Raw genomic sequence first — 53,910 nt, forward strand, 5'->3', positions numbered from 1 at the left:
ATCCACTCGTTCCCATCCCGAACACGACCGTTAAGCCCTCCAGCGCCGATGGTACTTGGACCGCAGGGTCCTGGAAGAGTAGGACGTCGCCAGGCTATATCTTTTAAATAATAGTATAAAATATTCTATATATGTATATTTTATATATTGTCAAACGCTAGGCTTAGTAATATTCCTCAATAGCTCAATGGTAGAGCGCCCGACTGTTAATCGGTAGGTTGCAGGTTCGAGTCCTGCTTGAGGAGCCATGCTTCCTTAGCTCAGTTAGGCAGAGCGCTTCCATGGTAAGGAAGAGGTCACCAGTTCGAGCCTGGTAGGAAGCTCCATCATGGCCCGTTGGTGAAGCGGTTCAACACACCAGCCTTTCACGCTGGCATGCAGGGGTTCGAATCCCCTACGGGTCACCAAGAATTTGATAAAGTATGGACGCTTAGCTCAGCTGGGAGAGCACCTGCCTTACAAGCAGGGGGTCGGCGGTTCGATCCCGTCAGCGTCCACCATAATATGGAGGGATACCAAAGTGGCCAAATGGGGCGGACTGTAAATCCGCTGGCTTCGCCTTCGTAGGTTCGAATCCTACTCCCTCCACCATTTTTTTATTTTGGGAAGTAGCCAAGCGGTAAGGCAACGGACTTTGACTCCGTCATGCGAAGGTTCGATCCCTTCCTTCCCAGCCATTTTTTATTTAGACATCTTAGTGAGAGCCATTAGCTCAGTTGGTAGAGCATCTGACTTTTAATCAGAGGGTCGAAGGTTCGAGCCCTTCATGGCTCATATTGATTTACTGATTTGCGGAAGTGGCTCAGTGGTAGAGCATCGCCTTGCCAAGGCGAGGGTCGCGGGTTCGAGTCCCGTCTTCCGCTCCAAACCTTCATTGAAACGAAATGGAGCTTTTTTTATGTCTAGGGATACTTTTTGAAAAAATGTTGACTTTCTGTAAGTACATAGTATAATAAATCTCGTTAGTTATGGCCCGTTGGTGAAGCGGTTCAACACACCAGCCTTTCACGCTGGCATGCAGGGGTTCGAATCCCCTACGGGTCACCAAAAATTTGATAAAGTATGGACGCTTAGCTCAGCTGGGAGAGCACCTGCCTTACAAGCAGGGGGTCGGCGGTTCGATCCCGTCAGCGTCCACCATAATATGGAGGGATACCAAAGTGGCCAAATGGGGCGGACTGTAAATCCGCTGGCTTCGCCTTCGTAGGTTCGAATCCTACTCCCTCCACCATTTTTTTTATTTTGGGAAGTAGCCAAGCGGTAAGGCAACGGACTTTGACTCCGTCATGCGAAGGTTCGATCCCTTCCTTCCCAGCCATTTTTTATTTAGACATCTTAGTGAGAGCCATTAGCTCAGTTGGTAGAGCATCTGACTTTTAATCAGAGGGTCGAAGGTTCGAGCCCTTCATGGCTCATATTGATTTACTGATTTGCGGAAGTGGCTCAGTGGTAGAGCATCGCCTTGCCAAGGCGAGGGTCGCGGGTTCGAGTCCCGTCTTCCGCTCCATAATGCGGGTGTAGTTCAGTGGTAGAACATCGGCCTTCCAAGCCGTTTGCGAGGGTTCGATTCCCTTCACCCGCTCCACTGTTCCTCAATAGCTCAATGGTAGAGCGCCCGACTGTTAATCGGTAGGTTGCAGGTTCGAGTCCTGCTTGAGGAGCCATGCTTCCTTAGCTCAGTTAGGTAGAGCGCTTCCATGGTAAGGAAGAGGTCACCAGTTCGAGCCTGGTAGGAAGCTCCACTAGGGCCCGTTGGTGAAGCGGTTCAACACACCAGCCTTTCACGCTGGCATGCAGGGGTTCGAATCCCCTACGGGTCACCATAGAGAATGACATTATCCCAGTAGCTCAACTATCTGGGATTTTTTTATTTTTTCAAGGAAAAATGCCTTCATTGTGGTGTTTGAGTAGATGTAATATTACGAATATAATAGTTGTCCTGTATAAATATAATTCGCTTCAGAAAGTCTATTAATGGGTGTTATTAAAAATATGGTGGATAAAATTATGATTTTTTAAACTTTCTTTTTTTTATTCTGTTAAATGCATAAATATGTCATAGAAGGTTGAGGGTGGTAAAATGTTTTACTAAGAAAAGTTTTTATATGGTAAACTTAAATTGTTCAATTCTTCTTTAGTAGCAAGGAGATGTAATAAATGATAAAACGACCTATCTCAATTATTGGAATGCCTATAGATCTTGGACAAGGTCGCCGTGGTGTAGATATGGGGCCTAGTGCGATAAGATATGCGTCACTTCAACAGACTATTTGTGATTTGGGTATTGAAGCTGAAGATTTAGGTGATATAGCGATTCCAAGCCCGGAGTCCTTAGAAATATCTGATCAAAACTTAAAATATTTGCATGAGATTACGAGTGTTTGTGAGGAGCTTGCTAAGTGTGTTTCGGGGGTCATAGAAAGAAAGCGCTTTCCACTGGTACTTGGTGGAGACCATAGCATGGCTATTGGTACCGTTGCAGGTGCGGCGAAGCATTATCAAAATATGGGCCTAATCTGGTACGATGCGCATGGAGATTTAAATACGGGTGAAACGTCCCCTTCTGGAAATATTCATGGGATGTCGATGGCGGCCAGCTTAGGGATTGGTCACCCATTGTTAACTCATCTAGGGGGCTTTGCTCCGAAAGTGCGCCCAGAAAACGTGGTGTTGGTTGGTGCTCGCGAGCTAGATCCGGGTGAGCAACAGTTAATACGGGATTTAGGAATCAAAGTGTTCACTATGCATGAAGTGGATCGTTTGGGCATGGCTCGTGTCATGGAGGAAACGATTGAGATTGTGGGTAACGGTACAGATGGTGTTCATCTGAGCTTAGATCTAGATGGCTTAGATCCTTCTGACTGTCCAGGAGTAGGGACGCCGGTGCCAGGTGGTATTACGTATCGAGAGAGTCATCTAGCTATGGAAATGTTAGCTGATTCAAATGTTCTTACATCGGCTGAGTTTGTAGAAGTAAATCCTATCTTAGATCAGTCTAATCTAACGGCGAAAGTGGCTGTTGCTCTTATTAGTTCGATGCTAGGAAAGAAAATCTTATAGTTCTTGATGAACGAGGTAGATAGCAAGTTTTGCTGTTTACCTCGTCCCGTTAAGACCCATTTTATTTTCTGTATTTGTTCTCAATCGGGCTTGCTTGTTGTAAAATACTATTAGTCATTTTACAGAATGTTTCATTTAAAATCAATTAGTCATTATTATATTTTTTAGTTTGAGTTTAATAGATGAGGATGTGACGATTATGGTAAAGAAGGAAGGATTAGAGCAAACAGAGCGTCCTGAGGGGATACAAACGAATTTCCGTAATAACATGACATATGGTGATTACTTACAGTTGGATCAAATCTTAGATGCACAAAACCCTCTTTCGAATCATCATGATGAGATGCTATTTGTTATCATTCATCAGACCAGTGAATTGTGGATGAAGCAAATGATCCATGAGCTTCAAGCAGCCATTCAACATATTGTCTCTAACCGTATAGCTTCTGCTTTAAAGATGTTATCACGAGTATCCAGAATTCAGTCGCAGGTGATTCAATCCTGGGATGTACTGTCCACGCTAACGCCGGCGGAATATATCGAATTCCGTAACTCCTTAGGAGAGTCTTCTGGTTTTCAATCCTATCAATATCGAATAATTGAATTTTACTTAGGTAAGAAAAGTACTCCTATTATGGAGATTTACAGTCATAAAGACGAAGTGAAGAAAATGCTTGAAGGTGCCTTACAACAACCTAGCCTATATGATGTTGCCATCCAAGCATTAGCGAATAGAGGATTTACGATCTCTCCTTCTATTCTGGATCGTGACTGGACCAAGCCTTATCAATCCGATGAGAGTGTGGAGAAGGCTTGGCTGGAGGTTTATCAAGATGTAAATCAGTATTGGATTTATTATCAATTAGCTGAAAAATTAGTTGATATAGAGGATTGGATGCAACAGTGGCGCTTTCGTCATATGAAGACTGTGGAGCGGATTATTGGTTTTAAACGTGGAACGGGCGGTTCACCGGGAGTACCATACCTTCGTAGTACAATGGAGCACCGTTTTTTCCCCGAACTCTGGGATCTGCGAACGAAACTCTAAATAGAAGGAGAACAACAGCGATGAAACCAACTCAAGAGGATGCCAAGCTTTTGGATCATCAAGATGTACTCTCTAAGTATCAAGATGAATTTTATCTGGTATCGGATCAAATTTATTTGGATGGTAACTCTTTGGGGTTATGTTCAAAACGAGCAGAGAAGACTTTTTTAGAGATGTTTGAATCTTGGAAGAGATATCAGATCGACGGTTGGTCGAACGGAAAGTATCCGTGGTTTTATTTAGCTGAAATGTTAGGAGCTAAGATGGCTCCCCTTGTTGGAGCAAAGAAGGAAGAGGTTGTTGCAACTGGGACGACTACTGTGAATTTGCATCAATTAATCGCGACTTTTTATCACCCAGAAGGGAAGCGCACTAAAATCGTAGCGAATGAGCTGGACTTTCCTACGGATATCTATGCGATTAAGAGTCAACTTCAGCTACATGGTCTTGATCCGGAAGAGCATTTTCTATCTGTAAAGAGTAGGCAGGGTCGGTACATCGATGAAGCAGATATCATTGCTTGCATGCAGGATGATGTCGCTTTGATCATATTACCCACGGTTTTATATCGAAGTGGTCAATTACTAGATATCGAACTCCTTACTCGAGAAGCACATAAACGTGGAATCTTAATCGGATTTGACGCCTGCCACTCTATCGGGGCTGTTCCCCATGAATTCCATCAGTGGGGAGTTGATTTTGCGGTCTGGTGTTCCTATAAATATCTAAATAGTGGCCCCGGTAGTGTTGCGGCGATTTATGTGCATGAAAAACATTTTGGCAGGGTTCCTGGACTAGCCGGGTGGTTTGGCTCTGATAAGGAGCGTCAATTTGATATGGGCCATGCATTTGAGCCTTCTACACAGGCAGGGGCATATCAATTGAGTGCACCGTCTATCTTAAATGCAGCTCCGTTGATCGGCTCTTTATCCATATTTGAAGAGGTAGGGATCGAGTCGATCCGTAAAAAGTCCTTATCGTTAACCCGATATATGATGGAGTTAATTGAAAGCGAGCTTCAAGAATGGGGATTTTTGATTGGAAATCCGATGGAAGATCATCGCAGGGGTGGCCATATTTCTCTGGAGCATGAAGAAGCGACTCGGATCTGCAAGGCACTGAAAGAAGCAAATGTGATTCCTGACTTCCGGGCTCCTAATGTGATCCGAGTAGCACCTATTGCTTTATATACATCGTATCAAGATGTTTGGGAAGCAGTACAACGATTAAAGTTGATCATGGTGGAGGAGAAATATAAAGCCTACTCCCATGAACGAGGAGTTATCGCATAGTTCTGGGGATTGAGTGAGGGGGCTCTCTTTTATAAGGGGAGTCTTTTTACTATGTTTCAATTAAAATGGTCTGCATGAACGATGTGTTTTCATTGTGTCCTTTTATTGGGTGAAATCTTTTTGTTTATTTGAAGCATAATATATCCATAAATGCGTTGGAGGAAACAATGTGCAATCATTGGTTGGAATAACAAAGTATATAAATGATTTTATTGACATATTGATAGTGAGTTTCCTTATATATCAACTATTGACGTTATTACGTGGGACGAGAGCCGTTCAGTTGCTAAAAGGGATTAGTGTGGTCGTGTTGTTATGGTTATTAAGTAATTTTCTCGAGCTACGGACATTACGTTGGCTCATTGAAAACTTATTATCAGTGGGTCTTATTACGGTGATTATCATTTTCCAACCTGAGTTACGAAGGGCCTTAGAGCAGATTGGTAGAAGAGGCTTTTTTACAAGAGGGCAAGTAGCTAAAGATGAAGTAGTGACACGGGTTTCTGGGGAAATAACGAAAGCGGTTACTTACTTTTCAAGCAAACGAATCGGTGCATTGATTGTAATTGAACGGGAGACAGGACTCTCCGATTACATAGAGTCAGGGATTGAATTACAAGCGAAAGTAAGTAATGAATTGCTACGAAACATTTTTTTACCGAATTCACCCTTACATGATGGAGCGGCTGTGATTCGAGTTGGTTCGATTATGGCGGCGGGATGCTTTTTACCACTGAGCGAAAATCCTTCTATTAGTAAAGAGCTAGGCACAAGACATCGTGCTGCTATAGGAATGAGTGAGGTTTCAGATGCTTGTGTGGTGATTGTGTCAGAAGAGACAGGACAGATCTCGATCGCGGTTGGTGGTAAATTAGAGCGAGGTATTTCAGAGGATTTGATATTTGAGCGGCTATATCAACAGATTCAACCAAATTCGCCAACGATCTCGATATTCCTGAGTTGGCGGGAGCGAAGAGGGAAGAAATGAACAAGTGGTTAGAAAATAATTGGGTCATTCGAGTAATTTCAGTGCTGTTAGCAGGGGTTTTATGGTTTATGGTTCATTATTTTAATAAGGATCAAGAAGGGGTTCAAAATGATACCGAAAGTAAGATAGTCCCTGTAACTGCAGAATATGATAAGGAGCACTATGAGCTCATACAAACCCAAAAAGAAGTGACGATCATGATGAGTGGAAACCCATTTTCACTTCAATATGCGTCTTCTCGGGTTCGCGCTAAAATTCGTGTAGATGAACCGATTGTAGAGGGAGAACAACGCAGTGTCCCTGTGATCGTAACGGGGATTCCTTCTGGAGTGAAAAACACAGTCACCCCAGAAAAGGTTACGATTACGTTATATAAAAAAAATCCCAGCTTAGCGTATCCTTTTATATCAAAAGAGATTCCGATTCAACTAACTTATGCGACTAAGGATTCTTCTGTTGAAGTAGTGGAGATAAAGGCTAATCCTTCTAAGATCACCTACTACGGAAATCGTCCTATGTTAGAGTTATTAAATAAAGTGGATCTTCCGGTTGAATTGCCAAAGGCAGAAGGTGTGTATCGATTTCGGGCAAAGGTTCCAAAGCCTGCAGGAGTCGAAAAAGTGGAACCCATGGATGTAGAAATTTATGTTAAAATGAAGCGGTCAAACTTGAAACAGATAAGTGATATTCCTCTCAAATCCATTCGTATAGAAGAAGGACTTGAAGCAAGGATTGTAACACCTAAGGCAGTGGATGCTTCCTTATCAGGAGTGCCTAATTTACCAGATGCATTACAAATGGATCAAATAGAGGCCGTATGTGATTTGGATAACCTTCCAGTAGGTGTTCACCAAGTCCCCATACAAATAAAACTGCCGAAGGGGATTGTGCTGGAAAGCCAAACTCCGGAAAAAGCAACGATCGAGATTCGGTCCAAATCGTGATTGGATGGAAACAGGAACAAGGAGGAGAAATGAAAGTGGGTAAATTTTTTGGAACGGATGGTGTTAGAGGGGTTGCCAATCAACAGCTTACACCAGAATTAGCCTTTCGTTTAGGAAGAGCGGGGGCATATGTGTTAACTCGTGGGAAAACGAGTCCGTTAATTGCAGTCGGCAGAGATACTCGCCTATCAGGAGAGCTACTGGAGTCAGCATTGGTGGCAGGAATGCTCTCCATTGGGGCAAATGTAGCCCGTTTAGGCATCGTGAGTACTCCAGGTGTAGCCTTTTTAACGCGCCATCTAAAAGCAGATGCAGGTGTCATGATTTCTGCTTCTCATAATCCTTTTCCGGATAATGGCATTAAATTTTTTGGAGCAGATGGCTATAAACTATTGGACGAGACAGAAGCGGAGATTGAAAGATTACTGGAGATTTTAGAAAAAGATCCAGCTAATGACCCAATTCCACGACCAACAGGAAATGACATCGGACGGATATCGGATGAGAGCGACAGGATTGATGCATATCTGGAGCATCTCAAGTCAACGATTGATACAGATCTATGCGGGATGCATATCGTGGTCGATGGAGCAAATGGAGCAGCTTATGAATTGGCTCCGCATTTGTTACGGGATCTAGGGGCAGATGTGACAACCATTGCTGTAAATCCAGATGGTGTAAATATTAATGTGGATTGTGGCTCCACTCACCCACAGCGGCTTCAGCAAGAGGTAGTCAGACAAGGGGCCCATTTGGGCTTAGCATTTGATGGAGATGCTGACCGTTTGATCGCCGTAGATGAAAAGGGTGATGTGGTTGATGGTGACCAGATCATGTTTATCTGTGCGTACTATTTTAAACAAAAAGGGTTACTCGCAAAAGATACGATTGTCACAACAGTGATGTCTAACTTCGGATTCTTTAAATCTACCGGAGAAGCAGGAATTGCTACAGAACGTACTGCTGTTGGGGATCGATATGTGATGGAAAAAATGCGTGAAGGCGGATATAACCTAGGTGGGGAACAGTCTGGGCATATTATCTTCCTAGATCATAATACGACAGGGGACGGTATGTTATCGGCCATTCAACTTTTACGTGCGGTCAAAGAAGAAGGAGAAACCTTGTCCAATCTAAAAGATAAAATGCACAAGTTTCCTCAAGTGTTGAAAAATGTACGTGTGGCTTCGAAAGAGGGCTGGGATACGAATCCTGTGATTCAACAAGCAATTCAATCGGTTGTAGATGCATTAGGGGAAGAAGGTCGCGTCTTGGTACGCCCTTCCGGTACAGAACCACTTATTCGGGTGATGGCAGAGGGACCGGATCAAGCACAATTAGAAGAGTACGTTTCGCAAATTGCCGAAACGATTTTGCGTCAATTAGGTGAATAGTGAAAAAGTGCGATGTCCATAACAGGGATATCGCACTTTACTTTTCTCGGGTCATTGAATAGTATAGGAATATGACACATAGAGGATAGAGTTGCCAGAGACAAATAATCCCCTATCGTGTTATAATTTTTTTCTGTTGTTAAAAGCGCCAGAACTGCAGAGATGATGCAGTTGACGAGGTGGAGGATGATCGAGTGTTCGGCGGATGCCTCCCGGTAATGCGTCAGTGCCGTGGAATCGTAATACAAACCGATTGGGTGACTGATCGAGCAAAGATTACGATATGACGTAAATGCTCAAGAGGAGCATGAAACACAATCCGGAGTAAGTAGCACTTGCACGTAACAGAATAACAGGAGGTTTGCATCTATGTGCGGAATTGTTGGGTATATTGGTGGAAAGCAAGCTCAATCCATCCTATTGGAAGGATTAAGCAAGCTTGAGTACCGCGGATATGATTCTGCGGGTTTAGCGATCTATAACGGACAGCAACTTCATGTTGAGAAATCCAAAGGTCGCTTAAAGGATTTAGAAACAAAGTTGCAGACGAGTGGATTACAGGGTTCTTTAGGGATCGGCCACACTCGTTGGGCAACTCATGGGAAACCATCAGATGAGAATTCCCATCCACATGTGGATCGTGATGGGAAGTTCGCGATCGTTCATAACGGGATTATCGAGAACTATATTGAGTTAAAGGAAGAGCTGATCGCAAAAGGATATCATTTTACTTCCCAAACCGATACAGAAGTTCTTGCTAAGCTATTAGCCGATCATTGGGATGGCGGATTACTAAGTACGGTTCAAAAGGTGGTAGCTCGTTTACATGGAGCTTATGCTCTCGGCATTATCAGTGAGTATGAGCCAGATAAAATGATTGCGGTTCGTTATGCAAGTCCGTTGGTAGTTGGAGTCGGCGAAGGTGAAAACTTTATTGCTTCCGATATCCCAGCGATCCTGAAGCACACACGTGATGTATATATCATGGAAGATGGCGAGATGGCGGTTATCAATGAAGCAGGAGTGGAATTGATGACGATGGACGGAACACCGATCACACGTGAAAGTATGCGTGTAAATTGGGATATCGAAACAGCGGAAAAGGGTGGCTTCGACCACTTTATGATGAAAGAGATTTATGAGCAACCGAAAGCAATTCGTGATACGCTTGCAAGTCGTGTAAAAGGGGATACGGTTGATCTTTCGCAAGAGATCGGACTTACACTAGAGCAGATCCAGAATATAGAGAAAATCCATTTTGTTGCTTGTGGTACTGCGTATCATGCTGGTTTGGTCGGTAAATATGTACTTGAGGATCTTGCTCGCATTCCGGTTGAGTGTGATGTAGCATCCGAGTATCGTTATCGCAACCCCATTATCACGGATCGCACATTGGTAGTCGTGGTTTCTCAATCAGGAGAAACAGCTGATACACTGGCCGCATTACGTGAAGCGCAAAAACATGGTGCTCGTGTGATGGCGATTACAAATGTAGTCGGCTCTAGCGTTGCACGTGAGGCAGACGATGTGATCACGACCTGGGCAGGTCCAGAGATTGCGGTGGCCTCTACAAAGGCATACACTTCCCAGTTGATTGCCATTTATCTACTAGGCATCTACTTTGCACAAGCGAAAGGCTACAAGTCTGCTGAAGAGCTACAAACCATCGTAACCGATCTTCTTACTCTCCCGGCTAAAGTGGAAGAGGTGCTAAAACAAGAAAAAACAGTTGAAGCGTTTGCACGTAGCATTGCAAAGCACAACAACTTATTCTTCCTAGGCCGTGGATTAGATTATGCTGTAGCATTAGAAGGTTCTTTGAAGTTAAAAGAGATCTCTTATATCCATTCTGAGGCTTACGCTGCAGGTGAGTTGAAGCACGGTACACTTGCGTTGATTGAAGATAATATCCCTGTTATCTCATTGGCGACACAACAATCCGTGTTTGAAAAAACGGTTTCCAATATCCAAGAAGTAAAAGCACGTGGAGCTTATGTACTCGGTTTAGCAGTTGAAGGGGACACAGATTTAATCAAGTCGGTGGATGAAGTAATCACGATTCCACAAGTAAGTGACCTCTTTGCTCCAGTCTTAACAGTAGTTCCATTACAACTTCTTGCTTACTATGCTTGTGTAGAGCGTGGATATGATGTTGATAAACCACGTAACCTTGCAAAGTCCGTAACAGTTGAATAATCATCTGAAATTTGCTCCCCTTTAGATATGATATCTAGAGGGGATGTTTTTATATCTAATATTAGGAGAGGATTATAGAGTGGAATTGTAAAAACACTCGAACCACCTTACTATGCATTTTTTTGAAATGTAGAAGTGGCTAAATAGAAATCCATAAGGAGAAGATGTGGATGAATACGATATCTACGACAGCAAGCAGATATTTAGAGTATATGGGTCTTTCTGCAGAGAAACCAAACTATAAGTATCTCTCTCGCATTTGCCATGCTCATTTGAATACTTTTCCGTTTGAAAATGTGAGTAAGCTCATTTCGTATCGAGACCACGTTGGAAGGGGGTATGAAATCCCTTCATTCGAACAGTTTGTAGATGGTTATAGCCAGTTTCATTTTGGAGGTACTTGTTTTACCCAGAATTCAAACGTCATTCAGTTATTAACAGAACTCGGTTTCGACTGTTATGGTGCGATGCTTGGAGAAAACCATATGGGGATCATTGTCATATTAGATGAAGAGCGAGTTTTTATAGATTTTGGAGCAGCTGCGCCTATATTTAAACCGATTCGTTATGAAAGGCCCGGTGAAAATATGAGCTATTTTGGGGATGATAAAGTTTACTTGCTACCTATTTCCCTGCAAGAACATAAATACAAGTTTGTTCGTTATACAGATGGTAAGAAAAGTGGAAAGGAATGGGCGTTTTTCGCACATAAAAAATACCAGCCTTCTGATTTTCTACCTGCATTGCAAAACTCGTTCCAATTAGGGGCTACTTTCATGTCAGCATTAAGATGTCAACTATGGCAAACGGATCAGAATCGCAATGTATCACTGGTGAATAATAAATGTCGAATTCGTTATGTCGACCGTGGACCAGAAGAGATTTGCTTTTCTACTATACAAGAAATAGAAGAGTTTATAGCAGAGGAATTTCGGTTACCCAAGTTACCGGTGAGGGAGGCAATCGATGTTTTATATGGGTTAGGTATCGATATTTTTGCAAGTGACAAGTAATAAGGTAAAGATATTGAGAATGAAATGAGGAAGGGGATAGCCATGCTAAAGAGATGTCATGATAGGAAGGAGAAGATACAAGGTGAGAATATCTATATTACATTAGTTGAGGAAGAAGACGTAGGTGAACTAGTAAAGTTTGAGGTAAAGAACCGAGATTTCTTTCAGCCCTTTTTTAGAAAACAAGAGGATTTTGATTATACTACCCAGGGTCAATGGGAGATTGTAAAAAAAGCGATTGAAGACGCCCAAACAGATCGTGGATATCTTTTCTTGATTTACTTACAAGAGTCAAATGAGTTGATTGGCAAAGTCATGCTGAATCGGGTTATGAGACTACACTTACAAAGCTGTTGGATTGGTTACACGCTAGATCAGGATTATAATGGTAGAGGATATATGTCTGAATCGGTAAAATTGGTAGTGGTTCATGCCTTTCAAGAGCTAAATCTTCATCGTATTGAAGCCGCCGTTTTACCCCATAACCTTGGATCTATTTCAGTGCTCTTAAAGAACGGGTTTCATAAGGAAGGGATTGCAAGAAAGAGCTTAAAAGTGAATGGGAATTGGGAAGATCATCAAATATTAGCGATCATAAATGAATCAAACTTGGAAAAATGAATTTTAGCATAGAACCGGCTATCAATCTCCTGAATAAGATAGTGAGAATACTAGAGGAGGTTGATATCATGGCTTGTGGAAAAAAGAACGCAGGACAGCCAAGTCCAGAACAAGTGATCCATTGTCATCAAACGGTATCTATTTGTGGAACTATCAATTTACCGGAAGGTTTTCGGTTATCTGGTGAAGGCAATCTTCATGTAGGAATTCACTCAGGTTTAGACTGCAGAACGGAAGAAGTTGCTTTTGAATGTCCAGGTATGGTAAATGATTGTGGTCCGATTGTGTTTCGAGCCCAAGCGGTTCGAGCTGTGGGAGCTTTTAACTATGTGATTAGTGTACCTGTTGAAAGCGAATGTCCTGATTCATTTTCTTATGTATCCCTTGAAGACGTTGCTTATGTGGATCAAGTGGCTTGCTTACAGGATTCGTCGTTTAAGTGTGATCCCGAAGTATCTAATTGCGATATTTTCTGGATCTTCGTTGGTGTTAGACAGGTCACGCCTGAAGGTTGTGACCACCCAACAAGATTGGATGTGCGCGCAGCTTTTAGAATATTCAACAATACCTGCTCTTCATTTGAACCAACTTCACTCGTTTTACCTAGTCATGATGAATTCGATAGAGTTATGGTAAAAGAATAGAATATTTGCAAACAACATGAACAAGGGGATTGATCATGTTTTTTTGCCTTGTTATATATTTTTTATTTTGGACAGGCCCTTAGGCTTGTTCTTTTTATTTTCGGGTGATGAAATAGATAAAACTAGATCCTAGGTACGATATAATATTGACTACAAGAGACTATATTTCATATTTTTGATACAAAATAGATACTCCTCGATATTTTGGGAAAGGGGTCCTGAATTTTCTCTCAAAAAGAGAAGAATCTCAGTTTTTGAACATGTACATTCTATCAGAATAATATTCCAATCGATCAAACATCAATATTATTGGCTCTCATTTCATGATATTGATTTCAGTTGCCCTAATGACAGCTGTCTTGTTACCTTCAAAGTTACATTATTTCAAGGAATATAGCTCTGTTAAAAAATCATCTTAGTCTATAAGTAATGTAAGAGTAAGTAGTAGAATGAGGTTATCTAGTCTGTAGTGAGTCTACGAATGAGCAACGAAAATATCAACGGGCGTAGGTGATATGATGGGCGAACAGAATGAAGCAAAGCATACTCGGAGTGTGACAACTCAGACAAGTGGAGATTGGTTTGATCAAATGTTTCAAGAGTATAAGGATAAGGGAGGATTTGATGATGTTCCACAGGGACAAAAACTGGAGAAGGATGTGCTAGAGGGAGATATTATGGATAGAATGCTGAAAAATGCAAATTACCGACCTGAATGGGTTGAGGTTCAATTAAAGATACGTAGAGCCATTCAGGAGCTACTCCAGCAATCTCAGTCGGCTACAAAAAAAGATTTAAAGCCAATAAATGCTCTTATCAGACGATATAATTCTATCTGCCCTTCTATGCTACAAAAATCTCAACTCTCTACAGACTTTACACTTGATGAACAATTTTTGCAATGGAAGTGAGTATTGATCTTGGCTAAAGATGAACAAGGATGCAGTTCACTCTGAACTACATCCTTGTTTTTATTTCCAACGCAGTAATAAAGAATGAATGATGTAGTGGTCTGACCACATTTTGACCACCTGTTGTTGAATTATCCTCTTCATCTGTCCTTTCTGGCGGAGATTCCATAATCAAATGAAGGAATTGTTGCAAAGAGCTATTTGTTTATCATCTTTTAACTGGCACCACGGGTATAATATATGTTATTTCCACGATTCCCCCATCAACAGCATTATCTGGGATAACAGGAGTCTTCTTCAATAGGAGCTCCAAAAACTAAATCAATAATAGAAACGATATCTCTACAGGCATACTAATTAAACTACCTTGCGAAGGTTGTAGAGAGACTGTGTTACTACCGAAAGCATTTACTATAGAAACAACATCATTCGCATTTAACTGTAGAAGAGCCTGCCCTACTGAGGCACCACTCCCTTGTGGAGAGTGTGAACCATATGGTGGCGCGTGAACTCCATTGACCTGAATCCTACTACCTACAAAACTTGAAGTGGCACCAATGACGTGAAAGTTAATTAGATATATACCCGCTTGAGAAACGGTAATCTGATTGCTGGCTAAGGAAAAACCTGCTGTATTATTAGTTGAAGCCTGAGTAATAGGAAAAAGTTGTCCGGCAGGAACTGCCTCTGGTGTTCCAGAATTAATAATATGGTAAAATAAAGCAAATTGTGAAGCTATAGTTCCTGTTGGACCAGTTACTCCTGTAGGTCCAGTGTTGCCAGTAGGTCCTGTAGCCCCTTGAAGTCCCGTAGCTCCAGTGTTCCCTCGAGGCCCGGTGTTCCCTTGAAGTCCCGTAGCTCCAGTGTTCCCTCGAGGCCCGGTGTTCCCTTGAGGTCCAGTGTTGCCAGTAGGTCCTGTAGCCCCTTGAAGTCCCGTAGCTCCAGTGGGACCTTGAGGCCCGGTGTTCCCTTGAGGTCCTGTAGAGCCGTCTGCTCCATCCGCACCCGTGGAACCTTGAGGTCCTGTAGCCCCTTGAGGTCCTGTAGCACCGTCTGCACCATCCGCGCCAGTAGGTCCTTGAGGTCCCGTAGAGCCGTCTGCACCATCTGCACCTGTAGGTCCTTGAGGTCCCGTAGAGCCGTCTGCACCATCTGCGCCCGTAGGTCCTTGAGGTCCCGTAGAGCCGTCTGCACCATCTGCGCCCGTAGGTCCTTGAGGTCCCGTAGAGCCGTCTGCACCATCTGCGCCCGTAGGTCCTTGAGGTCCCGTAGAGCCGTCTGCACCCGTGGGACCTTGAGGTCCGGTATCCCCTTGAGGTCCTGTAGTACCATCCGCACCATCTGCGCCCGTAGGTCCTTGAGGCCCAGTATCTCCGGTAGCCCCCGTAGCCCCGTTAGCTCCAGTGGGAACTTCTAGTTTTACGATGGCAGAACCAGGCGTTACCGTGATTTCTAACGTATCAGATATAAAGTTGAGGGTATCTCCGAAACCGAGTGGAATATTTCCGTCCGCGCCTGAATTCCCTTGAACTAAAAATAAGAAATCACCTGTAACAAAATTTCCTGTCGGTCCTTGAGGTCCTGTGGCACCTGCAGGGCCTACGGGTCCTCTGGTAACGTCTGTGTTTAACACATTTTCTAGCTTCTCATTTAGGATCCATTCTTTTTTCCCGATTACATTAATCGTGTCGCGAACACTGCTGTTTATCGTAAGTAAATCACTAATGGAAGGTTGGAAGGATGTTGAGACTCCGGGTAGCGTTCCGAGAACGTATTGAAGCTTTTCCCCCTCGGCATTAATAATATGACTTAAGCCTAGTTCTTCTAATGCAATGGATGATAGCAATAGATTTACTGCGTCTTCTCGAGTAATCGAGATATTCGGTGAGATGTTAGGGATATTCGCTTGCGACATGTTATGCCCCCTTAATGAAAAATGATAAATATTAACCGTGGTGCTAGCTAAAAGATGATAAACAAATAGCTCTTGTGCAACAATTCCTTCATAGTGAAAGCGTCACCCTATCATCAGGGGGAATGTTGCATGCAAGTTAGTTATATCATTTCCGCGGCATCTGTCCACGACGTGACCGTCGTGGACAGAATTGGTCGAACAAGCCCCGCACCCGTACGTCCTTGCAGACAAAGGTTACGTAAGTGAAAAATGGAGACAGAGACTCCAAGAATTAGGGATGGTTCGAAGTGGAAACAGAAAATTTTCAACTAGCACCATGGGTAAATATCCTTATTATACATATTCATATTGAATTAAATTTGCTATCGATGTTTACATGCTTCTCCGGTATAATTTCATCGTCAGCCACAGCCTTTAAAACTTTAAAGGGTGTCCAGTTCAGTCTCGTATACGAATGAATGATGAAGTTGTGTGTGATCGGATCGGTTGGAGCAAGCGGGGCTATTATCGGGTTAAGAAAGAGGCAATCGAGAAGGTAGCATATACTTTAAATCTCTTTTGACATGATACTACCCATTTTCACGAATAGGTGATAAGAAGTGACTGCAATTTAAAAGATACACAATCTTATTATTCATTATTAAATAGTTAAAAAACTTCAATTTTGTTATATAATATAAGATAAATATATTCATATAGAGCATGTAAACCGATGAGGGCAGGTATCCAACTGCCCTCTTGTGCTGGAGTTGGGGGAGATAACATCTATGAGAAACAAAACAATGAAATTTGTACCCATAACGCTCTGGCAAATCTCCTTCGCATGTCATCTTACTGAATAAGATAACACATTAGAAGTTTTCAGACACACCCTAGCATCGGAATCTAAAGCTTCTAATGTCCAACAGAATAAACTTGTTGAAATTGCTCAGTACAACTTAAAGCTTGACGGATCGAAAGCACAAATAATTGCATATGCATTTCGTAATGGAGGAAAATACCTAGATGGAGTTCTAGAAAAGCTATCACCAAAAGCAGGAAAAGTTGTCAGAAGTAACTCAGGTGAAATAGCGTACTTCCTAGAAAAGGCAGATTTACTAGGAGAAAAGGAAACTACTTCTTTCTTTATAAAACTTGGTCTTCCTTGTGTAGATGCTTTTACTATATAAGGGATAAATGCTGTTTTCTTGACCGCATTTGTTGAACATTTTATTTCTTGACCACATTTTTTAGCTAACATGCCACTTGACCACACGTTTTACCCTTATTTGACCACATTTTGACCACATACTACTTATAAATAGATAGAACTAGATCGAACAGCAGGTACGATAACCCCTTGATTTACCAAACTAAAATAGACTAATTCGTACTAGATAATACTACAAGTAACTGTTACACTAAACTTTGTGTTGCGTAATAATGAACTTGTTGTACTTCTTGTTTACTTATAATAAACGTGATTGAAGGTTATACCATGCAAATCGGTAAGAAAATCAAAAATCTAAGATTGAAAAAGGGGCTGACTCAGGAGGAGTTGGGAGAGCGGACGGACTTGTCTAAGGGCTATATCTCTCAGTTAGAACGTGATTTAAGCTCGCCTTCGATCGAAACCCTTTTTGCGATCTTGGAGGTTTTAGGCTGTGCGCCAAAAGAGTTTTTTGATGAGGATGGACAAGAACAGAAAGTCGTTTATACATCTGATGATTGGACGAGCTTTATGGATGAGGATCGTGGTTATCAAATTCAGTGGCTGGTCCCAGAGTCGAACGAGAAGGAAATGGAGCCAATCCTACTCCGTCTAGAAGAGATGGGAGAGTTTAAAGAATTTGAGCCTTCTTTAGCGGAGACGTTTGCCTTTGTGATGCGTGGTCAGATTATGATCCAAGTTGGCAAGCGGCAGTATATTGCCAAAGAGGGGGAGGCAATATACTACACTGCATCGGATAAGCATCAGATTATGAATCATCATCAAGGTGAGTCGGAAGTTATTTTGGTTGCTACAGAATCTTATTTATAAATGGCAACATATTTGGGGAGGTCACAATGGCTGATCAGACAATAATTCGTTTTGAAAATGTTACGAAGCAATATGATCAAGATCCTGCTGTATTAAATGATGTCAGTTTTTCCATTGAACGGGGGAGGTTTTACACTCTTCTTGGACCTTCTGGCTGTGGAAAGACTACTATTTTACGTTTGATTGCAGGGTTTACAGAACCAACTAAAGGTAAGATTTACTTTCATGGGAAAGTGATAAATGATGTACCTGCAAATAAAAGGCAAGTAAATACGGTATTTCAAGACTATGCATTGTTTCCCCATCTAAATGTATTTGAAAATGTGGCGTTTGGTTTGCGAATTAAGGGTTGTAATTCTGATGAGATCAATCGCAAAGTGCTAGAAGCCCTGCGATTTGTGAATTTGGTTGGATATGAAAATCGTGAGATTAAAGAGATGTCTGGCGGACAGAGACAACGTGTGGCGATTGCACGTGCCATTGTAAATGAGCCAGAGGTGATTCTGCTGGATGAACCACTTTCTGCGTTAGATTTGAAATTACGTACAGAGATGCAATACGAACTTAGGGAGTTACAACGACGCTTAGGGATTACGTTTGTTTTTGTAACGCATGATCAAGAAGAGGCGCTTGCGATGTCGGATGAGATTTTCGTGCTAAACGAAGGAAATATAGAGCAAAGTGGAACACCTACGGATATTTATGATGAGCCGATTAACCGCTTCGTTGCTGATTTTATAGGTGAATCAAATATTGTGCCGGGCGTGATGAAAGAAGATTACCTCGTCCAATGTGCTGGAAAAAACTTTGATTGTGTGGATGGTGGATTTAATCGGAATGAGCAAGTGGAGATTGTGATTCGCCCGGAAGATTTAGAAATTACTTCACCTGATCAAGGGAAGCTTCGAATGAAAGTGGATTCACAGCTGTTTCGAGGGGTTCATTATGAAATTTGTGGTTATGATCAAGACGGGAATGAGTGGTTGGTTCATAGTACGAAAAAGGCGAATGTGGGGGAAGAGATCGGATTATACTTTGATCCAGAAGCGATTCATGTGATGCGACTGGGTGAGACAGAGGAAGAGTTTGATAAGCGTCTCGAAGCGTATAGTGAGGCAAGCCATGCAGATTAGAACAAGAAACCTATATCTTATTCCCTACCTCACATGGATCCTACTGTTTGTAGTTGCTCCTATTTTGCTGATTGTATATTACTCATTCTTTAATGTAGATGGACAGTTTACGCTTGGGAATTATCAAAAATTCTTTACCCCCGTCTATTTGAAAATGACGTTAAGTTCCTTTTGGTATGCGCTACTCATTACAGTTATTTCGTTACTAATTGCTTACCCTACGGCTTATTGGCTAACGAAGACCAAACATAAACAACTATGGCTCCTTCTCATTATCCTGCCTTCATGGATCAATTTATTGTTGAAGGCATACGCTTTTTTAGGGATTTTTGGGACATATGGCCCTACTAATAAGTTGTTAGAAAGCATAGGAATTGGGACCCAACAGATTTTATTTACGGATTTTAGCTTTTTATTTGTTTCGGTTTATATTTTTATTCCGTTTATGATTTTGCCAATTTACAATGCTTTGGAAGAGATGAATCATAGTCTTCTGGATGCGGCAAATGATTTGGGCGCTTCTCAGTGGACTACTTTTCGTCGTGTCATCTTCCCGCTAACCCTGGACGGAGTGAAGTCGGGATGCCAAGCTGTCTTTATTCCTGCGCTCTCGTTGTTTATGATTACTCGTTTGGTTGCTGGAAACCGGGTTATAACGCTGGGAACAGCCATTGAGCAACATTTCCTTGTCACTCAAGATTGGGGAATGGGAGCGACGATTGCGGTGTTCCTGATTATGGCAATGGCGTTTATTATGATGCTGACGAGAAAACGGAAGTGAGATGGCAAATATGAAGAAAAAGAATGGACTAGGCCCTACATTATACTTAGCTATTGTGTTTGTCATTCTCTATGCTCCGATTTTCTATCTAATGGTGTACTCCTTTAGTAGCGGAGATAAGATGTACAACTTTGAAGGCTTTACTTTGAAACATTATAAGGAAGTATTGCAAGACACAAGGCTTTTTATCATTGTCCTTAATACGCTCGTCATTGCGTTGTTATCAGCGGCGCTTTCGACGATACTAGGAGTTTGTGGTGCTTTAGCGATCTTTTATGTGCGGAATTTACGGACACAAAATTCACTCCTTACCTTGAATAACGTATTAATTGTTAGCTCGGATGTGGTAATTGGAGCGTCATTCTTACTTCTTTTTACCATTGTGGGAGTGAAATTAGGCTTTGTATCGGTTTTGCTTTCTCATATTGCCTTTAGTGTTCCGATTGTGGTGCTAATGGTGCTGCCAAAGTTAAATGAAATGAGCCCCACATTGATTGATGCAGCTCGGGATTTAGGAGCGAGTCGTTGGGATATATTAAGCAAAGTAATCTTGCCGTTTATTACTCCGGGGATTTTTGCTGGATTTTTCATGGCGTTAACCTATTCGTTAGATGATTTTGCGGTTACCTTTTTTGTGACAGGAAATGGCTTCTCAACCCTGTCCGTTGAGATCTATTCGAGGGCACGACAAGGGATTTCCCTCTCTATTAATGCATTATCTACCCTTATTTTCTTTGCGACGATGGTGATGGTGATCGGGTATTATTTCATCGCGAAACGTAACCAACGTGGTGCAGGAATGGGGGTTGGGAAATGAAGAGATTAACACGTGCTTTCTCTGTTATATTTTTGATATCTTTCGGTCTTATGTATCTAACCTACTATCTTAATCAAGCTGAGGGTTACGGTGGGAAGAATACGCTAACGGTTTATAACTGGGGAGACTATATTGACGAAGAGCTTCTGGAAAAATTTGAAGAAGAAACGGGCATAAAGGTGATTTATCAAACATTTGACTCAAATGAAGCGATGATGACGAAGATCGAACAAGGCGGCACTACGTTTGACGTGGCGGTACCTTCTGAATATGCGATGTCTAAGATGAAAGAGGAAAAGTTACTGTTGCCGATTGATCAGGAGAAGGTTCCTAATTTGAAGTATATCGAACCCCGTTTTATGAATCTTCCTTTTGACCCTCAAAATCAATACTCGATTCCTTACTTCTGGGGAACGGTTGGGATTATCTATAATAAGGAGAAGTTAGGGGGAAGAGAAATTAAGAGTTGGGATGACTTATGGAATCCAGACTTTAAGAATCAGATTCTATTAGCTGACGGGGCAAGGGAAGTGATGGGGTTTTCGTTAAACAGCCTTCATCATTCATTAAATGATACCAATGAAACACATCTTCAAGCGGCGAAGGCAAAGTTAGATCGACTTACTCCTAACATTAAAGCCATCGTAGGGGATGAGATTAAGATGTTGCTGGTGAATGAAGAAGCGTCACTTGGGGTTGTTTGGTCTGGAGATGCTTCAGAGATCATGGGAGAGAATGAGAATCTTGACTATGTGGTACCGGAAGAAGGCTCTAATCTCTGGTTCGATAATATGGTGATTCCTAAAACAGCTAAAAACGTAGAGGGTGCTCACAAGTTTATTAATTTCATGCTTGATCCGGAGAATGCAGCGAAGAATGCAGAGTACGTCGGTTATTCGACCCCGAATGCGGAAGCCTTAAAGCTACTTCCTGAAGAGATTTCACAAGATGTGCGCTTCTATCCTCCCCCAGAGTTGACAAAGAAGCTAGAGGTATACAAAAATCTTGGGAAGAAGATGTTATCCCACTATAATGAGTTGTTCTTGGAATTTAAGATGCATCGAAAGTAGTAAAAAACAATCCCTATCAGCATGATGACGGGGATTGTTTTCTTTTTTCCTTACATTATTTCTTCCCTTTTTGCCCACCTAGAATGGAAAAAATCTCATCTGCCAGATTTGTATTATCGTTTAGACCTGCAAACCGTTCCTTGCCCGGGCCGTAAGCATATACGGGAACCTCTTCACCCGTATGTCCATCTGTTGTCCAACCTGTGTAGGAGCGGGCATTAAAGATTTTTTTAATCGCTTGATGGATATCTAAACGTTTTTTATTCATAGCAGCTTTTTTAACAGATTGGATTTCCTCAGATGTTAGATCAAGATCGATGTAAGTGTTCAATGTTTCTTCTACCGACTTACCCGATACGATTTGTGTAGCCATAAAGTAAGGTGTTTTTTTTGCAGCACGAAGGATTTCAGGGTGGAAGTTGTATTCGCTGTTAGCCCCTACAGAAAGTCCACCAGTAGAATGGTCTGCTGTTGTAATGACTAGGGTGTGCCTGTCTTTTTTTGCAAAATCAATTGCCGCTTGAAATGCTTTTTCGAAATCCTGCATTTCACTCATCGCGCCTACGATATCGTTATCATGACCGGCCCAGTCAATTTGACTTCCCTCTACCATAAGGAAAAAGCCTTTTTTGTTTTGGTTGAGACGCTCAATAGCAGATTTCGTCATCTCTTGGAGGGAAGGAGTATTTGCCTTTCGATCAATCATTCTGTCCATTCCCTCAGGAGCAAATAAACCAAGTACTTGTTTACTATGATCCCTCCTCAGTTCGTCTCGATTGGTTACATATCCGTAGCCATCTTTTTTAAACTTTTCTACTAAGTTTTGATCCTTACGCACAAAGTTGGTATGGCCTCCACCTAGTAGTACATCTACTTTATGTTTTCCGTCAATGAGCTCGTTGTAGTAGTCATCTGCGATCGCATCCATATTTTTTCGGTGGATATCATGAGCCCCGAAGGCAGCGGGTGTTGCGTGTGTAATCTCTGAAGTGGTTACCAGTCCAGTCGATTTCCCTTTCGCTTTGGCTTCTTCTAATACTGTTTTCACTTCCGAATGATCGTTATCTACGGCTACTGCATTGTTGTATGTCTTTACTCCCGCTGACATAGCAGTTGCAGCGGATGCAGAATCCGTAATATTCTCATGAGGATCTTCTGAATATGTGGTTTGCATACCGACGAAATGTGGGTCAAAGGCAGTAGGCTCTTTCACCTTTGTTTTAGGATCATCTTTGAAATAACGATAGGCGGTCATATAGGAAGGCCCCATACCATCACCGATTAATACGATTACATTTCGAATTTCGTCCTTCTCTTGTTTCTTTGCTTCAGCACCAGGTATGAGTTCAATATAAGTTGTTGTTGCGATAGCTAGAATAGAAGCAAGGGCGATACCTTTTATTATTTTCAAGCTAAATCCTCCTCTTTTTACAACTTCTTCAATATCGTAAAAAAGTACTGTTGACTAAGATATGGGAATATGTAAAGAGAATGTTACATCTTGTTTTTCTGAAAAATGGTGTATCTTCATATATAAAACAAAGAGTCAGAGAGGATTGTATTCATCAATCCTCTCTGACTCTTGACCGTTTTTAAAGACTATAAGTGACGCTGAAACACTAGCTAGACCTTAGAAAACGGGAACGACATAGACCGTATGGTTGGGATTAAAAAAGAGAAAAAGTAAAATGGTTGGTTTAGAACATATTTACAAGAGCTTATATAAAAAAATCGAACGAGAAGAATGTACTACGATTCTCAAATAAATGCAATACTTAAATCGAGAAAAAAGTGATTCTCATTTACTTGACTCAACATTGATAAACCCATGCAATCTAGTAGATAATAGCCAAAAAGGGGAGAGCCAACATGGTTTTTGGAATCGGAACGGACATTGTAGAGATCGAGAGAATAGCTCTGATTAACTTAGAACGATTTGCAAAACGTATCTTAAATGAAGAAGAACAAACCCACTTGTCCTCCGTTTCAAAACGAACAACTGAATACATAGCAGGTCGTTTTGCAGCGAAGGAAGCTATTTCGAAAGCGTTAGGAACGGGGATCGGATCCCAACTAAGCTTTCATGACATCTCGATCGTAAAGGATAAACTAGGCGCACCGAAGGTACAACTAGCCGAACCAGTAATGAAATCTTTTTTTGGGGACCAAAATGTTAGAATTCATCTCTCTATTTCCCATAGTCAGCGATATGCAGTAGCAACGGCCGTCATTGAAGTAGATTAAATGATGAATAACCATGTTGAGTGGCTCATATAATGATAGTGCGGTTAGGACAAAGATGACGAGCTGCCTGCGGATTTTGTCAGGAAATAGTACCAGACTAACCGACATATTTCCCGGGAAATCGGAGGGGGAATGGGATATGCGTCAAAAATCATGGTTTCTCGTGTTCGTTCTAATACTGTCCGTTTTTTTGTCGGCTTGTGAAAAGTCTTCGGAAGATGTCGTCTCGGATCTTCGGAAGCAGCCCGAAGAGATTGATTCCTATACGGGGCACGGGAAATTAACTCTACAAGCGGGAAAAAAGAGTCAAGAAGTGGATGTGGAGGTTTGGTATAAACGTCCTAATCTCTACCGGGTTCAATTGAAAAATGAGACAAGCGATGTTACACAGGTCTTGCTCAAAAACGACAAAGGTGTATACGTCTTAACACCTCATTTAAAGAAGAGTTATCGTTTTCAAAGTGACTGGCCTGCTACCAGTGGACAAATATATCTTTATCAAACCATCTTATCCAGTATAGTGGAGGATCAGTCGAGGAAGGTGGATGCTGACAAAAAGGGATATCAATTTGAAGTGGCCACAACCAAGTATATGAACAAAACGTGGGTAAAGCAGAAGATTTGGCTTACTTCGGATTATAAACCAGAAAAAGTAGAAGTGTATGATGATAAAGATCAGCCTGTTGTAAAGATGGTTTTCGATCGATTTGAGTACGATACAAAGTTTGATAAAGGTGTTTTTGATTCGGAGCGGAATTTAACTCATGCACCTGTACCATCGAAGGAGACTTTAGGTCGTCTACATTCTGAATTGAGTGTCATCACACCGGGAACGATTCCGCAAGGAACGAGATTAACAGATGAACAAACCATCCAAGGTGCCAAAGGATCTATAGTGGTGCAGAGGTTCCATGGATCAAAGCCTTTTACGCTCTCGCAACGAAAGGCGATGCCAGACCAACTGGAGAAAGCATCTTATGGAAAGCCCGTACAAGTGCAGGGATCTCTAGGTATGCTATTAGAATTCTCTAATCAAAAAAGCCTAATCTGGGTAGATTCTGAGAAACAAGTCGAATATGAGATGGTTTCAAGTATGGATACATCAGAGATGATTGAAATAGCTACCTCCCTTACAGGGCAAAGTCAGAAATAATTTTCTCCCATACGGGTGATCGGACAGCTTTCGTGTGATTTGGTATAATGGCAACATAACAAATCGCTGGAAGTGAGACTTCATGAACAACATAGAAACAAGATCGATACAGCCTTTTTATCGTGACACTTATATTGAAGTCAATCTAGATGCGATACATCATAACATTCGAGAGTATCGGCGCTGGATTGGAGATCAGGTAATTCTATTAGTAACAGTAAAAGCGAATGCATACGGTCATGGAATGGTGCCGATTGCGAAAGCAGCAACAGAGGCAGGTGTGGACCGGCTCGGGGTTGCTTTTGTAGATGAAGGAATCCAGTTGCGGAAAGCTGGAATTACGATACCCATTTTGGTTTTGGGATACACACCACCTCATGCTATCCAAGCGGCCGTTCAGTATGATTTAGCCATTACAGTCTACTCGAGCTACCTGCTCGAACAAGTCCAAGAAGAGGCAAAGAGACAGAACAAAAAAGCAACGATTCATATTAAGCTAGATACAGGGATGGGGAGATTAGGGATTCAGCCATCGGAGGTTATCCCCTTTCTGCACCAAGCGGCACAGTATTCAGCTATTTATGTGGAAGGGCTTTATACCCATTTTTCAACAGCTGACGAAAAAGAACGTAGTTATTTCGACAAGCAAATTAAAGGCTTTGAGCAAATGAGAGAAGTTGTGAAAGAAGCTGGTTTTGAGATTCCGATCTATCATTCTTCTAATAGTGCAGCAACGATGGTAGAAAAAACTCAGCATCATCAAATGGTTCGTGTGGGCGTAGGATTGTATGGAATGTATCCATCTGACGAAGTAAGTCATTCTGATTTAAATTTAATCCCTGCTCTACGCCTTGTCACCAAAGTATCCCATCTAAAGAAAGTCTCAGCCGATCACGGTATCAGTTATGGAAAGACTTATACCACACAGGGAGATGAGTGGCTAGCTACATTACCGATTGGTTATGCGGATGGCTACTCGCGTTCTCTTTCGAACAAAGGATTTGTATTGCTAAATGGAGTTCGCGTGCCTGTAGTAGGGACCGTTTGTATGGACCAATTAGTCGTGCGTGTAGATGAGGCAATGCCGGTACAAGTTGGAGATGAAGCTGTGGTATACGGGATGCAAGGTGGGGAGGAAATTCGTGTGGATGAAGTAGCGAAATGGTTAGGTACGATTAACTATGAAGTGACTTGCATGCTCCAGAGGAGAATCCCGCGTATCTATACGTACCAAGGGAAAGTGATTGAAGTAGTGAACGGTCTTATGCAATAATTACCAGTATGTTTCAAAAAAGAGGTGTTTATGGTACTTTTTTAAGCATAAACCTTCTATAAGCGGCAGGAATTTTGTTGGATGAAGCGAATAAATTACTCTGTGTGTCAGGGCGTACTTTCATATACGATTTACATGCGTATTTAGAGAAAGTATAATTTTGCAATAGAATCAACATAATGATAGTATTGATAGGGAGATCGCTAACGGTGATGATTGGTTGGGGGTGCGCAAGTTGTCTAGTACCAAGAGAATTATGATCAGCCTACCCAAAAATCTTCTACAAGAAGTAGATGGAATGGTCGAACGAGATAACTCCAATCGCAGTGAGTTTATTCGGCAAGCGATGAAGTTATATCTTCAAGAGCGGAAAAAGCGACTAATTCGGGAGATGATGCAAAGGGGATACATGGAGATGGCGCGGATTAATTTAAACATCTCGCATGAAGCCTTTGAAGCAGAAGAAGAGGCTGAGGATACTTTGGATCGATTAGTTAGTGGGGTGTAGTCGGTTTGATAGTAAAACGTGGCGATGTCTATTTTGCTGATCTTTCCCCTGTGGTCGGATCTGAACAGGGAGGGGTTCGTCCTGTTTTGGTCATACAAAACGATATCGGTAACCGATTTAGCCCCACTGTGATTGTCGCCGCGATTACTGCACAAATCCAAAAGGCCAAACTGCCTACCCATGTAGAAATTGATGCAAAGGTGTATGGATTTGATCGGGATTCCGTCATTTTGCTTGAGCAGATACGGACGATTGATAAACAGCGACTTACTGATAAGATTACTCATCTAGATGATGAGATGATGTATCGAGTAAATGAGGCTCTACAAATTAGTTTAGGAGTTATTGATTTCTAACTTTTGATAGATTAGGCTGATTTCCCTTTGGGATGATGGCATGAGAACGGCATGGATCTTGCACGTTCTCTTTTTTTATGCCTATTTCTGGTGTATGATACTATAAATGATACATTTTCGATGAGGAGATCAGATCCAAGGGGATAAATTTATGAGAGAAAAATTACAAACAGATTTCGAACGGCTCCTTGCTTCGTATTTACATGATCCAAAAGAAGAAAATCTTTATGGGGTTCAACAACTAAATAAGTGGATTATGGATCAAAAGATCCCGCCGGATGAGGTGCTCAACCACTACATTGAAACGCTTAAGAAGTTAATCCCAGATTTGCATTCAGATGTAAAGACATCTTTTGACCTGCTATTAGAAGTGATGGTTGGTTACGGTGTTCAATATCGAGTCGATAAGAATATTGCCACCCGTCACCAAGAATTAGAAGATGAAATTGAAGTAGCTGTACATCTCCAAAGAACGCTATTACCTGAGTCGCCACCCCCTCTTAAAGGCGTCGATTTAGGAGTTGCTAGCTATGCTTCTAAAACAATGAGCGGAGATTACTATAACTTTGTTCAGTATGGTGATGGAGTGCTCGGGATCGCGATTGCGGATATCATTGGCAAAGGAATTCCTGCGGCACTTTGTATGTCGATGATTAAGTACTCGATGGATGATATGGACTATCACCAGCCGGAACCATCTGAGATTTTACAAGAATTAAATACAGTAGTAGAAAGAAATATTTTGCCTAACATGTTTATCACCATGGTATATGGGGTATACGATTCTTTAAATCATTCATTCCGATACGCTACCGCAGGCCATGAACCAGGTTTCATCTATCGGGCAGGTACAGATCGATTTGAGGATATGGATACCCAAGGACTCGTTCTAGGAGTTACTTCACATGTGGAGTATCCTGAGTTTCAGTTACATTTGGCTGAAGGGGATGTCATTATCCTGTTGACTGACGGAGTGACGGAAACTCGCTTTGATGGAGAATTTATTGAGCGCTCTGATTTCTGTGAGCTAGCTAAAAAATATCTCCATCTACCTGCCCAAGAGATTGCGGAGAAAGTATATAAACGCATTTATGAGCTTTCAGGTTATCAAATGTTAGATGATCAGACGATTATAGTCATCAAACGAGTGGGCAAAGACAAATTGTAAATTCAAAGCATGGTTTGGAGGGTGAGTCTATTGAATATAACAATCCGTGAGCATAGTGAACGAGAACATACAATTGATTTAACGGTATTGGGAGAGGTAGATGTGTACACAGCTCCTCAATTACGTGAAAAACTACTGACTCTTTGTCAAGGCGGTAGCAGTATTCATCTTGATCTTGCTGGAGTCGATTACATTGACAGTACGGGTTTAGGCGTGCTAATCGGCGCATACAAGGCGCAAAAATCCACAGGTGGGAAATTAATCATCTCTGGGATGAATTCAAGGCTCACGCGCCTGTTTCGTATTACTGGACTTCAAGAAATTATGGAATTTGGACCAGATAACCAGGAGGATGGGAAATCATGAGGGAGCAGCCGTTAGATTTGGTAAACTTGACGATTCCAGCGAAGCCAGATTACGTGGCAATTGCCCGATTGGCTGTTTCAGGAATAGCGAATCGGATGGGTTTTTCTTATGACGATATTGAAGATCTAAAACTCGCTGTGTCGGAGGCTTGCACCAACTCTGTCGAACATGCCTACTCTGGTGAAAACGGTGAGATTGGACTATCCTGTAATATTTTTGAAAATCGATTAGAAATTGAAGTAGTAGATCAAGGTCATAGTTTCGATGCCAGTGAAGTGGAATCTCGCACAGGTCCTATTCAATTTGAGGTATCAATGAGTTTAGTACGTGAACGCGGACTTGGACTATACCTAATGCGGAGTCTGATGGACCATGTTGACATTGATGGTGATGATGGCGTAATCGTACGTATGACCAAATACATTCGAAAAAATGAGGTGGGTTCTCATGTCGAGTCGCCCGCGTCCTACCCCACTCGATGACGAAACGATAAAACATTTAATTGAGCAATATCAGCAGAATGGGGATTCTGAAGCACAGGAACGTTTAGTAGGGCACTATAAAAGTTTAGTTGACACATTGGCATATAAATTTTCTAGAGGGATGGAGCCATTTGAGGACTTAGCACAAGTAGGGATGATTGGTCTGCTTGCAGCCTTAAAACGGTTTGATCCTGACTTTGGGCGTAGTTTTGAAGGATTTGCTGTTCCTACCATTGTGGGGGAAATTAAGAGGCATATTCGTGATAAGACTTGGAGTGTTCACGTTCCTCGCCGAATCAAGGAATTAGGTCCACGAATTAAGCGAGCTGTCGAAGAGCTGACGACAAAATTCCAGCGTTCTCCGCAAGTGTCGGAGATTGCGGATTATTTGGATGTTACTCCAGAAGAAGTGCTCGAAACAATGGAAATGGGACGTAGTTATCAGGCGGTTTCTGTCGACAGTCCGATTGAAGCGAGTTCAGATGGTAGCCAAGTAACATTGCTTGACCTAGTCGGTACTAAAGACCAAGGTTATGATCAGATTGACCAGAAGATGTTGTTACAAAAGGCATTCCACGTTTTAAATGAGCGAGAAAAGGAAATTTTGCAACTCACTTTCTTTGAAAACTTGAGTCAGAAGCAGGTTGGGGACAAGCTTGGAATTTCTCAAATGCATGTTTCTCGATTGCAACGCCGGGCTCTTACGAAATTACGTCAAGCCATCCGTATGGAGCCGTCCGAAGTAATGTAAAGTGTAAAACACACAGTATTCTATTTGCGTGGAATATTCTGTGTGTTTTTCTTATGTGTTAGAATATCTATATTCTTATTTTTTGATAGCAGAAGAAAGTGTGGTGTATAGTTTGGAGCAAGTTCAAATGTGGAAGCAAATCGCGACAGAGCTAGAGATCGAGTCTCATCAAGTAAAGGTAACGATCGGGTTACTAGAAGAGGGGAACACGGTTCCGTTTATTGCGCGTTATCGTAAAGAGATGACAGGTAGTTTAGATGAAGAGTTAATTCGTGCTGTAGAGGAGCGTTTTCGCTATCTAACCCAGATGAATCAACGACGTGAAGAGATTTTACGGACGATAGAAGAACAAGGAAAGTTAACCGAAGAATTACAGAAGAAGATTGGGGCAGTTACCAAGTTGCAAGAGTTAGAGGATCTATATTTACCCTACCGGCCCAAACGTAAAACACGTGCATCGGTGGCACGGGAACGTGGCTTAGAGCCGCTAACACGGATTTTGTCATCGACTAGGGATCTACATAAAATCGAGCAAGAGGCAGTGGCATTCGTAAACTCAGAGCAAGGCGTTGAGTCGGCTGAGGAAGCGATTCAAGGGGCGATGGATATCTTAGCAGAAGAGCTTTCTGAGGATGCTGAGATTCGCAAGTGGGTTCGGGAGTACACTTGGAATCACGGGGTGCTAACTTCTAAAGGGAAGGACCCAGAAGCTCGCTCCGTCTATGAGATGTATTATGACTATACAGAGCCAATACGCAGTATGCCTTCTCATCGTATTTTGGCTGTGAACCGAGGTGAGAGGGAAGAATTTTTAAAAGTAAAAATCTCGGTAGAAGAGGAGCAGGTTTTTGCTCATCTACGAAATTGGTTTCGGATCCCTGTCCATTCCTATCTAGAGGCAGTTGTTCAAGATTCTTACAAGCGCTTGATTGCTCCTTCGATTGAACGTGAAGCTCATGCGAGAATGACCGAACAAGCGGAAGAACAAGCAATCCACATTTTTTCCGAGAATTTACGTCATTTGTTGCTCCAGCCACCAATCGCGGGGAAGATCGTACTGGGAGTGGATCCAGCTTTTCGAACGGGTTGTAAGCTCGCCGTTATTGATGAGACAGGGAGAGTGTTACATATAGATGTGATCTATCCAACTGCTCCTCATCATGATCTAGAGGGATCGAAGAAAGTTATTTTAGCTTTAATTAAGAAATACCATATTAATATGGTTGCGATCGGAAATGGCACGGCTTCTCGAGAGACAGAACAATTTATCGTAGACGTGCTGAAGGAAGTAAAGCAAAAATTGTACTACTTAATTGTGAATGAGGCGGGTGCTAGTGTTTATTCAGCGTCCAAAATTGCGAAAGATGAATTTCCAGATCTAGATGCTGCTCGTCGTTCAGCTGTTTCCATTGCCCGCCGTGTTCAAGATCCACTGGCCGAATTGGTGAAAATTGATCCAAAATCGGTAGGGGTGGGCCAATACCAGCATGATGTATCGCAAAAACAGCTCACGGAAAGCCTGACGCATGTAGTTGAATCAGCTGTAAACTATGTGGGAGTAAACGTGAATACTGCTTCTGCCTCCCTCCTTCAATATGTATCGGGTGTGAGTGGAGCGGTAGCGAAGAATATTGTTAAAAAGCGTGAGGAATTAGGTCGCTTTTCTTCTAGACGGGATTTACAGTCTGTTCCACGATTAGGTGCGAAAACATACGAACAATGTATTGGCTTTTTGCGCGTGACAGATGGCAAAAACCCTCTTGATAAGACACCGATTCATCCGGAGTCCTATCACATTACGGAATCCTTGCTATCGAAATTACAAATAGATCCTATGGAGATTGGCTCAGATGATGTCAAGCAGAGGCTAAGTGCAGTTGATGTAGAGACGATGGCAGGAGAACTAGACTGCGGGGTGCCAACGCTTCAGGATATCTTAGAAGCTCTTATGCGACCGGGGCGAGATCCTCGTGATGAGATGCCTACACCTCTACTTCGCTCTGACGTACTGAAAGTAGAAGATCTTCAAATCGGGATGAAATTGCAAGGAACGGTTCGCAATGTGGTGGATTTTGGAGCATTCATTGATATTGGCTTGAAAAACGATGGGCTTGTCCATGTTTCGAAACTAAGTGAGCGCTTTGTGCGGAATCCAATGGATGTTGTGACGGTAGGAGATATAGTGGATGTATGGGTGTTACAGATTGATCGGGATCGCCAGCGGGTAGGTCTTACGATGGTGGAATCAGCCTTACCGAAACAGGTGGGCTAAATACGAAGGAAACCAACTGGGCAGGCGTTTCTATGAATCGCGGCCCAGTTGTGTGCGTGAGGAAGGGCTTTTATCTTGTTCCTTCTTCATGTAGCTAAACCAGCATTTATTCAAATAGAGAACTTGTTTGCGGTCGCGTTGTCGATATGCATTCATAAGCTGTTTCGTTAGCCATTTTGGCACAGGTTCATCCTCCCTTGGGAAAAATCTTGGTGCTTATACCTATGTCAAGAGAGACTCAAGTGTGCAGGAATTGATAAAATAAGTTTATTCTTCGATCATAGTTGTATGCTAAAAAGAAAAAGAGGTAGATCATATGTCATTACAATCTTGGTTTGAAAAAGGGAGCTCTTTCGAGGAATATGTGGCATCCATGAAAGCGAATAAAGAAGGGCTTCTTACTGTATATCAAGGATTTTCATTGACTAGTGAAGAAAAGGACTTTTTTTCGAAGTTAGCGGACCAAAAGCTACGTGTGATTGGTTTGACGGCTGATTGGTGTGGGGATGCTATGCTTAATGTTCCCATCGTAGAGCATATTGCTAGAGCATGTCAGTCCCCGATCAGCCTTCTCAATCGAGATGAGAATTTAGAGTTGATGGACCAGTATCTAACAAATGGAACCGCTCGGGCCATTCCGATTTTTATCTGGATCGATCAAAAAGGTAATGAGAAAGCGGTCTGGGGTCCGAGAGCGGACGAGGTTCAAACGATTATAACCCATCTTCGCTCCAGTCTCCCTGAAAAAGAAGATCCTACGTTTGCCATCAAGCAGGCAGAGATGTACCGGCAATTTCGTGCACGTCTGGTAACGGATCAAGATCTGTGGTTGTCTGTTAAAAAGAGTGTACGAGCATGTCTATCTAAACTAATTGCATAAATCATAGGGGGATGTCATATGAGTAAGTTGCGAGTAGGTTTTGTAGGTCTTGGAATCATGGGGCGTGCGATGGCACGTAATATTGTTCAAGCTGGCTTCCCGATTACGGTTTGGAATCGAACACGCTCGAAGATGGAAGAAGCAACCGCATGGGGTGCGAAGCTTGCTGATTCCCCTAGGCAAGTGGCGGAGCAAAGCGATGTGGTTATCACAGTGGTCGGAGATACACCAGATGTAAAGGAAGTATTAACCGGTGAACAAGGTGTGTTTCAAGGTGCAGGGCATGGGGTAGTAGTAATCGATATGAGTACGATTGCCGCTGAAGCAGAGCGCAAATTAGCATCTCAGGCTAAGGAACTCGGGATCGATTACTTAGATGCACCCGTAAGCGGTGGAGATATTGGAGCTCAAAATGGGACTCTCTCTATTATGGTGGGCGGAGACGCGAAGGTTCTTGAAAAAGTGAGACCCGTTTTGGAAGCGATGGGGCAACGGATTGTTCATTGCGGAGAGGTTGGTGCAGGACAAACTGTAAAGGCTTGTAACCAAATCTTATGTGGTCTCAATTTGCTTGCTGTGGTAGAGGCGCTTAGTTATGCCAAAAAAGCAGGGGTAGATGTTGAGAAAATGATTGAGGTTACAACACAAGGGGCAGGAGGTTCTTGGGCTTTAGCAAATTATGCTCCTCGTATCATCCAAGGAGACTTGGAACCAGGATTTTCGGTAGAGTTTATCCAAAAGGATCTGCGGATTGTCCTACAAGAAGCAGAGCAGATGCAACTTCCACTGATGGGTACAGCTCTGGTACAACAACTCCTTCGCTCGCTACAAGCGCACGGCGGGAATCCAGACGGCTCACATGCACTCATCCAAGTGATGGAACAACTAGGGAATGTAGAGATTGTACCAAATAAGTAAATTTTGGTACAAAACTATTGATCTAGAAAAAATCTAAGAATATACTAAATCTAAATGATTGTAGGGAGGATTACTCTGTGAATCAAGGTTTCTCAAATAATGTAGCCAGTTCGCAACGATTTACACAACGTATGATGCCAGCTGTTTTTGGATGGATGTTTGCTGGTTTATTGATGACTGCCATTATCGCAGGTGTATTACTGCAAAATAATGAAGCCATTACGATGCTCCGCACACCTATTATTTTTTACACAGTGATTGCGGCTGAGATTATTACGGTTATCTTTTTGTCTAAACGTCTTGGAAAAATGTCAGCTACAACTGCATCCTTTTGCTTTTTCCTCTATGCAGCGCTTAATGGTTTAACCATCGCGGCTTTCATGTCAAGATTTGAAGTGGGCACGATCGCATCAGCATTTGGAATTGCAGCAGCTATGTTTGGAGTCTTTGCCATTTTTGGTGCTGTAACGAAAAAAGACCTGACTAAACTAGGTTCTCTATTGTTCATGTTGTTGATCGGGGTTATTATTGCTACTTTAGCAAATGCTTTCTTTATCAAGAGTGGCGCTATGGGTCTCATTATCTCGTATGTCGCGGTTCTGCTTTTCTGTGGTCTAACGGCATATGATATGCAAAAGATCAAAGAAATGGGTGCTTATTCATCACAATTTGGTGAAGAAGGTGCAACCAAAATTGCGATTTTTGGTGCATTAATGTTGTACATGGATTTCGTCATGATTTTCTGGCATTTGCTTAATATTTTCGGAAGCGACGATTAATCGATCGTTTTGCGAAAATCAAACCCCTTCGCAAATTGCATTGCGAAGGGGTTTTTTATGGTGCTATAGAGGTGATAGAGTGCACTTGCTGGTAATCTTCTGGTGCGATAACAGTAGGGAGTTTGTGAATTTCGGTGATTAAAAGAGTGGTTACCTCAGGTATATAATTTTGATTACGATCTCTTACACACATACCTGTTAAATGTTTCAGAGAGGTTAGCACCACTTCGGTTACGGGAAGTGGGATTTTTTCAGTTCGAATGTAGATGTCTACGGAGCGCAATACCTTTAACAGCCAGAATGGAGCACTTGATTTATGTAACCATTGTTCCCATAATTGTGATAACAGGATGGGGCGGTGTTCCCCCATATTAGAAAAGGTTTGATAAGCATCCCAAGCATATGAATTTATCTTTTCTTGATACTGTTGATAGTACCATGCTGTTTCCTGAATAGACTTCCATACGGGATCATAATAGCGATGTGCTGTATAGTCCCAATTCATCTCTAGTTCATGCCAATCATTTTGATCATGCGATTTCGTATGGACTTCGATTAATCGAATCTTATCAGTAGGGATCTTCCAATGAAGCTTGGTGAGCCATAAGTTCCGGACCATAGAAAACATAGGCGCGATGTGGTTCGGGTCAGCATGAGATGAAAACACAATAATCGTTGCTTCTTTTCCGGCCAGTAGATCATCCTGGTGTCCGATATGGAGTTCGATATCCACAGTAGAAACAGGGTGGTTTGCCGTATGCATTTTTGTGTAAGAAGGAGTAGAAAGGTACGGAAGAGAGAATTGGTACGCTCCTGCCTGCAATGGCTTCATGGAGATTCCTCCTGTTTAGTAAGAGAGATACTAGGTAAGTTGGTTTTTGTTCCTATCTTAACAAAGAAGATAGTGCCATGCTATAAAAAAATCCGAGACTCCATACAGGTGGCTCAGAATGCTTATTTTGAGAGGATTTTATAGGTTGAAATTAGACAAAAAGAAAATTGAAATTAAGTGCTTGACTACAGATATATGATCGTGCTAAATTATAGAGGTCGCTAAAACGAAGCACACAAAACATCTTGTTAGACAAGTACTTTTTAAAAAAAGTATTGCGTGAACGAGAGTTACATGATAAAATAGTATAAGTTGCTATGAGTAACGAATGGTATGGGTTATAATATTCCTCAATAGCTCAATGGTAGAGCGCCCGACTGTTAATCGGTAGGTTGTAGGTTCGAGTCCTACTTGAGGAGCCAATTCGGGGAGATACTCAAGAGGCCGAAGAGGAAGCATTGCTAATGCTTTAGGACGTAATTACGCGTCGCGAGGGTTCGAATCCCTCTCTCTCCGCCAGACATTTTTTGGCCCGTTGGTGAAGCGGTTCAACACACCAGCCTTTCACGCTGGCATGCAGGGGTTCGAATCCCCTACGGGTCACCATTTTTGGACGCTTAGCTCAGCTGGGAGAGCACCTGCCTTACAAGCAGGGGGTCGGCGGTTCGATCCCGTCAGCGTCCACCAGTATTACATTTTTAACGCGGAGCTGTGGTGTAGAGGCCTAACATGCCTGCCTGTCACGCAGGAGATCGCGGGTTCGAATCCCGTCAGCTCCGCCATATTTACCCTTTACTTTATGGCGGTCGTGGCGAAGTGGCTAACGCACCGGATTGTGGCTCCGGCATTCGAGGGTTCAATTCCCTCCGATCGCCCCATGTTTTCTAATGGGAAGTAGCCAAGCGGTAAGGCAACGGACTTTGACTCCGTCATGCGAAGGTTCGATCCCTTCCTTCCCAGCCATTTTAGTTTAGACATCTTAGTGAGAGCCATTAGCTCAGTTGGTAGAGCATCTGACTTTTAATCAGAGGGTCGAAGGTTCGAGCCCTTCATGGCTCACCATAAGTTTCGTATATGCGGGTGTGGCGGAATTGGCAGACGCACCAGATTTAGGTTCTGGCGCTTCACGGCGTGGGGGTTCAAGTCCCTCCACCCGCACCATATACTTTTACAATTAAATGAAGTGAGTACGCGGTCGTGGTGGAATTGGCAGACACGCTATCTTGAGGGGGTAGTGTCCTATGGACGTGCGAGTTCGAGTCTCGCCGACCGCACCATCTACAGACCATCTTAATATGCGGGTGTAGTTCAATGGTAGAACATCAGCCTTCCAAGCTGATTGCGAGGGTTCGATTCCCTTCACCCGCTCCAACTCAGAAGTTCGTGGCTTATGCTACGAGCTTTTTTATTTGTTTGGAACATGATGTTTGCGTTTCGAACGTAGGTCTAGGATAATGAGTTCAGATAGATGAGTAGGTGAGAGAAATGAAAAAGCAAATTTGGCATACTACCTCTGGAGAAGAGACGAGGCTTCTTGCAAGGAGGATTGCTTCCCATGTGCAAGAAGGGGATGTTTTTGCCTTAGAAGGTGGACTTGGAGCAGGAAAAACGACTTTTTGTCAGGGATTAGCGAAGGGTCTAGAAATAGAGCGGTATGTGGATAGTCCTACGTTTACCGTGATAAAAGAGTATCAAGGGCGTTTGCCTCTTTATCATATGGATGTGTATCGCTTAGATGGTGTGGAAAGTGATCTAGGTCTGGAAGAATATTTCTATGGGGATGGAGTTTGTGTCATTGAGTGGGCATCGATTATTCAAGAAATTTTGCCAGATGATACAATTACGTTTTCATTTGAGGTGCAAGAAGATGGGACAAGGAGTATTTCGTTTCCGATTAATAGTGAACGAGCAAAGTGTTTGGCAAAGGATGTGTTATGGGATTGAAAATGTTAGCAATCGATACCTCTACTTTAGTTCTTGGTGTCGCGGTAGTAGAAGAAGGAAAAGTATTGGGAGAGGTAACGAACAATCTACATAAAACTCATTCGGAGCGCCTGATGCCGACGATAGCCGGACTATTGAAAGACCTCTCCATTGAGCTGCGAGAAGTTACGGCTATTAGTGTTACATCGGGGCCGGGGTCTTATACGGGGATTCGGATTGGTGTAACGACAGCGAAAACATTGGCATGGACTCACGATCTCCCGCTCTATGCAGAATCCAGTTTAACGGTACTAGCGATGAACGGAAAACGATTTCCGGGCTTGGTGGTTCCTTTGCTGGATGCACGTCGAAATCGTGTTTATACAGGAGTGTATCGTCCGAATGCTTCGGGGGTTAGCGAAGTGCTCGGCCAACAGGTATTAGAGATAACAGACCTACTCGAACAATGTAGTCGATGGAAAGAGCCGATCTTGTTCTTAGGTGATGATGTAAGTAAATTTCGGGATGTGATTGAAGAAGCTCTAGGTGAGAATGCTTATTTTGGGAGTCCAGCCGAAAATCTACCTCGTGCTTCTGAATTAGGTGAAATGAGCTTGCAACGAATGATTCGCGGAGAAGAACCACTTAGTCAGCAATTTGCGCTTAACTATCTTCAAGTAACGGAAGCAGAGGCAAATTGGTTAAAAAAGCAAAAACAGGGGACTGGAACCGATGTCAATTGAGCAGGAGACCCAGATCCAATTCCGCTTGATGGTAGTGGACGATATTCCTCAGGTGATGGAAGTGGAACGAGATGCTTTCCCGCATCCATGGACAGCACAAGCTTTTCAAGATGAATTGACGACGAATCCCTTTGCACGGTATCTCGTGCTAGAAGTAGAGGGGACTGTGGCAGGATATTGCGGGATGTGGGTTATTATTGACGAGGCTCATATTACAAATATTGGTGTTCACTCTAAGTATCGTGGGAAGGGATTTGGCGAGTTGTTGCTACGGTATGCGATGGAATTTTCTACGCTGTATGGAGCGGAGAAAATGACGTTAGAAGTACGAGCCTCTAATTTGATTGCTCAGCAACTATACAAAAAGTTAGATTTTGAGGTAACAGGGTTACGGCCTAATTACTATTCCGATAATAATGAAGATGCCTTGATAATGTGGGTGACATACAAATGAGTCATAAAAAAAATAGTCTCGTTTTAGGAATTGAGACAAGTTGTGATGAAACGTCCGTGGCTGTGGTTAAAAATGGGACGAAAGTCCTATCAAATGTGATTTCTTCGCAGATGGATGTACACCGTCGCTTTGGAGGAGTTGTCCCTGAAGTTGCTTCTAGACGGCATGTGGAGAGAATGACGGTTATTATTGAGCAGGCACTGGTCGAAGCAAATGTAACCAAAGAGAGATTAGATGCGATTGCTGTAACACAAGGCCCAGGGTTAGTGGGGGCTTTATTAATTGGTGTTGCGAGTGCGAAGGCATTGGCGTATGCCCTGAATCTACCGCTTGTACCGGTTCATCATATAGCGGGACATATTTACGCTAATCACCTAGTAACACCGCTTGAATTTCCATTGGTGGCGCTTGTAGTGTCGGGTGGACATACAGAGTTAATCTACATGGAGAGCCACCTTCATTTTGTGAGGCTAGGGCAAACACGCGATGATGCTGCCGGGGAAGCATTTGATAAAGTGGCCAGGTTTATGGGCTTGTCTTATCCAGGGGGACCGCAAATTGATCGCTTATCAGCACAAGGGAAGGCTATTTATGACTTGCCTCGTGCATGGTTAGAGCCTGACTCATTGGACTTTAGCTTTAGTGGTTTGAAATCATCTGTAATGCAATTGATGCAGAAGGCGGAGAGAAAAGGGGAAACGATTGGTCAAACTGATTTAGCGGCTAGTTTTCAGGCGGCTGTGTTAGATGTGCTGGTCGAAAAAGCTTTTCGCGCTGTAAAGCAGAAGGGGGTAAACCAATTACTTCTTGCAGGTGGAGTCTCTGCCAATAGTGGGCTACGTGTTCGGCTTATGAAGCGAGCAGAGGAGGAAGGGGTTACATTGCGAATCCCGCCGCTTGAGCTTTGCACAGATAATGCAGCTATGATCGCTGCGGCAGGTACTTATTTATATTACGAGGGGAAATTTGCAGATTTAACCCTTAATGCGAACCCAGGACTTTCGTTAATAGAATAGATTTGATTTCATAAAAAACAGCGTACTCACTAGGATGTACGCTGTTTTTTATATATGTGGATAAAGTGAATAACCTGTGGATAACTTTGTGGATAACTAAGCCTGATCAGCTAACTCAGCCCATTCATCGGTTTTGATAAGGAGTTGTTCCTCTAAGGATTGTAACTCTTTCTGCAGAGAGCTACTTCTCTGAGGATCAGAGAAAACTTCTTCCATGCACATTTCTGCCTGAATCTCGGCGATTCTTGATTCCAGTGCTGTGATTTCTTTCTCTACTTCTTGTAATTCACGTTGATGCTGTTTCAGGCGCCGTTGCTCTTCCTTGCTTTGTTTACGATGTTGGTAAGCGTCTCCCTTTGGCACTAGTTCTTCGTTTTTGGATGTAAGGGTTTCTTCAAATTGTTCAAGTGCTTTTTTTTCTAAATACCAATTGTAGTCGCCTTCATAACTGGTGATTCCGTCGGGCGTTAGTTCCCAAATCCGATTAGAGAGACGTTGGATGAAATAGCGGTCATGAGAGACAAAGAGAATGGTTCCAGGATACTCTTCTAGTGCAATTTCGAGGCGCTCTTTGGTTGCTAGATCTAGGTGGTTCGTCGGCTCATCCATTAGAAGGAAATTGGCCTGATTAAGCAGTAATTTAACCAGAGAGAGTCTAGCCCGTTCACCGCCGCTCAGGTCTTTCACAAGCTTGTATACATCATCTCCATGAAACAAAAATTGCCCGAGATGGGAACGGATAAAAGTTTGATCCAGTGTAGGATAATCGTCCCATATTTCATCTAATACAGTTTTATCGTAGGTAAGTAGTTTTTGCTCTTGATCATAGTAGTCCACCTCTACGTTTGTACCAAACTGAAGATTTCCGGTTAGAGTGGGCAGTTGACTCGCGATGGTTTTTAGTAAGGTGGACTTTCCCGTCCCATTCGGCCCAAGTAAAGCAATGCGCTCTCCTCGACTGACACGAAAAGAGAGATCTTGAATGAGTGGCTGTTCATATCCAACGGAGAGGTTTTTTGCTAGGAGGACTTCTTTCCCGCTGGTAACAGAGGTTTCAAATCGGATGGATGCCTGCTTGAGGGCAGACTCGGGTGTATCTAGTCGTTCCATCTTCTCTAATGTTTTTCTACGACTTTGTGCCCGCTTTGTCGTAGTCGCCCGAGCAATATTTTTTTGAACAAACTCTTCTAGCTTTTTGATCTCTTTTTGTTGTTGTTCATACAGTTTTTCATGGGATAAGGCTCGTTCTTCTTTTTGGACAACATATTGGGAGTAGTTTCCGACGTAACGTGTCGCTTTACTCCTTTCGATTTCATAGATTACTTGTACGAGTTGGTCTAGGAAAAATCGATCATGGGAGACGATAAGAAGTGCGCCCGGATAACTTTTTAAGGCCTGCTCCAACCATTCAGTTGCTTGAAGGTCGAGGTAGTTGGTTGGCTCGTCTAGAATCAATAAATCAGGTTCCTCCAAAAGCATTTTTGCCAAAGCAACCCGTGTTTTTTGGCCACCACTAATTTCACTAATCTTCGTTTGATGAACATCTAAATGGCCTAAGCCCAGTCCATGTAGGGCACCACGCATTTTTGCTTCGTATGAATAACCGCCAACTTGCTCAAATTCTTCTTGATAACTCGCATATTGACTTAGATAACGTTGGTATTGATCTTCATTTGAATAGATTTCTTCTTTGCTTATCTCCGCTTCTAATGTGCGAATTTTTTGTTCGATAGCCAGTACGGGGGTGAATACTTGTAACACTTCATCCCAGATAGACCGCTCGGACTGAAGGCCCGTCTGTTGTGCTAGATAGCCAATCTGCGTTTTTCTTCCAACGATCATTTCACCTTGGTCGGGGAGGAGTTGGCCGATCATGATTTTTAATAAGGTTGATTTGCCAGCTCCATTTGCACCGATTAATCCTACTTTTTCTTGTGGATTAATCTGTAGTTGAATATCTTGTAAGACTTCGTTTTCGCCGAATGATTTGTATATATTCTTTGCTTGTATTAACATGATCTCCACCTCATCTTTTCTTAGTGTAATAGAGGAGAAAACGAAGGGCAAACCGATTTCTAATTTTTCGTGTACAATTATGGGTACGAGAAAGAGAGTAGGAGGGGAAACGTTGACGGACTCTTATTCCAATAAACAAACGTTACGAGCTGAACTATTAGAAAAAAGAAGGTACCGTTCTGAAGAGGATTCTAGGCAAATGGCACAGCAAATTTATGAACGGATTGTACACTGGAATGGTTACATAAATAGCGATATGATTGCGGTGTATGCTTCGTTCCGAAATGAAGTAAATGTGGATGAGATTATCGAAAATGCATGGGAGAATGGGAAAAAAGTGGTTTTCCCTAAGTCATATCCTAAGACGAAGAATATGAAGTTTTTTGAAGTTCGATGTGATAGTGAGTTAAGGAAGGGTGCTTATGGGATTATGGAACCTGTCGGAGAATTAGATCGCGTGGTTGATCCGCAAATGATTCAGCTCGCTTTGGTCCCGGGTGTTGGATTTGACCAGAAGGGATATCGCCTCGGATATGGAGCGGGTTATTACGATCGTTTTTTTGCGAAGTTCCCTCATATTGTCCGAGTAGGGATTTATGATAGCGAATATTTATTAGAAACGGTATATCCAGAGACGCATGATTGTAAGATGAATTATGTCTGTACTTTTACAAAACTGTTTTCACTTTGACGTATCAGAATTTGGTATAGTTAAAATAAGATGTTATAAATATACAAGATCAGTACGAAATGAGCCGGGAGGGGTCTTATGTCAGATCAAAAAATTCCGCAGGTGACGGCGAAACGGTTACCGCTCTATTATCGGTATCTGGAAAAGCTACATGCCATCGGAAAACAACGGATCTCTTCTGCTGATCTCAGCGAAGCTTTGCAGATTGATCCAGCAACCATTCGTCGGGATTTTTCCTATCTAGGGGAATTAGGTAAGAAGGGATATGGATATAATGTCACATATCTATTGCAATTTTTACGAGATTTTTTAAAACAAGATGAAGTAACCAATGTAGTATTAGTAGGAGTAGGAAATTTAGGAACTGCCTTATTAAGATATAATTTTTATCGAAGTCATAATACCAAGATCGTCGCTGGATTTGATGAAGATGCTGCGAAAATTGGAAAAGATATCGATGGGATCACAGTCTTTGGAATGGACCGTTTATCAGAGATCATCTCCTTACATCATGTGGAAGTTGCGATTCTTACCGTTCCTGTAAATGTGGCTCAGACTACCACCGATTATCTAGTAAAAAAAGGTGTAAGAGGGATTTTGAACTTTACCCCAGCACGGATTACGGCACCCCCGCCTGTTCGCATACATCACATCGATCTTACCTCTGAGTTGCAGACACTAATTTACTTCTTGAAGAAATACCCAGCCGATGAAAATGTGGAAGAAAGCTTGGAAGAGGTAGCAAATAAACGAAGCTAATTGCCTTCGCGATTATAGTTAGAAGGGAATATATATGAACGAAGAGACACAACCACTTACCGAACATTTGACAGAACTACGGCGACGGATTATCTGGGTTTTGCTTACATTCCTTGCATCGCTGATTATAAGTTTTATTTATGCCACAGATCTATTCGAATTTATTAAAAATGATGCGATTGGTCAGCATGTGAAGGTTTATACGTTTAGCCCTAGTGATCCGTTGATGGTGTATGTACAGATTGCCATGATTTGTTCGATGATCTTTACTTTACCTGTGGTTTTGTATCACATATGGCAGTTTGTAAAGCCAGGGTTACGCTCACATGAGCAAAAAAATGCAGGCTTTTATGTACCCGTGTCCTTTTTTCTGTTTTTGGGTGGACTTGCATTTGGGTACTATGTGGTCTTTCCGATGTTATATCAATTCATGGTCAACTTAGCTAAACAAATGAATGTAGTGGAGATGTATGGAATTTACCAGTACTTTGATTTTATGGTGAATGTCATTGTCCCACTGGCATTGTTGTTTGAACTACCTGTGGTAGTGCTGTTTTTAACCAGACTTAAGCTTATTACTCCGAGTCTGCTACACAAAATTCGCCGTGTTGCGTATTTTGCTATGGTGGTGATATCTACCCTAATTGCTCCGCCAACCATTATCGCCAATCTGGTAATTGCAATCCCGTTGATTATTCTGTATGAAATAAGTGTTCTTATTTCGATATGGCAATATAAACGCTTAGAAGCGAAAGAGAAGAGTTGGGAAGGTGAAGAGATAAAGGAGGACGAAAGTGAGAGCAGTTCCTAATTTAAGGAATTTGCTCTTATTTTTTTCATCAAAAATGCTTGCAAAATTGTTTCAAACTTACTATCATTATAAGTGTTATTAGCACTCGTTTATGGTGAGTGCTAATAACAGAAAAGGATCTATTTTGAAGGAGGTTATTTGCCCATGATTAAACCATTAGGTGATCGTGTCGTGTTAGAAGCAGTAGCTCGTGAGGAAAAAACAGTGAGTGGTCTTGTCCTTCCTGAGTCTGCAAAAGAGAAGCCACAAGAGGGCCTCATCGTAGCAGTAGGTTCTGGTCGTATTGATGAAAAAGGAAATCGTTTTCCACTCGAAGTAGGAGTAGGTAATACGGTTATTTTCTCTAAGTACGCTGGTACCGAAGTGAAGTACGGTGAAAAAGAATACTTGATCCTCCGTGAAAGTGATATTCTTGCAATCGTTGATTAATAGATTATAAAAGTAAGACTACTAAATTCTTTATTTACATAACGAAAGGGGATAAAAAGAATGGCTAAAAACATTCAATTTAGTGAAGATGCTCGCCGTGCAATGCTACGTGGTGTAGATGCATTGGCTGATGCAGTGAAAGTAACCCTTGGACCAAAAGGTCGTAACGTAGTACTCGAGAGAAAATTTGGTTCTCCGCTCATCACGAATGACGGTGTAACTATCGCAAAAGAGATCGAACTAGAAGACCCAACCGAAAACTTGGGTGCACAACTTGTAAAGGAAGTAGCAACCAAAACGAACGATGTAGCAGGTGACGGTACAACGACTGCAACCGTACTAGCTCAAGCGATCATTCGTGAAGGTTTGAAAAACGTTACCTCTGGCGCAAACCCAATGATCGTTCGCAAAGGGATTGATAAAGCGGTTCGCAAAGCGGTAGAAGAAATCGGCCGTATTTCTCAACCCATCGAAGGAAAAGAGTCCATTGCACAAGTAGCTGCTATTTCTGCAAACGATGATGAAGTAGGCCAATTGATTGCAGAAGCAATGGAGCGCGTGGGTAAAGACGGCGTTATTACCGTTGAAGAATCCAAAGGCTTTAACACGGAGCTTGAAGTGGTAGAAGGTATGCAATTTGACCGTGGATATATTTCTCCATACATGGTTACAGATGCAGATAAGATGGAAGCAGTATTAGAAGAGCCTGTGATCTTGATTACAGATAAGAAAATCAGCTCTGTTCAAGACATCCTACCAATCCTCGAAAAAGTAGCACAACAAGGCCGTCAATTACTGATCATCGCTGAAGATGTAGAAGGCGAAGCGTTGGCAATGCTCGTAGTAAACAAACTACGTGGAACTTTCACTGCTGTAGCTGTAAAAGCTCCTGGCTTCGGTGATCGTCGTAAAGCAATGTTACAAGACATCGCAACATTAACAGGCGCTCAAGTCGTAACAGAAGAGATCGGTCTAGATCTTAAATCAGTAGGGCCTGAAGTTCTAGGACGTGCACGCCAAGTACGGGTTAACAAAGAAGACACCATTATCGTAGACGGTTCTGGTGAACAAAGTGAGATCAAAGCACGTGTTGGCCAAATTCGTCAACAAATCGAAGACACCTCTTCTGAGTTTGACAAAGAAAAACTTCAAGAGCGCCTCGCGAAACTAGCAGGTGGCGTTGCAGTGATTAAAGTAGGTGCAGCAACCGAAACCGAGTTAAAAGAGAAAAAACTTCGTATCGAGGATGCATTGAACGCAACCCGTGCAGCAGTAGAAGAAGGAATCGTAGCAGGTGGTGGTACTGCTCTTGTAAATACCATCCGTGCGGTTGAGGCGCTTGAAGCTTCCTATGTAGTAGGCGATGAGAAAACGGGTGTAAGCATCATCAAACGTGCTCTTGAAGAACCAATTCGCCAAATCGCTGACAATGCAGGTCTAGAAGGCTCTGTAATCGTAGAACGCCTCAAACGTGAAGAAGTCGGCGTTGGCTTCAATGCACTTTCTGGCGAATGGGTAGATATGATTCAAGCGGGCGTAGTAGATCCTGCTAAAGTAACTCGCTCTGCGCTACAAAATGCAGCGTCCGTAGCAGCTATTGTACTTACAACAGAAGCAGTGGTTGTAGATAAACCAGAAGAAAACAAAGGTCCAGATGCTGCAGCCGGTATGGGCGGCATGGGTGGTATGGGCGGCATGGGTGGAATGATGTAGTTCTGTTCCCCAGAGGAGCCTTAGCTTTACAAAGGAAGAAATCCCTTCTGAACCATGTTCAGGGGGGTTCTTTCTTTGTATTACGTTTACATAGGGAAATGAAAAAAACGAACTCTTACTCATTAGGGTTCGTTTTTCATACGTGCGCCCGGCATGGGCGTCCACCGTGAGGTGGAATCTGAAGGAAGCCGGCGGCAAACCTCCGGTCTGAGGAACATGAATCTCATATAAGCCTATGGAGTAACCCCTCCTACTCTATTGGTTAGTGGTTGATATAACGTTCAAACACATGTCCGAAGTCTTTTGGATGGAATTGTTTGATTGTATCTTGAAGCCAAGTAAATGACCATTGATTAATCTGTTTAAACTGGTCGACTATGTCGTTTTCTGTGCTGCGAATGGTGCTAACAGTGCTAGAAGCTACTTCTAGACTCTGTTTAGCATGGTTCAAAGAGAGATCGTTGTCATACGAGATTTCAGCGATTTTCAGCAGAGCCTTATAGAGATCTTTTACTTCTTCGATATGTTTTTTGTGAATATCGATCGAGTATTGTGCGCTTCCCATAGTAAACTTAATCTCTACGTCGAGGTCTACTGTTCCAGCTGTTTCTAAAGAGATATTTGAAATTTTAAAAGCATAATAGTCGTATCGACGAAGAGTGCGTTTCTTACTAACTGCACTAGTACCATCAAGGTGAATAAGTGCCTTATTCGTAAAGCAATATTCGTCCGACTTCGACTTAATCAGAAAATAGATTTTCTCGCCGTCTTCATGCATGACATAATCATCGGAGTCCACTTTGTCGTAGTCTTTTGGCTGGATAACAGTACCCACATCACTAAGACCTAACATATCAGCTGCTATTTTTCCGAACATATTTACTCAACCTCTCCATGAATTGTTTATTCTGATCTTCTCTTCCCCTATTAGGATCACAATAAACTAAATCCAATATAGGACAAACTACCTACATTTTCGTAAATTTTTCATCTGTGCAACATTGCTGAATTGGCTCACGAAATCTATCTTCAGTCAACAACGTTTCTCTAGACTAAGACGGTTTTCATTCATTAAGATGAAAAAGGAGTGAAGGGAGAGGATGAGGGAGATGCAAGAAGCGCAGAAGGGGGCATGGCTAAGTATTGGAGCCTATCTCTTACTAGCTATAGCGAAATTAGTGGTTGGGTTTTGGGCCCATTCTGAAGCGGTGTCTGCTGATGGATTAAATAATGTGACGGATATTTTGCTGTCGGTTGCAATCTTGGTCGGATTAAAAGTCTCGCTGCAACCAGCTGACGAAGACCATCATTACGGCCATAAAAAAGCAGAAACAGTAGCTACCCTTGTTGCAGCATCTTTCATGGTATTGGTGGGGTTGGAAGTATGGATTCGTGCGGTTACGGCGATCGGAGCCCCTGAAACCCTTTCGATTCATCCTGTCGCTTTGTGGATTTCGATTCTCTCCGCGTTCGTGATGCTACTGGTGTCATTTTATAATTCGAGATTAAGTAAGAAAACGGGAAGCAAGGCGTTAGCTGCAGCCGCAAAGGATAATCGATCTGATGCGTGGGTAAGTATGGGGGCTGTGGTAGGGATTGTGGGAACGTGGATTGGATATTCGTGGCTTGATGCGGTTTCTGCGGTTGTAATCGGATTTCTCATTATCAGAACAGGTTGGGAAGTAGCAAAGCCAGCCATTCTCTGCTTGACGGATGGAGTAGATCAATCGTCACTTCAAGGAATAATGGACGAAGTGAGCCGAATTGATCAAGTGCAAAAGGTGATCCATTTCCGTGCTAGGTCGCATGGATCTTGTTATCATATTGAAGTGACGATTGGAGTAGATCCTCATTTATCCGTTTTGAAAAGCCATGAAGTAACGGAAAAAGTGGAAGAACAACTTTTAAAAAATACACAGATCGAGTATGTACATGTACATGTAGAGCCGGTGGAATGGGTAGATATTCATTCAGATACAAAAGAAGGTTCGATGCTACGTTATCATGTATGACGATATAAAATTTAGGAAAATCTATGGAAGCAAGAGAGGATTATGGAAATTTCCGATTTTGCTACCCTTATTGACCATTACCGGAACGCTTGGTAAGATAAGTCGAGGTAGACGTAACGTATATTTTCAGGAATATGGCCTGATAGTCTCTACCCAGCTACCGTAAATAGCTGGACTACGTGTTATGAGGTCACCGGGATGCTCTTTTTCACTTCTTCATAAAATCATTTGATTGTCGCATGGTTAATCAAGGGATTTTATGAGGAATACGAGGGGACCGGGGTACTTATATCGCGTAGGCGGTAGGGGTGCCCTGGTTTTTGTTTATACATATATTTTTCTATTAGTAGAGAGGGATGGAAAAGATGGACAAATCCATCGAACGTGTAGTTGTACTTGATTTTGGGGGTCAATATAATCAATTAATTGCTCGACGCATTCGTGATTTAGGAGTATATAGTGAGCTTGTTTCACATAAAATCACAGCTGAAGAATTAAAGGAGTTGACTCCTAAAGGGATTGTTTTCTCTGGAGGCCCAAATAGTGTATATGAGGATAATGCGCCTAAGTGTGATCCTGCTATCTTTGAACTAGGAATTCCGATCTTTGGGATTTGTTATGGGATGCAGATGATTAGTAACCACTTTGGAGCAAATGTAGATCGTGCACATAAACGTGAATACGGAAAAGCAGAGATAGAAGTGGTATCAGATAGCGCTTTATACCGTGAATTGGAAGCGAAGCAAACGGTATGGATGAGTCATAGTGATGTGGTACTTACGCCGCCAGCTGGATTTGTAGTCGATGCTAAAACGGAATCAGCGCCCGTTGCGGCTATGAGTGATCCTGAGAGGAAAGTGTATGCCGTTCAGTTCCATCCCGAAGTGCGCCATTCTATCTATGGAACCGAGATGATCCGTAACTTCTTGTTTGAAGTTTGCGGTTGTACTGGAAATTGGTCGATGGAAACATTTATTGAAGATACAATCCAGGATATTCGCCAGACAGTCGGAGATAAGAAAGTATTGTGTGCGCTCAGTGGAGGAGTTGACTCTTCTGTAGTGGCAGCATTAATCCATCGAGCGATTGGGGATCAACTAACCTGTATGTTTGTGGATCATGGTCTGTTGCGAAAAGGTGAAGCAGAAGGCGTGATGAAGACCTTTGGTGAGCACTTCCAAATGAACTTGGTGAAAATCGATGCAAGAGAGCGATTCTTATCCAAGCTCAAAGGGGTAACAGATCCAGAAGAGAAGCGAAAAATCATCGGCAATGAATTTATCCGTGTCTTTGAGGAAGAATCGGCCAAGATTGGTTTACATGAGTTTTTAGGACAAGGCACTCTATATACCGATATTGTAGAGTCAGGTACGGATACGGCTCATACGATTAAGTCACATCATAACGTGGGTGGTCTTCCGGAAGATATGACCATGCAACTAATCGAGCCGTTAGACACACTTTTTAAAGACGAAGTTCGCAAAGTTGGCGAAGAGTTAGGACTCTCAGCTGAGATTGTTTGGAGACAGCCATTCCCGGGTCCGGGTCTTGGGATTCGTGTCATTGGAGAAGTAACAGAAGCAAAGCTTACGATTGTGAGAGAATCGGATGAAATTTTACGTAATGAAATTGCGAAAGCTGGCTTAGATCGTGAAATTTGGCAGTATTTCACCGCTCTTCCTGATTTTCGTAGTGTAGGTGTTATGGGTGATGTCCGTACCTATGCCTACACAGTCGGGATCCGTGCTGTTACCTCGATTGATGGGATGACGGCAGACTGGGCAAGGATTCCCTACGATATCCTAGAGAAAATTAGTACTCGCATTGTAAATGAAGTGGATGGGGTGAACCGTGTTGTTTATGATATCACTTCAAAACCGCCGTCTACCATTGAGTGGGAATAGTAAAGAAGCTTCGTTGACAGCGAGAGGATAAAAGAGGTTCGACAAGAGCAGGAGGAAGACGCAATGGAAGCGGCGAAAGTCAAACGTTCCTTTATCGCCAAATATTTTCAGTTTGATAAAGTTGGGACGAGTGTACGTACAGAAGTTTTAGCAGGGATTACTACCTTCTTTGCGATGGCTTATATCTTATTGGTAAATCCGGACATGTTATCCAAAACAGGGATGGACTTTGGAGCAGTGTTTGTGGCCACAGCGGTTGCATCTGCACTGGGGACACTTTTGATGGGGATGATTGCAAACTACCCTTTGGCATTGGCACCGGGTATGGGATTAAATGCATACTTTACATTTACCATTTGTTTAGGGATGAAGATCCCTTGGCAGACGGCTTTGGGTGCGGTATTTATCTCGGGGGTTGTGTTTCTGCTCTTAACCGTAACAAAGGTACGTGAGATGATTATTAACTCCATACCACCAAGCTTAAAGTTTGCTGTATCAGCTGGGATTGGGCTGTTTGTTTCTTTTATTGGATTAAAAGAATCTGGAATCGTTGTAGCGAATCCAGCCACCTTCGTTGGTTTAAATGCTAAGTTGGCAAGTGACCCCATGATCTTGCTAACCCTGTTTGGTCTCATTGTCACGATTATCTTGATGGTCCGTAGTGTGAAAGGCGCTATTTTTATTGGAATGATGTCCACGGCTATAGTAGGAATCATCACCAATCAAGTGAAAGCACCGACTGCCTTTTTCTCATTACCTCCAAGTATCGAGCCTACCTTCTTCAAGATGGATATTGCGGCAGCGATGGATGTGGGGATTTTTACGATTATCTTTGCATTCCTGTTTGTGGATCTCTTTGATAATGCGGGTACGTTAGTTGGAGTGGCAAATCAAGCTGGATTTTTAAAAGATAACAAGCTTCCTCGTGCGGGACATGTACTTACTACGGATTCGATTGCGGCTATGGCGGGGGCATCCTTAGGGACCTCCACTGTTACCTCTTATGTTGAATCAAGTGCTGGTGTTGCAACAGGTGGCCGAACTGGTTTTACTTCTGTCGTTACTGCTTTTTGTTTCCTAGCATCTTTATTCTTCTTCCCGATCGTAAAATCGTTGGCATCTGTTCCAGCGATTACGGCTCCGGCGCTTATTATCGTAGGCGTGCTCATGGCCTCTTCCTTAAAAGATATTAACTGGAGCGAATTGAGTGACTCCATTCCGGCATTTTTTACGATTATCATGATGCCCTTAACCTTTAGTATTGCTACAGGAATTGCATTAGGCTTTGTCCTATACCCGATTACCAAGTTGGTTGCAGGAGAAGGCAAAAAAGTTCATTGGATCATGTATGTATTAGCGGTGGTGTTCGTTGTCCGTTTTATGTATCTGAATGAATAGGATTGAGACATTCGATTTTTTAGATAGAGGAAGAGAGTTCTGTTATGTGTGTTATGTGACAGAACTCTTTTTATGTATAATTATCTTTAATTTCCATGATGATAAGGAGGATTTTCGAGTATGTTTTATATGAAAATGAATGAACATATGACGCTCAAGCAGTTAGATTTGCGTGAAGAGGAGGTTTTATTCCGATTGGTAGATCGAAATCGATCTCATTTGCGTAATTGGGTACCGTGGGTGGATGGTACAAAGTCTATTGAAGATACACGTAATTTTCTCGCGTTTTGTGAAAGCCAATATAAGCACGCCAAATTGATTAATGCAGGCATTTGGTATCAGGACGAATTGGTAGGGTGTATTGGCTATAATGAAGTAAATCAGCATAATCGTTTTGCCAAGATCGGGTATTGGTTGAGCGAAGATATGCAAGGAAGAGGAATTATGAGGCTCGCATGTGCAGAGATGGTTCGGTATGGATTTCAAGAGATGGGCCTCAATCGGATTGAGATTCGCGTGGCTAAGAGTAATCATAGAAGTAAAGCGATTCCACAAAAATTAGGGTTTGTGCAAGAGGGGATGATTCGGCAAGCAGAGTGGCTGTATGATCATTATGTAGACCATCTTGTGTTTGGATTGTTGCGAGAAGAGTATGAGAAAAATGAAAATCTAGTATTGAAATGAGACAAGTAGTAGATTCTACCTCGTAAGGGGGAGTCTTGATGAATCGACATATTCATATGCGGATGATAGTGGTGTGGATTGGTGTGGTCTCTTTAGGTGTTGGAATGTATGTCAGCAAGGTAGAATCAAACGCGGCTACATACATCCACCTAGCCTCTTCTTATTCAGATGATGTAGTTGGAATTCGCCAATTAATTCATAAAAGAGAACAGGTTCTACGAGAAGGAACATGGATAGATTGGACGGACTGGATTTCCCCATCCTCGCAAAGTTATTTTCAAGAGCAGAAGAGATGGTTTGATGATGCAATTTGTTACTTGGATCGAGGTAGTTATCGGCTACAGCTTGATAAAGTGGAAACGACGACATTAGGAACGGTTGCATACCTAAAACAGAGTTATATGCATCATGGGAAGCAAGTGAAGAACCAGTATTCGCTCATAGTTAAGTATGATCCACAGAAGAGGCATTGGGTAGAAGTAGAGCAGCCATTTTATCAAAAGAAAACGACATGGGGTACATTGAAAGTAGAACGTTCTGATTTACTCCGTAAGGAACATGTCTACCAGGATGCGATCGATAAGGGAAGAGCCTACTTTCAGCAAAAGCTTGATTGGACTCCAAAGCCGATTGAAATCAAGATCTTTCAACGTGCGGATCACTTAGCCCAATCTGTAAAGCCTTCGCTTCCAAATTGGGTTGGGGGATGGAATGAGGCGAATCAGGCGATTAAGCTAGTTTCCGAGGCTAATACGTCCTCTGAATGGGAGAAATCAGGTATCGTTCATGAGTTAACACATCAAGTTATCAGTGATTTAACCCATGACAACGCGGCTTATTGGCTTCAAGAAGGGGCGGCTATGTATTATGAGGAGTTATTGTTTCCTGCATCATCAATCAAGATGAGGTCAGAGAAGATATGGAGCCGTGCACAGCTTGAAAAGATGAATTTAGAAAATCTATCTAATCAAGATGCTGTTCGCTTTTATGTGTCATGCCGTGAGCAATATCGTCAATTGTTGAAGGATATTGGAGAGGGTGGAATGAGATATTTCTTTGAAGAAATAAGGAAATATAGCCGGATGGACGTAGATAGTAGCGAGAAGATACAAGTGTGTAACCAGCGTACGAATCGATCATTACAAAAAGTGTTTACCATTTTTAAAAAAAGGTATTGACCAAGCTATTTAGACCGTGTTATATTAATCAACGTCGCTGATGAAGCGCATGGAAATACACACAACAAAAACTTAGATGACTTGAAAAAACAATAAAAAATTGTTGACAATGAGTTTAAGATTATGGTAGAATAAATTTTGTCGCTGAAAGATAACGACGAGGTTTTAAAAGAAGAAATGTGTTCCTTGAAAACTAAAGAGTGAATGAACCAAGACCTGTTAATTACTTTAAATCGAGCTAATTAAACTCGGAAGTTCGAACGGCTGTGCCGTCGAACTAAGAGAATGCTAAGCGCGCGGATAACGCGTACTAAACATTCTCTTTAACGGAGAGTTTGATCCTGGCTCAG

General features: G+C 42.4%; 50 protein-coding genes, 29 tRNA genes, 1 rRNA gene and 1 riboswitch. Of the genes, 73 read left to right on the plus strand and 7 right to left on the minus strand.

Features of this window, described 5'->3' with window-relative positions; all coding sequences use genetic code 11:
* The 30 genes from rrf to BLU58_RS14505 form a co-directional block, all read left to right on the plus strand.
* A 5S ribosomal RNA gene (gene rrf, locus BLU58_RS14360) occupies window positions 1–95 on the plus strand; the annotation flags it as partial.
* Between the two features lie 78 nt (window positions 96–173).
* Window positions 174–248: transfer RNA gene (locus BLU58_RS14365), tRNA-Asn, on the plus strand.
* 1 nt (window position 249) lies between these two features.
* A tRNA-Thr gene (locus tag BLU58_RS14370) sits at window positions 250–326 on the plus strand.
* Between the two features lie 4 nt (window positions 327–330).
* Window positions 331–407: transfer RNA gene (locus BLU58_RS14375), tRNA-Glu, on the plus strand.
* 17 nt (window positions 408–424) lie between these two features.
* A tRNA-Val gene (locus BLU58_RS14380) sits at window positions 425–500 on the plus strand.
* 6 nt (window positions 501–506) lie between these two features.
* Window positions 507–591: transfer RNA gene (locus tag BLU58_RS14385), tRNA-Tyr, on the plus strand.
* Window positions 592–602: 11 nt separating this feature from the next.
* Window positions 603–677: transfer RNA gene (locus tag BLU58_RS14390), tRNA-Gln, on the plus strand.
* 24 nt (window positions 678–701) lie between these two features.
* Window positions 702–774: transfer RNA gene (locus tag BLU58_RS14395), tRNA-Lys, on the plus strand.
* Window positions 775–791: 17 nt separating this feature from the next.
* Window positions 792–866 (plus strand) — tRNA-Gly (locus tag BLU58_RS14400).
* 104 nt (window positions 867–970) lie between these two features.
* Window positions 971–1,047: transfer RNA gene (locus BLU58_RS14405), tRNA-Glu, on the plus strand.
* A 17-nt stretch (window positions 1,048–1,064) separates the two neighbouring features.
* A tRNA-Val gene (locus BLU58_RS14410) sits at window positions 1,065–1,140 on the plus strand.
* A gap of 6 nt (window positions 1,141–1,146) precedes the next feature.
* Window positions 1,147–1,231 (plus strand) — tRNA-Tyr (locus tag BLU58_RS14415).
* A 12-nt stretch (window positions 1,232–1,243) separates the two neighbouring features.
* Window positions 1,244–1,318: transfer RNA gene (locus BLU58_RS14420), tRNA-Gln, on the plus strand.
* A gap of 24 nt (window positions 1,319–1,342) precedes the next feature.
* A tRNA-Lys gene (locus BLU58_RS14425) sits at window positions 1,343–1,415 on the plus strand.
* 17 nt (window positions 1,416–1,432) lie between these two features.
* Window positions 1,433–1,507: transfer RNA gene (locus tag BLU58_RS14430), tRNA-Gly, on the plus strand.
* A 4-nt stretch (window positions 1,508–1,511) separates the two neighbouring features.
* Window positions 1,512–1,585, plus strand: a tRNA-Gly gene (locus BLU58_RS14435).
* Between the two features lie 4 nt (window positions 1,586–1,589).
* A tRNA-Asn gene (locus BLU58_RS14440) sits at window positions 1,590–1,664 on the plus strand.
* Window position 1,665: 1 nt separating this feature from the next.
* Window positions 1,666–1,742 (plus strand) — tRNA-Thr (locus BLU58_RS14445).
* A 4-nt stretch (window positions 1,743–1,746) separates the two neighbouring features.
* Window positions 1,747–1,823 (plus strand) — tRNA-Glu (locus BLU58_RS14450).
* Between the two features lie 337 nt (window positions 1,824–2,160).
* Complete coding sequence (gene rocF / locus BLU58_RS14455) at window positions 2,161–3,060, plus strand: arginase (protein ID WP_255404739.1); 900 nt, start codon at window positions 2,161–2,163, stop codon at window positions 3,058–3,060.
* Between the two features lie 199 nt (window positions 3,061–3,259).
* Window positions 3,260–4,108 (plus strand): tryptophan 2,3-dioxygenase, encoded by an 849-nt coding sequence (gene kynA / locus BLU58_RS14460; RefSeq protein WP_093293259.1) that lies wholly within the window; start codon window positions 3,260–3,262, stop codon window positions 4,106–4,108.
* A gap of 20 nt (window positions 4,109–4,128) precedes the next feature.
* Entirely contained in the window at window positions 4,129–5,400 is a 1,272-nt protein-coding gene (kynU, locus tag BLU58_RS14465; protein WP_093293261.1) for a kynureninase, read from the plus strand.
* 169 nt (window positions 5,401–5,569) lie between these two features.
* Complete coding sequence (cdaA, locus tag BLU58_RS14470) at window positions 5,570–6,388, plus strand: diadenylate cyclase CdaA (RefSeq protein WP_369813808.1); 819 nt, start codon at window positions 5,570–5,572, stop codon at window positions 6,386–6,388.
* Window positions 6,385–7,332, plus strand: a complete 948-nt coding sequence (locus BLU58_RS14475) for a CdaR family protein (protein WP_093293262.1) — start codon at window positions 6,385–6,387, stop codon at window positions 7,330–7,332. Before cdaA ends, BLU58_RS14475 begins: the two co-directional genes overlap by 4 nt.
* Before the next feature lie 35 nt (window positions 7,333–7,367).
* A complete protein-coding gene (glmM, locus tag BLU58_RS14480) occupies window positions 7,368–8,726 on the plus strand; it encodes a phosphoglucosamine mutase (RefSeq protein WP_093293334.1) in 1,359 nt (452 codons plus the stop codon).
* A 369-nt stretch (window positions 8,727–9,095) separates the two neighbouring features.
* Window positions 9,096–10,922 (plus strand): glutamine--fructose-6-phosphate transaminase (isomerizing), encoded by a 1,827-nt coding sequence (glmS, locus tag BLU58_RS14485; RefSeq protein WP_093293264.1) that lies wholly within the window; start codon window positions 9,096–9,098, stop codon window positions 10,920–10,922.
* Between the two features lie 170 nt (window positions 10,923–11,092).
* Window positions 11,093–11,935, plus strand: coding sequence for an arylamine N-acetyltransferase family protein (locus BLU58_RS14490; protein ID WP_093293266.1), 843 nt, complete (start codon window positions 11,093–11,095; stop codon window positions 11,933–11,935).
* A 42-nt stretch (window positions 11,936–11,977) separates the two neighbouring features.
* The gene (locus BLU58_RS14495) at window positions 11,978–12,556 is read left to right on the plus strand and encodes a GNAT family N-acetyltransferase (protein WP_093293267.1); all 579 of its coding nucleotides are present in this window, start codon (window positions 11,978–11,980) and stop codon (window positions 12,554–12,556) included.
* A gap of 68 nt (window positions 12,557–12,624) precedes the next feature.
* On the plus strand, window positions 12,625–13,200 hold the full coding sequence (locus BLU58_RS14500) for a hypothetical protein (RefSeq protein WP_093293269.1): 576 nt from the start codon (window positions 12,625–12,627) through the stop codon (window positions 13,198–13,200).
* Between the two features lie 518 nt (window positions 13,201–13,718).
* The gene (locus BLU58_RS14505; RefSeq protein ID WP_176786701.1) at window positions 13,719–14,111 is read left to right on the plus strand and encodes a DUF1992 domain-containing protein; all 393 of its coding nucleotides are present in this window, start codon (window positions 13,719–13,721) and stop codon (window positions 14,109–14,111) included.
* Window positions 14,112–14,427: 316 nt separating this feature from the next.
* On the opposite strand, the gene BLU58_RS17210 is transcribed toward BLU58_RS14505, so the two are convergent.
* The gene (locus tag BLU58_RS17210) at window positions 14,428–16,026 is read right to left on the minus strand and encodes an alpha-helical endospore appendage domain-containing protein (protein ID WP_093293272.1); all 1,599 of its coding nucleotides are present in this window, start codon (window positions 16,024–16,026) and stop codon (window positions 14,428–14,430) included.
* Between the two features lie 928 nt (window positions 16,027–16,954).
* Window positions 16,955–17,266 carry a hypothetical protein gene (locus BLU58_RS14515; protein WP_093293274.1) on the minus strand — a complete coding sequence of 104 codons (312 nt, stop codon included), beginning with the start codon at window positions 17,264–17,266 and terminating at the stop codon, window positions 16,955–16,957.
* 237 nt (window positions 17,267–17,503) lie between these two features.
* On the opposite strand from BLU58_RS14515, the gene BLU58_RS14520 reads away from it, so the two are divergent.
* The 5 genes from BLU58_RS14520 to BLU58_RS14540 are packed head-to-tail and all read left to right on the plus strand — an operon-like array spanning window position 17,504 to window position 21,847.
* Window positions 17,504–18,046 carry a helix-turn-helix domain-containing protein gene (locus tag BLU58_RS14520; RefSeq protein ID WP_093293276.1) on the plus strand — a complete coding sequence of 181 codons (543 nt, stop codon included), beginning with the start codon at window positions 17,504–17,506 and terminating at the stop codon, window positions 18,044–18,046.
* 26 nt (window positions 18,047–18,072) lie between these two features.
* Window positions 18,073–19,179, plus strand: a complete 1,107-nt coding sequence (locus BLU58_RS14525) for an ABC transporter ATP-binding protein (RefSeq protein WP_093293278.1) — start codon at window positions 18,073–18,075, stop codon at window positions 19,177–19,179.
* Complete coding sequence (locus BLU58_RS14530; protein WP_093293279.1) at window positions 19,169–19,960, plus strand: ABC transporter permease; 792 nt, start codon at window positions 19,169–19,171, stop codon at window positions 19,958–19,960. Before BLU58_RS14525 ends, BLU58_RS14530 begins: the two co-directional genes overlap by 11 nt.
* 10 nt (window positions 19,961–19,970) lie before the next feature.
* Complete coding sequence (locus BLU58_RS14535; RefSeq protein WP_093293336.1) at window positions 19,971–20,777, plus strand: ABC transporter permease; 807 nt, start codon at window positions 19,971–19,973, stop codon at window positions 20,775–20,777.
* Entirely contained in the window at window positions 20,774–21,847 is a 1,074-nt protein-coding gene (locus BLU58_RS14540; RefSeq protein WP_093293281.1) for an ABC transporter substrate-binding protein, read from the plus strand. The genes BLU58_RS14535 and BLU58_RS14540 overlap by 4 nt, the downstream gene beginning before the upstream one ends.
* A gap of 55 nt (window positions 21,848–21,902) precedes the next feature.
* Here the strand turns inward: BLU58_RS14540 and BLU58_RS14545 are convergent, their stop codons facing one another.
* Window positions 21,903–23,258, minus strand: a complete 1,356-nt coding sequence (locus BLU58_RS14545) for an alkaline phosphatase (protein WP_143123804.1) — start codon at window positions 23,256–23,258, stop codon at window positions 21,903–21,905.
* A gap of 458 nt (window positions 23,259–23,716) precedes the next feature.
* On the opposite strand from BLU58_RS14545, the gene acpS reads away from it, so the two are divergent.
* The 10 genes from acpS to BLU58_RS14595 all read left to right on the plus strand — a co-directional run bounded on the left by acpS (window position 23,717) and on the right by BLU58_RS14595 (window position 32,420).
* Complete coding sequence (gene acpS, locus BLU58_RS14550; RefSeq protein ID WP_093293285.1) at window positions 23,717–24,091, plus strand: holo-ACP synthase; 375 nt, start codon at window positions 23,717–23,719, stop codon at window positions 24,089–24,091.
* A gap of 139 nt (window positions 24,092–24,230) precedes the next feature.
* Window positions 24,231–25,244: a LolA family protein gene (locus BLU58_RS14555; protein WP_093293287.1), complete on the plus strand. Its 1,014-nt coding sequence runs from the start codon at window positions 24,231–24,233 to the stop codon at window positions 25,242–25,244.
* Between the two features lie 82 nt (window positions 25,245–25,326).
* A complete protein-coding gene (gene alr / locus BLU58_RS14560) occupies window positions 25,327–26,517 on the plus strand; it encodes an alanine racemase (RefSeq protein ID WP_093293289.1) in 1,191 nt (396 codons plus the stop codon).
* Window positions 26,518–26,773: 256 nt separating this feature from the next.
* Entirely contained in the window at window positions 26,774–27,025 is a 252-nt protein-coding gene (locus BLU58_RS14565) for a CopG family ribbon-helix-helix protein (protein WP_072336101.1), read from the plus strand.
* Window positions 27,026–27,030: 5 nt separating this feature from the next.
* Window positions 27,031–27,381, plus strand: a complete 351-nt coding sequence (locus BLU58_RS14570) for a type II toxin-antitoxin system PemK/MazF family toxin (protein ID WP_072336098.1) — start codon at window positions 27,031–27,033, stop codon at window positions 27,379–27,381.
* A gap of 151 nt (window positions 27,382–27,532) precedes the next feature.
* Window positions 27,533–28,549 (plus strand): SpoIIE family protein phosphatase, encoded by a 1,017-nt coding sequence (locus tag BLU58_RS14575; RefSeq protein WP_093293290.1) that lies wholly within the window; start codon window positions 27,533–27,535, stop codon window positions 28,547–28,549.
* Between the two features lie 30 nt (window positions 28,550–28,579).
* Entirely contained in the window at window positions 28,580–28,915 is a 336-nt protein-coding gene (locus tag BLU58_RS14580; protein ID WP_255404736.1) for an STAS domain-containing protein, read from the plus strand.
* Window positions 28,912–29,397, plus strand: coding sequence for an anti-sigma B factor RsbW (gene rsbW, locus BLU58_RS14585; protein WP_072336024.1), 486 nt, complete (start codon window positions 28,912–28,914; stop codon window positions 29,395–29,397). Before BLU58_RS14580 ends, rsbW begins: the two co-directional genes overlap by 4 nt.
* Complete coding sequence (sigB, locus tag BLU58_RS14590) at window positions 29,363–30,148, plus strand: RNA polymerase sigma factor SigB (protein ID WP_093293294.1); 786 nt, start codon at window positions 29,363–29,365, stop codon at window positions 30,146–30,148. Before rsbW ends, sigB begins: the two co-directional genes overlap by 35 nt.
* Window positions 30,149–30,260: 112 nt before the next feature.
* The gene (locus BLU58_RS14595; RefSeq protein WP_093293338.1) at window positions 30,261–32,420 is read left to right on the plus strand and encodes a Tex family protein; all 2,160 of its coding nucleotides are present in this window, start codon (window positions 30,261–30,263) and stop codon (window positions 32,418–32,420) included.
* A gap of 30 nt (window positions 32,421–32,450) precedes the next feature.
* Here BLU58_RS14595 and cmpA read toward each other — a convergent pair whose 3' ends face one another.
* On the minus strand, window positions 32,451–32,603 hold the full coding sequence (cmpA, locus tag BLU58_RS14600; protein WP_094030672.1) for a cortex morphogenetic protein CmpA: 153 nt from the start codon (window positions 32,601–32,603) through the stop codon (window positions 32,451–32,453).
* A 133-nt stretch (window positions 32,604–32,736) separates the two neighbouring features.
* On the opposite strand from cmpA, the gene BLU58_RS14605 reads away from it, so the two are divergent.
* The 3 genes from BLU58_RS14605 to BLU58_RS14615 all read left to right on the plus strand — a co-directional run bounded on the left by BLU58_RS14605 (window position 32,737) and on the right by BLU58_RS14615 (window position 34,997).
* A complete protein-coding gene (locus tag BLU58_RS14605) occupies window positions 32,737–33,300 on the plus strand; it encodes a thioredoxin family protein (protein ID WP_093293296.1) in 564 nt (187 codons plus the stop codon).
* 18 nt (window positions 33,301–33,318) lie between these two features.
* Window positions 33,319–34,218 carry an NAD(P)-dependent oxidoreductase gene (locus tag BLU58_RS14610; protein ID WP_176786702.1) on the plus strand — a complete coding sequence of 300 codons (900 nt, stop codon included), beginning with the start codon at window positions 33,319–33,321 and terminating at the stop codon, window positions 34,216–34,218.
* Between the two features lie 77 nt (window positions 34,219–34,295).
* Window positions 34,296–34,997, plus strand: coding sequence for a Bax inhibitor-1/YccA family protein (locus BLU58_RS14615; protein WP_093293298.1), 702 nt, complete (start codon window positions 34,296–34,298; stop codon window positions 34,995–34,997).
* 55 nt (window positions 34,998–35,052) lie between these two features.
* Here BLU58_RS14615 and BLU58_RS14620 read toward each other — a convergent pair whose 3' ends face one another.
* Entirely contained in the window at window positions 35,053–35,829 is a 777-nt protein-coding gene (locus tag BLU58_RS14620; protein ID WP_093293300.1) for a hypothetical protein, read from the minus strand.
* 347 nt (window positions 35,830–36,176) lie between these two features.
* Here BLU58_RS14620 and BLU58_RS14625 point away from each other — a divergent pair.
* From BLU58_RS14625 to tsaD, 15 genes are all read left to right on the plus strand, one after another.
* A tRNA-Asn gene (locus tag BLU58_RS14625) sits at window positions 36,177–36,251 on the plus strand.
* A gap of 4 nt (window positions 36,252–36,255) precedes the next feature.
* Window positions 36,256–36,348 (plus strand) — tRNA-Ser (locus tag BLU58_RS14630).
* A gap of 10 nt (window positions 36,349–36,358) precedes the next feature.
* Window positions 36,359–36,435: transfer RNA gene (locus tag BLU58_RS14635), tRNA-Glu, on the plus strand.
* 5 nt (window positions 36,436–36,440) lie between these two features.
* Window positions 36,441–36,516, plus strand: a tRNA-Val gene (locus tag BLU58_RS14640).
* Window positions 36,517–36,534: 18 nt separating this feature from the next.
* Window positions 36,535–36,611: transfer RNA gene (locus BLU58_RS14645), tRNA-Asp, on the plus strand.
* A 20-nt stretch (window positions 36,612–36,631) separates the two neighbouring features.
* Window positions 36,632–36,707, plus strand: a tRNA-His gene (locus tag BLU58_RS14650).
* 10 nt (window positions 36,708–36,717) lie between these two features.
* A tRNA-Gln gene (locus BLU58_RS14655) sits at window positions 36,718–36,792 on the plus strand.
* Window positions 36,793–36,815: 23 nt separating this feature from the next.
* Window positions 36,816–36,891, plus strand: a tRNA-Lys gene (locus BLU58_RS14660).
* 14 nt (window positions 36,892–36,905) lie between these two features.
* Window positions 36,906–36,990: transfer RNA gene (locus tag BLU58_RS14665), tRNA-Leu, on the plus strand.
* A gap of 30 nt (window positions 36,991–37,020) precedes the next feature.
* Window positions 37,021–37,106: transfer RNA gene (locus BLU58_RS14670), tRNA-Leu, on the plus strand.
* A 20-nt stretch (window positions 37,107–37,126) separates the two neighbouring features.
* Window positions 37,127–37,200, plus strand: a tRNA-Gly gene (locus BLU58_RS14675).
* 114 nt (window positions 37,201–37,314) lie between these two features.
* On the plus strand, window positions 37,315–37,773 hold the full coding sequence (tsaE, locus tag BLU58_RS14680) for a tRNA (adenosine(37)-N6)-threonylcarbamoyltransferase complex ATPase subunit type 1 TsaE (protein ID WP_093293302.1): 459 nt from the start codon (window positions 37,315–37,317) through the stop codon (window positions 37,771–37,773).
* 2 nt (window positions 37,774–37,775) lie between these two features.
* Window positions 37,776–38,495, plus strand: a complete 720-nt coding sequence (tsaB, locus tag BLU58_RS14685; protein WP_255404741.1) for a tRNA (adenosine(37)-N6)-threonylcarbamoyltransferase complex dimerization subunit type 1 TsaB — start codon at window positions 37,776–37,778, stop codon at window positions 38,493–38,495.
* Complete coding sequence (rimI, locus tag BLU58_RS14690; RefSeq protein ID WP_093293306.1) at window positions 38,485–38,949, plus strand: ribosomal protein S18-alanine N-acetyltransferase; 465 nt, start codon at window positions 38,485–38,487, stop codon at window positions 38,947–38,949. Before tsaB ends, rimI begins: the two co-directional genes overlap by 11 nt.
* Complete coding sequence (tsaD, locus tag BLU58_RS14695; protein ID WP_093293308.1) at window positions 38,946–39,965, plus strand: tRNA (adenosine(37)-N6)-threonylcarbamoyltransferase complex transferase subunit TsaD; 1,020 nt, start codon at window positions 38,946–38,948, stop codon at window positions 39,963–39,965. The genes rimI and tsaD overlap by 4 nt, the downstream gene beginning before the upstream one ends.
* A gap of 96 nt (window positions 39,966–40,061) precedes the next feature.
* Here the strand turns inward: tsaD and BLU58_RS14700 are convergent, their stop codons facing one another.
* Entirely contained in the window at window positions 40,062–41,981 is a 1,920-nt protein-coding gene (locus BLU58_RS14700) for an ABC-F family ATP-binding cassette domain-containing protein (RefSeq protein WP_255404738.1), read from the minus strand.
* A gap of 112 nt (window positions 41,982–42,093) precedes the next feature.
* On the opposite strand from BLU58_RS14700, the gene BLU58_RS14705 reads away from it, so the two are divergent.
* The 5 genes from BLU58_RS14705 (at window position 42,094) to groL (ending at window position 46,384) form a co-directional block, all read left to right on the plus strand.
* Complete coding sequence (locus tag BLU58_RS14705) at window positions 42,094–42,672, plus strand: 5-formyltetrahydrofolate cyclo-ligase (protein ID WP_176786704.1); 579 nt, start codon at window positions 42,094–42,096, stop codon at window positions 42,670–42,672.
* Between the two features lie 78 nt (window positions 42,673–42,750).
* Complete coding sequence (locus BLU58_RS14710) at window positions 42,751–43,431, plus strand: redox-sensing transcriptional repressor Rex (RefSeq protein ID WP_093293312.1); 681 nt, start codon at window positions 42,751–42,753, stop codon at window positions 43,429–43,431.
* A gap of 34 nt (window positions 43,432–43,465) precedes the next feature.
* Window positions 43,466–44,242 carry a twin-arginine translocase subunit TatC gene (gene tatC, locus BLU58_RS14715; protein ID WP_093293314.1) on the plus strand — a complete coding sequence of 259 codons (777 nt, stop codon included), beginning with the start codon at window positions 43,466–43,468 and terminating at the stop codon, window positions 44,240–44,242.
* 144 nt (window positions 44,243–44,386) lie between these two features.
* A complete protein-coding gene (gene groES / locus BLU58_RS14720; RefSeq protein ID WP_093293316.1) occupies window positions 44,387–44,671 on the plus strand; it encodes a co-chaperone GroES in 285 nt (94 codons plus the stop codon).
* A 60-nt stretch (window positions 44,672–44,731) separates the two neighbouring features.
* Window positions 44,732–46,384, plus strand: a complete 1,653-nt coding sequence (gene groL / locus BLU58_RS14725) for a chaperonin GroEL (protein WP_093293318.1) — start codon at window positions 44,732–44,734, stop codon at window positions 46,382–46,384.
* 262 nt (window positions 46,385–46,646) lie between these two features.
* Here groL and BLU58_RS14730 read toward each other — a convergent pair whose 3' ends face one another.
* Complete coding sequence (locus tag BLU58_RS14730) at window positions 46,647–47,261, minus strand: PH domain-containing protein (protein WP_093293320.1); 615 nt, start codon at window positions 47,259–47,261, stop codon at window positions 46,647–46,649.
* Between the two features lie 223 nt (window positions 47,262–47,484).
* Between BLU58_RS14730 and BLU58_RS14735 the strand changes: the two genes are divergently transcribed.
* The 5 genes from BLU58_RS14735 to BLU58_RS14755 all read left to right on the plus strand — a co-directional run bounded on the left by BLU58_RS14735 (window position 47,485) and on the right by BLU58_RS14755 (window position 53,560).
* Window positions 47,485–48,396: a cation diffusion facilitator family transporter gene (locus tag BLU58_RS14735; protein ID WP_093293322.1), complete on the plus strand. Its 912-nt coding sequence runs from the start codon at window positions 47,485–47,487 to the stop codon at window positions 48,394–48,396.
* Window positions 48,397–48,492: 96 nt separating this feature from the next.
* A riboswitch (purine riboswitch) is annotated at window positions 48,493–48,594 on the plus strand.
* A gap of 167 nt (window positions 48,595–48,761) precedes the next feature.
* Window positions 48,762–50,300 carry a glutamine-hydrolyzing GMP synthase gene (gene guaA, locus BLU58_RS14740; protein WP_093293324.1) on the plus strand — a complete coding sequence of 513 codons (1,539 nt, stop codon included), beginning with the start codon at window positions 48,762–48,764 and terminating at the stop codon, window positions 50,298–50,300.
* A gap of 63 nt (window positions 50,301–50,363) precedes the next feature.
* Window positions 50,364–51,698, plus strand: a complete 1,335-nt coding sequence (locus BLU58_RS14745) for an NCS2 family permease (protein ID WP_093293326.1) — start codon at window positions 50,364–50,366, stop codon at window positions 51,696–51,698.
* 120 nt (window positions 51,699–51,818) lie between these two features.
* Window positions 51,819–52,382: a GNAT family N-acetyltransferase gene (locus tag BLU58_RS14750; RefSeq protein ID WP_093293328.1), complete on the plus strand. Its 564-nt coding sequence runs from the start codon at window positions 51,819–51,821 to the stop codon at window positions 52,380–52,382.
* Window positions 52,383–52,420: 38 nt separating this feature from the next.
* Window positions 52,421–53,560 (plus strand): peptidase MA family metallohydrolase, encoded by a 1,140-nt coding sequence (locus BLU58_RS14755; protein WP_093293330.1) that lies wholly within the window; start codon window positions 52,421–52,423, stop codon window positions 53,558–53,560.
* Window positions 53,561–53,910 lie beyond the last annotated feature (350 nt).

The organism is Thermoactinomyces sp. DSM 45892 (genome assembly GCF_900107305.1).
Classification (GTDB): Bacteria; Bacillota; Bacilli; order Thermoactinomycetales; family Thermoactinomycetaceae; genus Baia.

What these genes read in the sequence shown, in the direction of transcription:
- BLU58_RS14575 (WP_093293290.1), top strand. Translation starts at nt 27,533, where the DNA reads ATGAGAGAAAAATTACAAACAGATTTCGAACGGCTCCTTGCTTCGTAT.
- BLU58_RS14475 (WP_093293262.1), top strand. Translation starts at nt 6,385, where the DNA reads ATGAACAAGTGGTTAGAAAATAATTGGGTCATTCGAGTAATTTCAGTG.
- BLU58_RS14495 (WP_093293267.1), top strand. Translation starts at nt 11,978, where the DNA reads ATGCTAAAGAGATGTCATGATAGGAAGGAGAAGATACAAGGTGAGAAT.
- BLU58_RS14530 (WP_093293279.1), top strand. Translation starts at nt 19,169, where the DNA reads ATGCAGATTAGAACAAGAAACCTATATCTTATTCCCTACCTCACATGG.
- BLU58_RS14525 (WP_093293278.1), top strand. Translation starts at nt 18,073, where the DNA reads ATGGCTGATCAGACAATAATTCGTTTTGAAAATGTTACGAAGCAATAT.
- BLU58_RS14710 (WP_093293312.1), top strand. Translation starts at nt 42,751, where the DNA reads ATGTCAGATCAAAAAATTCCGCAGGTGACGGCGAAACGGTTACCGCTC.
- guaA (WP_093293324.1), top strand. Translation starts at nt 48,762, where the DNA reads ATGGACAAATCCATCGAACGTGTAGTTGTACTTGATTTTGGGGGTCAA.
- BLU58_RS14605 (WP_093293296.1), top strand. Translation starts at nt 32,737, where the DNA reads ATGTCATTACAATCTTGGTTTGAAAAAGGGAGCTCTTTCGAGGAATAT.
- BLU58_RS14500 (WP_093293269.1), top strand. Translation starts at nt 12,625, where the DNA reads ATGGCTTGTGGAAAAAAGAACGCAGGACAGCCAAGTCCAGAACAAGTG.
- tsaB (WP_255404741.1), top strand. Translation starts at nt 37,776, where the DNA reads ATGTTAGCAATCGATACCTCTACTTTAGTTCTTGGTGTCGCGGTAGTA.
- BLU58_RS14555 (WP_093293287.1), top strand. Translation starts at nt 24,231, where the DNA reads ATGCGTCAAAAATCATGGTTTCTCGTGTTCGTTCTAATACTGTCCGTT.
- BLU58_RS14520 (WP_093293276.1), top strand. Translation starts at nt 17,504, where the DNA reads ATGCAAATCGGTAAGAAAATCAAAAATCTAAGATTGAAAAAGGGGCTG.
- BLU58_RS14505 (WP_176786701.1), top strand. Translation starts at nt 13,719, where the DNA reads ATGGGCGAACAGAATGAAGCAAAGCATACTCGGAGTGTGACAACTCAG.
- BLU58_RS14700 (WP_255404738.1), bottom strand. Translation starts at nt 41,981, where the DNA reads ATGTTAATACAAGCAAAGAATATATACAAATCATTCGGCGAAAACGAA.
- BLU58_RS17210 (WP_093293272.1), bottom strand. Translation starts at nt 16,026, where the DNA reads ATGTCGCAAGCGAATATCCCTAACATCTCACCGAATATCTCGATTACT.
- groL (WP_093293318.1), top strand. Translation starts at nt 44,732, where the DNA reads ATGGCTAAAAACATTCAATTTAGTGAAGATGCTCGCCGTGCAATGCTA.
- BLU58_RS14735 (WP_093293322.1), top strand. Translation starts at nt 47,485, where the DNA reads ATGAGGGAGATGCAAGAAGCGCAGAAGGGGGCATGGCTAAGTATTGGA.
- groES (WP_093293316.1), top strand. Translation starts at nt 44,387, where the DNA reads ATGATTAAACCATTAGGTGATCGTGTCGTGTTAGAAGCAGTAGCTCGT.
- glmS (WP_093293264.1), top strand. Translation starts at nt 9,096, where the DNA reads ATGTGCGGAATTGTTGGGTATATTGGTGGAAAGCAAGCTCAATCCATC.
- sigB (WP_093293294.1), top strand. Translation starts at nt 29,363, where the DNA reads ATGTCGAGTCGCCCGCGTCCTACCCCACTCGATGACGAAACGATAAAA.
- BLU58_RS14490 (WP_093293266.1), top strand. Translation starts at nt 11,093, where the DNA reads ATGAATACGATATCTACGACAGCAAGCAGATATTTAGAGTATATGGGT.
- BLU58_RS14755 (WP_093293330.1), top strand. Translation starts at nt 52,421, where the DNA reads ATGAATCGACATATTCATATGCGGATGATAGTGGTGTGGATTGGTGTG.
- BLU58_RS14535 (WP_093293336.1), top strand. Translation starts at nt 19,971, where the DNA reads ATGAAGAAAAAGAATGGACTAGGCCCTACATTATACTTAGCTATTGTG.
- BLU58_RS14515 (WP_093293274.1), bottom strand. Translation starts at nt 17,266, where the DNA reads ATGTTAGCTAAAAAATGTGGTCAAGAAATAAAATGTTCAACAAATGCG.
- tsaE (WP_093293302.1), top strand. Translation starts at nt 37,315, where the DNA reads ATGAAAAAGCAAATTTGGCATACTACCTCTGGAGAAGAGACGAGGCTT.
- BLU58_RS14620 (WP_093293300.1), bottom strand. Translation starts at nt 35,829, where the DNA reads ATGAAGCCATTGCAGGCAGGAGCGTACCAATTCTCTCTTCCGTACCTT.
- BLU58_RS14745 (WP_093293326.1), top strand. Translation starts at nt 50,364, where the DNA reads ATGGAAGCGGCGAAAGTCAAACGTTCCTTTATCGCCAAATATTTTCAG.
- acpS (WP_093293285.1), top strand. Translation starts at nt 23,717, where the DNA reads ATGGTTTTTGGAATCGGAACGGACATTGTAGAGATCGAGAGAATAGCT.
- BLU58_RS14730 (WP_093293320.1), bottom strand. Translation starts at nt 47,261, where the DNA reads ATGTTCGGAAAAATAGCAGCTGATATGTTAGGTCTTAGTGATGTGGGT.
- BLU58_RS14540 (WP_093293281.1), top strand. Translation starts at nt 20,774, where the DNA reads ATGAAGAGATTAACACGTGCTTTCTCTGTTATATTTTTGATATCTTTC.
- tsaD (WP_093293308.1), top strand. Translation starts at nt 38,946, where the DNA reads ATGAGTCATAAAAAAAATAGTCTCGTTTTAGGAATTGAGACAAGTTGT.
- kynA (WP_093293259.1), top strand. Translation starts at nt 3,260, where the DNA reads ATGGTAAAGAAGGAAGGATTAGAGCAAACAGAGCGTCCTGAGGGGATA.
- tatC (WP_093293314.1), top strand. Translation starts at nt 43,466, where the DNA reads ATGAACGAAGAGACACAACCACTTACCGAACATTTGACAGAACTACGG.
- rsbW (WP_072336024.1), top strand. Translation starts at nt 28,912, where the DNA reads ATGAGGGAGCAGCCGTTAGATTTGGTAAACTTGACGATTCCAGCGAAG.
- BLU58_RS14565 (WP_072336101.1), top strand. Translation starts at nt 26,774, where the DNA reads ATGATCAGCCTACCCAAAAATCTTCTACAAGAAGTAGATGGAATGGTC.
- BLU58_RS14610 (WP_176786702.1), top strand. Translation starts at nt 33,319, where the DNA reads ATGAGTAAGTTGCGAGTAGGTTTTGTAGGTCTTGGAATCATGGGGCGT.
- alr (WP_093293289.1), top strand. Translation starts at nt 25,327, where the DNA reads ATGAACAACATAGAAACAAGATCGATACAGCCTTTTTATCGTGACACT.
- kynU (WP_093293261.1), top strand. Translation starts at nt 4,129, where the DNA reads ATGAAACCAACTCAAGAGGATGCCAAGCTTTTGGATCATCAAGATGTA.
- rimI (WP_093293306.1), top strand. Translation starts at nt 38,485, where the DNA reads ATGTCAATTGAGCAGGAGACCCAGATCCAATTCCGCTTGATGGTAGTG.
- BLU58_RS14750 (WP_093293328.1), top strand. Translation starts at nt 51,819, where the DNA reads ATGTTTTATATGAAAATGAATGAACATATGACGCTCAAGCAGTTAGAT.